This is a genomic window from Enterobacter sp. WCHEn045836 (genome assembly GCF_003965585.1).
In the GTDB taxonomy this organism is placed as follows: domain Bacteria; phylum Pseudomonadota; class Gammaproteobacteria; order Enterobacterales; family Enterobacteriaceae; genus Enterobacter; species Enterobacter dissolvens.
In genome coordinates this window covers 1-57,671 of the sequence record NZ_RXPT01000002.1, presented here as the reverse complement: position 1 = coordinate 57,671, position 57,671 = coordinate 1, and the positions used below count along the sequence as shown (strand labels likewise).

Here is a 57,671-nt window from a genome sequence, read left to right as displayed (position 1 = left end):
AATTCAGATGAGCCAGAACGTATACCAGTTTATAGACCTGCAGCGTGTTGATCCGCCAAAGAAACCGCTGAAGATCCGTAAAATTGAATTTGTAGAAATCTATGAGCCGTTTTCAGAAGGCCAGGCCAAAGCACAGGCAGACCGCTGCCTGTCCTGCGGTAACCCTTACTGTGAGTGGAAATGTCCGGTCCATAACTACATCCCGAACTGGCTGAAGCTGGCCAACGAAGGGCGTATTTTCGAAGCCGCTGAGCTTTCTCACCAGACCAACACCCTGCCGGAAGTGTGCGGCCGCGTGTGCCCGCAGGACCGTCTGTGTGAAGGCTCCTGTACGCTGAATGATGAGTTTGGCGCAGTGACCATCGGTAACATTGAGCGCTACATCAACGATAAAGCGTTTGAGATGGGCTGGCGTCCGGATATGACCGGCGTGAAGCAAACCGACAAGCGCGTGGCGATTATCGGTGCAGGCCCGGCGGGCCTGGCCTGTGCAGATGTCCTGACCCGTAACGGCGTGAAGGCGGTGGTCTTTGACCGTCATCCGGAGATCGGCGGCCTGCTGACCTTCGGTATCCCGGCCTTTAAGCTGGAGAAAGAGGTGATGACCCGCCGCCGTGAAATCTTCACCGGCATGGGCATTGAGTTCAAACTGAATGTGGAAGTGGGCCGCGACGTGCAGCTCGACGATCTGCTGAAAGATTACGACGCCGTGTTCCTCGGCGTGGGCACCTATCAGTCCATGCGTGGTGGGCTGGAGAACGAAGACGCGCCGGGCGTCTACGACGCGCTGCCGTTCCTGATTGCCAACACCAAGCAGATCATGGGTTATGGCGAAACGGCTGATGAGCCTTTCGTCAGTATGGAAGGCAAACGCGTGGTGGTGCTGGGCGGCGGTGATACCGCGATGGACTGCGTGCGTACCTCCATTCGCCAGAACGCGGCGCACGTGATCTGTGCTTACCGTCGTGACGAAGAAAACATGCCAGGCTCCAAACGCGAAGTGAAAAACGCGCGTGAAGAGGGTGTGGAGTTCCAGTTCAACATCCAGCCTCTGGGTATTGAAGTGAATGCCAACGGCAAGGTGAGCGGCGTGAAGATGGCGCGTACCGAGATGGGTGCGCCGGATGCCAAAGGCCGTCGTCGTGCGGAGATCGTGGCTGGCTCTGAGCATGTGATCCCGGCCGATGCCGTAGTGATGGCGTTCGGTTTCCGCCCTCACAGCATGGAGTGGCTGGCGAAACACAGCGTTGAGCTGGATTCACAGGGTCGCATTATCGCGCCAGAAGGCAGTGACAATGCGTTCCAGACCAGCAACCCGAAAATCTTTGCCGGTGGTGATATCGTTCGTGGCTCTGACCTGGTGGTCACAGCGATTGCCGAAGGGCGTAAGGCGGCAGACGGTATACTGAACTATCTGGAAGTGTAAAAACGAGCCGGATGGATAACCATCCGGCTTTTTTTATGCGGTTAACAGGCTGGCACGCACTTTCACCACGACCTTTTTTATTTCTCTCGCCGATTCGGTAATACACCCCGGTTTATGCGGTTCCCCCGGCATAAACACCACGAACATACCCGGTCTCAGAATGACGAATTGCTCCCCTTCAATGCGCCTGCAAAGCTGATAATCTTCGGCGTTATGCATTTCCTCGCACTCACGCGCAGAGCCGGTAACACCAAACAGAATGCGCTCTTCTCCGGCTAGCAACAGCTGGATATCGATATATTGCGCGTGCAGTTCTGCCTTTTTCTGTTCCGGCGTCTGCGTGTCAAACTGCATAACATTCATAAAGATATCGTTGCCCGGCAGTTCGTAGTGGCCCGGCGCCTTCTCCTGAGGTCGGGCAGCAACCGCCAGCGAGAGGGCGTTTGCCAGGACAGAAGGCAACCCGGAAGACGCCATTGACCGCAGTTCTCCCAAAATCATAATGTGTCTCCTGGTACTAACAGAGCCGCGGCGAGCATTGTTGCGCCAGTATCCATTGCCAGCATCGTCATTTTACCACCTGCTCGCTTTTTACTGTCCCCGCAGGAAAAGCGCCGCTCAGTGGTTTACCGTCGATGGCGTCATGAGTGCGCAGTGCTTCCGGCCTGATCCAACGCTGTACGCGAGACGGCATATCCAGGCCGATCAACAGAATAACCACAAACGTCAGGCCAAAGGAGAGCGATCCCAGCGCGGTTCCCAGTTCCATTCGTTGTGAAAGGAGTGCACCTACTACCGGCGCAATCGCCCCGCCCAGAGCGCCGACGTTATAGGTAAATCCAAGCCCAGCTGCCCGCTGATCGGTATCGTAATAGCCGCCAATCAGCTTAGGCAAAATCCCGGAAATACCCTGACCTAACATCTGCTGGAAAAAGAGCAATAACCCGAGCACCCAGATATTAGCGCCGCCAATCGCAAACACCGGAATGATGAGCAGCTGCGAGGCCAGCAGGCTACAGACGTAGGCTTTACGCGTTCCCAGCCAGTCGCCAAGAAAGCCGCCTACACAGCAGCCTACCGCCGCACCAAACCCGCTGAAGAACAGCACGCGAGCCACCGTAGCCGGATCGTAGGCCAGCTCCGTTTTCAGATAGGTTGGCAGCAATGCCTGAATCGGCCACGAGTAGAGAAAGGCAAACAGCACCACTACCATCAGCGTGACGCCGGTAGGCCAGCGTTTGCCGCTACTTTGCACCATAAAGCTGATAAAAACGACAGCGCACAGCAGCCCCAGTATGACCACCATCCCGACGTTATTAAGCTCTCCCGCAAAACAGAGCCACAGTGCCACTCCGGCAAACAACGTCATCGCAATGTTGATCACACGGTATTTGCCACGATAAAGAATATCGACCATCGTGTGCACCGGGGTTTTTCCTTCATGCTTCGCTTTCCAGTCCCCGGCTTCCGGGATGTTTTTACGCAGCCACAGGGCAAAGACAATAGGCAAGATGCCGATAAAGAATAATGCCCGCCAGCCCCAGACGGGTACCACAAGGCTGTACACCTGCGCCGCAACCACCGCACCAACAGAGAATCCAGAGATGAGAAAACCGCTGGCCTTATTGCGCAGATGTTTTGGCCAGCTTTCAATAACATAGGTTGCGCTGGAGCCGTACTCCCCTGCCATTTCCATCCCAATCACCATGCGGGCGATAAACATGGTGACGTAGCCCGGTGCAAAACCGCAGGCCAGCGTACCGCAGGAAAAAAGCACAATGCTGGTGATCATCGCCAGCTTTCGGCCATAGCGGTCGCCCATCGCGCCCAGCAACAAGCCGCCGAACCAGCGCGAGATAAATGCCGCTGAAATAAGGCTCGCCGCTTCAACGGTCGTCAGGCCAAATTCACTTTTTACTTCTGTCAGGACTAAGGCAATCAGTACAAAATCGAAGCCATCAAGCAGATACCCCAGCCAGGCGGCGGAGAAGGCACGCCATTGAGGGCGCGTAAGATGGCGATACCACGGGATGCTTTGGGTAGACATACTCATAACACTCTCCCGAACAGGATTTTTAGCCGGACAAGCAACGCGTCATCCGGCGATGCGTTAGCGTTTTTCCGCCATTAACTGCTCCGCCAGCGCTTTCAGCTCCGGCACATATTGTTCATCCACGGGGGCAAACGGCTTGCGGCACAGCGGCACGGAAACCACGTCCATGTAGTGCAATACCGTTTTTAGTCCACGGAATACACCTGACTTGATAAGCAGATCGATAGCCTTGTTACACTCGCTTTGCAGGCGCTGAGCGGTGGCGTTATCCCCGTCGCGAACCGCTTTTGCGATCGCCTGATAGCGCCAGCCCATGATGTTGTAGGTGCTGCCAATTCCCCCATCGGCCCCCGCCAGCAGGCCAGATGCGAAGATCTCGTCATAGCCGTTATAGAGCACCAGATCAGGATGCGCGCGACGGATCTGCTCCATCTGGAAAAGATCGCCTGAGGTTTGTTTCAGGGCACCGACACCCGGCAGCGTCACCAGGGTGTTGATCTGCTCCAGACTTAACTTCACGCCGCTTAATGCTGGAATGTTATAGACCACCATCGGCAACCCCTCTGCTGACTCAATAATGGCGCGGTAGTGATCGCAATGCTCTTCAAAGCTGAAGGGATAGTAAAACGGCGTGACGGCGGACACTGCGTCAAAGCCCAGGCGAGCGGCGGCGATGGCGAGTTGCTGGCTTTCAGCCGTACTGATACAACCCACATGCGCGATGAGCGTGATTTTCCCCTTCGCCTCCTCCGCCACAATTTCCATTACCTGTTCACGCTCTGAAAGGGTTTGCACAAACGCCTCTCCCGTTGAGCCACCAACATAAAGCCCGTCGATCCCCTGCCCAATATTGAACTGGACCAAACGGCGCAGACTCTCTTTATCCAGAGCCTGGTGTTGGGTAAAAGGGGTCAAAAGTGCAGCCATTACGCCTCGTAATTGCGTTGTCATAGATACCTCCAGATTGGGTGAGTCAATAATAACGATATACCTTTATACCTGTTATACCAGATCAATTAAGCAGCAGTGATGACCAGATCGTTTATATTGCGATCGACTTCACTAAAGGATCGTTATTTGTTGGCTTTGGCGTACTGTCCGAAAGCGTGCCAGGTGGCTGAAACGCTGTTGAGGTGGGTTTGCAACGCCCGATCGGCTTCATCGGGATCGCGGCGGCGGATCGCATCAACTATCGCGATATGCTGGCGATAGCTGGCTTCATTATGCTGATAAAGCTCTGCATCCGGCACTTTAGGGCGTGCCGCTATTAACCAGTCGAGCAGCGCAACGTGGATCGCATTGAAGATCGGATTGCCGGGGATCTCCGCCAGTACGCGGTGAAAATCGACATCGGATCGAATAAACAGCGTATTGTCATCCAGAGACTGGCTATTGATCTCCAGGGCTTTCGTCAGCTGCGTAATCTGATCGTCAGTCGCGTATTCGGCGGCATAACGAACGAGGCTGGATTCAAAGAACAAACGGAGCTGCTCAAAGTGGGCAATGCCGCCTGGCTGAGTCAGGAAGTCTTTCGCCATGCCCGACAATTCACTGATGATGGTATCAGCAGAAGGAATGGAGACGCGAGCACGTTCACCATTGTTAATCTGTACCAGTCCTTTACGCTTTAGTGCCGCCAGCGCTTCCCGCACCGAGGGCCGGCCCACATTAAAGAACTCCATCAGCTCACGCTCAGAGGGCAATTGCTCTCCCTGTGCAAATTCTTTTCGGCGGATCATCTGCTCCAGCTCTTCTTCCACCATATCGGACAGTTTTTTGCGCGTCAGCGGTCGACGACGCAGGCTGCGCCCAAGAGGTTCATCAGAGTTTTCAGCTTTAAGATCAGTCGGTTTCATTGCAATCCGGTGCCATTGAAGAAGAACAATTCATCATAACACAGGAACAAGAGGGGGCGAAAAAGGACACAAAGCAAAACAGGCCCGTTGGGCCTGTTGAATTATTTCACGACACGTAGCGCCGGACGCCCGCCGCGTGGTGGCGGATCGTCATCCGGATCGTTATCATCCTGATGATCGGGTTTGTCGCCGTCAATAACAGACATCACCGTATCGCTTTCGCGTTCTTCGGTTGCATCGTCGTCATTCAGGCTGGCAACGTCTTCGTCGTAAGCCGCTTCCGGCTCAAACATCGTCCCCGCACCGTTTTCACGCGCGTAGATTGCCAGCACAGCAGCCAACGGCACAGAAACCTGACGCGGCACACCGCCAAAACGCGCATTAAAGCGGACTTCGTCGTTGGCCAACTCCAGGTTACCCACCGCACGTGGCGCAATGTTCAATACAATTTGTCCGTCGCGTGCATATTCCATAGGAACCTGCACGCCCGGCAGCGTCACATCCACAACCAGGTGCGGCGTGAGCTGGTTGTCCAGCAGCCATTCATAGAAGGCGCGCAGCAGATACGGACGGCGTGGTGAAAGTTGTGACATTTCCACAGTCATTAGCCTCGGCCGAGACGCATTTCACGTTCCGGTTCAGTTAAGGATGCCAGGAAGGAGTCGCGTTCAAAGACGCGGGTCATATAACCTTTCAGCTCTTTTGCACCTGGGCCACTGAACTCAACGCCAAGTGTTGGCAGACGCCACAGCAGGGGTGCCAGATAGCAGTCCACCAGGCTGAATTCATCGCTCAGGAAGAACGGTTTCTGGCCGAACACCGGGGCAATCGCCAGCAGCTCTTCACGCAGCTGTTTACGCGCAGCGTCCGCTTCAGCGGCAGAGCCGTTTACGATCACGTTCATCAGCGTGTACCAGTCTTTCTCGATACGCTGCATGTACAGGCGGCTTTCACCACGCGCAACAGGGTAAACAGGCATCAGCGGTGGATGCGGGAAACGCTCATCCAGGTATTCCATAATGATACGGGATTCCCACAGGGTCAGCTCGCGATCCACCAGCGTTGGTACACTTTGGCTCGGGTTGAGATCGATCAGATCCTGAGGTGGGTTATCCTTTTCCACATGCTCGATCTCAAAACTGACACCCTTCTCGGCCAGCACGATACGAACCTGATGGCTATAAATGTCAGTAGGACCAGAAAACAGCGTCATTACCGAACGTTTGTTGGCAGCGACAGCCATGAAAACCTCCAGGTATATTCAGAATTTTTACTGCTACCGGCCCGGTGGGGCCAGCCAGATGATGTAGCGCCCATCCCCGAGAAGACACATTGTTCAAGAATCGAACAAAAATCGAGTATTCACCGATATTTGGGCAGAAAATTGGATGATAGTTTACCAGATTTTGATGGCTTTGTGGTGAGGGGATTCTGGAAATGTGGAAAAAGAGGAGATATATGCATTGATATTGTGGATAACCTGAGCATTATCCATAAAAAAACCCGCCGAAGCGGGTTTTTCGCCAATCGTTCTGCGTGAGCAGAAAATGATTAACGTTTGGAGAACTGTGGACGACGACGTGCTTTACGCAGACCCACTTTCTTACGTTCAACCTGACGAGCGTCACGAGTAACGAAGCCAGCTTTACGCAGTTCAGAACGCAGGGATTCATCGTACTCCATCAGAGCGCGGGTGATACCGTGACGGATCGCACCTGCCTGACCGGAGATACCACCACCTTTAACGGTGATGTACAGATCCAGTTTTTCTACCATATCAACCAGTTCCAGCGGCTGGCGAACTACCATGCGGGCAGTTTCGCGACCGAAGTACTGTTCCAGAGAACGCTGGTTGATAACGATTTTACCGTTGCCCGGTTTGATGAAAACGCGAGCTGCGGAACTTTTGCGGCGACCAGTGCCGTAGTATTGATTTTCAGCCATTGCCTATAATCCCGATTAGATGTCAAGAACTTGCGGTTGCTGTGCCGCGTGGTTGTGCTCGTTACCTGCGTAAACTTTCAGTTTACGGAACATAGCACGACCCAGCGGGCCTTTTGGCAGCATGCCTTTAACCGCGATTTCAATCACACGCTCAGGACGGCGAGCAATCATCTCTTCAAAGGTCGCTTCTTTGATACCACCGATGTGGCCAGTGTGGTGGTAGTACATTTTGTCTTCGCGCTTGTTGCCGGTTACAGCAACTTTTTCTGCGTTCAGAACGATGATGTAGTCACCAGTATCAACGTGCGGAGTGTATTCCGCTTTGTGCTTACCGCGCAGGCGACGAGCCAGTTCAGTAGCCAGACGGCCCAGAGTTTTACCGGTCGCGTCAACAACATACCAGTCGCGTTGTACGGTTTCTGGTTTAGCTGTAAAAGTTTTCATTAAAAGCTTACCCAAATAATAAGTTACACGTTGGTGAACACCCAAACGTTTAGTCAGTTGAGGTTCACACGACAAAGTCCGGCAAACCTACCCCTTCGAATAGCTCATGCCGACACATAGAAAGTTTCGGGAAAAAAACCTTCTCGTAACGTGGGGTCGCAAGATTATAGAGAAGTTGAGGTCAAAGATCGACCCTTAAATGTGATTTGGAATGGGTTTTTCGGGGGGCGAGTTTTTGCGGTCTGGTGCCCTCACCCCCAGCCCCTTTCCCACGGGGAGAGGGTAGCATTTAAGGCATATGCTCCAGCTTCAGATACTCCTCGCTCTGCATCTCCTGCAGGCGCGACAGGCAGCGCTGGAACTCAAACTTCAGACGTTCCCCCTGATACACCTCATATAAAGGCACCTCGGCGCTCACCACCAGCTTGACGTGGCGCTCGTAAAACTCGTCCACCAGCGCAATGAAGCGCCGCGCTTCGCTCTCCATCAAACGTGTCATGACGGGGACATCCAGCAGCATCACCGTGTGGAACAGGCGCGAAAGGGCGATGTAGTCGTGCTGGCTGCGGGCATCGACGCAGAGCGTAGAGAAAGAGACCGCCAGCGTTTGATTTTCCACGCCAAGCGTTGGCAACGGACGATGGTTAATCTCCAGCGTCGGCGCGTTTTCGCGCTTTGCCCCGGCCAGCGCCAGCCAGAGTTTATCCATCTGGCGGGTAGTCTCTGCGTTCAGCGGCGAGAGCCACAGGTGCGCCTGGGTCAGCGTGCGCAAACGGTAATCCACGCCCGCATCAACGTTCATAATGTCACAATGTTGTTTGATGGCATCAATGGCAGGCAGGAAACGCGCCCGTTGGAGGCCGTTACGATACAGCTCATCCGGCGGAATATTCGAGGTGGCGACCAGCGTGATCCCGCGGGCGAACAGCGCTTTCATCAGGCCGCCCAACAGCATGGCATCGGTAATATCCGAAACAAAAAACTCATCGAAACAGAGGACGTCCGTTTCGGCCTTAAATCTGTCAGCCACAATCTCCAGCGGATCGCTTTTGCCCTGCAGCGCCGTCAGCTCTTCATGCACCCGCAGCATAAAGCGGTGGAAGTGCAGACGCTGTTTTCGCTCACCCGGCAGGCTCTGATAAAAGAGATCCATCAGCCAGGTTTTCCCGCGCCCGACACCACCCCACATATATAAACCGCGCACGGGAGGGTTAGCCTGCTGCTCTTTTTTGCCAAGCAGCCGACCCAATGCCGCCTTCAGCCCACCGCTCTGCCCTGCCTCAGCAGGTTTTGCCGTGAGTTCCTGATAAATCGTATCCAGACGGTTAACCGCTTCACGTTGAACGTCATCCGGCTGATGTGAGCCCTCGTCCAGGGCCAGTTGATATCGCGATGCGGGGGACAGGTTTTGCATAATCTTGTTGTTATTCCTTCAATTAAACCTCATCAGCAGGCGTGACTGATGAAAAAAAGGCCGTTCTACACTACGCGATGATACGTCAGGATTCCACTTCTGCAGAAATAGCGGTTATAGTGGCAATATCAGGCACAGGCAGGAGCCGAGCCAACACCCTACGGAACAACAAGACAACGGGAGAAGTTCATGACCTGGGAATATGCGCTAATCGGTTTAGTCGTCGGCATCGTGATCGGTGCTGTGGCCATGCGTTTCGGTAATCGCAAATTGCGTCAGCAGCAGTCACTGCAATACGAACTGGAAAAGAACAAAGCCGAGCTGGAAGAGTATCGCGAAGAGCTGGTCAGCCACTTTGCCCGTAGCGCCGAGCTGCTGGACAACATGGCAACCGACTATCGCCAGCTGTATCAGCACATGGCAAAAAGCTCCAGCAGCCTGCTGCCGGAAATGACCGCGGAAACCAACCCGTTCCGCAACCGTCTGGCAGACTCTGAGGCCGGTAACGATCAGGCCCCTGTTCAGATGCCTCGCGACTATTCTGATGGCGCGTCCGGCCTGCTGCGCGGCGGTGTAAAACGCGATTAATCGCACAACCTGAATTTATTTTACGGGCGCAGCGATTGCGCCCGTCCTTTCTTCCTGACCCCAGCTATTATTTAGTTAAACACCTCATTGTTCAGCGGTTTAAAATTCAATAACATCAACATGTTTTTGGGCCCGTTTTTTCCTTTACTCCAGGTTACGAGAGTCAGCATCGATGAAGAAAAAGAACCAGCTGTTGAGCGCGTTAGCGTTAAGTGTCGGGTTATCTCTCTCGGCGTCCTTCCCTGCCCTGGCCGCCCTTCCTTCGCAGGTGCCGGGCCAGACGGCTATTCCGAGCCTCGCCCCCATGCTGGACAAAGTGTTGCCTGCAGTGGTTAGCGTGCAGGTAGAGGGAACGGCAGTACAAAGCCAGCGCGTACCTGAAGAACTGAAAAAATATTTTGGCGATGAGTCTCCCGACCAGCAGGCTCAGCCTTTTGAAGGGCTGGGGTCTGGCGTCATTATTGATGCGGCCAAAGGCTATATTCTGACCAACAACCACGTCATCAGTCAGGCCGATAAAATCAGCGTGCAGTTGAATGATGGCCGGGAATTTGATGCCAAACTGATTGGTGGCGATGATCAGAGCGATATTGCGCTTTTGCAGGTGCAGAACCCGAGCAACCTGACGCAGATTGCCATCGCAGACTCCGACAAACTGCGCGTCGGCGACTTTGCCGTTGCCGTGGGTAACCCCTTTGGTTTAGGACAAACAGCCACCTCCGGGATCATCTCTGCGCTGGGCCGCAGCGGTCTGAACCTGGAAGGGCTGGAAAACTTTATCCAGACCGACGCCTCAATTAACCGCGGTAACTCCGGCGGTGCGCTGCTGAACCTTAACGGTGAGCTGATTGGCATTAACACGGCAATTCTGGCCCCGGGCGGCGGCAGTATCGGGATTGGTTTTGCTATCCCCAGCAACATGGCCAAAACGCTGGCACAACAGCTTATCCAGTTTGGCGAAGTCAAACGCGGGCTGTTGGGTATTAAAGGGATGGAGATGAGCGCCGATATCGCAAAAGCGTTCAATATCAACGTGCAGCGTGGTGCGTTCGTCAGTGAAGTGCTGCCAAACTCCGGCTCGGCCAAAGCGGGCATTAAATCGGGCGATGTGATCGTCAGCCTGAATGACAAGCCGCTGAGCAGCTTTGCAGAGCTGCGTTCACGAATTGCCACCACTGAACCGGGCGCCAAAGTGAAATTGGGTCTGATTCGTGACGGCAAGCCGCTGAACGTGGAAGTAACCCTGGATAAGAGCACATCCTCCTCTGCCAGCGCGGAGCTAATCGCACCGGCACTGCAGGGCGCGACCCTTAGCGACGGACAACTGAAAGACGGGACAAAAGGCATCAGCATTGATACCGTCGAGAAAAGCAGCCCTGCTGCACAGGCAGGATTGCATCAGGATGATGTGATCATCGGCGTGAATCGCACGCGCGTGCAATCCATTGCTGAGCTGCGCAAAGTGCTGGAAAGTAAACCAACGGTCATTGCCCTGCAAATCATGCGCGGCAACGAGTCTATCTATATTCTGTTGCGCTAAGCATGTGCGATCCCGGGTATCACCGCTGCGTGTGATGTCCGGGATAACTCATGTTATGCTGCAAATCGTTCCTTTTTTAACGACACGCGCATCATGCTTTTAAAGCTCTTTCGTTCAATTGCCATCGGTTTGATTGTTGCAGCCCTGCTGTTAGCGGCCATGCCGTCTTTACGCCAGTTCAACAAGCTGTCGGCGCCTCAGTTTGACAGCACGGATGAAACGCCTGCTACCTATAATCAGGCTGTTCGCCGTGCCGCACCCGCTGTGGTTAACGTCTATAATCGCGGCCTCAACAGTTCCGCCCATAACCAGCTGGAGATCCGCACCCTCGGCTCCGGCGTGATTATGGACGATCGCGGGTACATTATTACCAACAAACATGTGATTAACGATGCGGACCAGATCATCGTTGCGCTTCAGGATGGCCGCGTGTTTGAGGCCTTGCTGGTGGGTTCTGACAGCCTGACCGACCTGGCGGTACTGAAGATCAACGCCACCGGCGGGCTGCCGGTTATTCCGATTAACCGTAAACGTACTCCTCATATTGGCGACGTGGTTCTGGCTATCGGCAACCCTTACAACCTGGGCCAGACCATCACCCAGGGTATCATCAGCGCCACCGGTCGAATCGGTCTGAATCCATCGGGACGGCAGAACTTCCTGCAAACCGATGCCTCCATCAACCACGGAAACTCCGGCGGTGCGCTGGTCAACTCCCTGGGCGAGCTGATGGGCATCAACACCCTTTCGTTCGATAAAAGTAACGATGGCGAAACGCCGGAAGGAATTGGCTTTGCCATTCCGTTCCAGTTGGCTACCAAGATTATGGATAAGCTGATCCGCGACGGCCGTGTCATCCGCGGTTATATCGGGATTGGCGGTCGTGAGATTGCCCCCATGCATACCCAGGGTGGCGGTATCGATCAGATTCAGGGGATTGTGGTCAACGAGGTGGCGCCTGGCGGCCCGGCAGCTAACGCGGGTATTCAGGTTAATGATGTCATTTTGTCGGTGAACGGCACACCGGCGGTATCGGCGCTGGAGACAATGGACCAGGTTGCGGAGATCCGCCCTGGCTCTATCATCCCTGTTGAAGTCATGCGTAACGATAAGAAGCTGACGATTCAGGTCACCATTCAGGAATACCCGGCCACCAACTGACAGCCATAAAAAAACCGAAGCCAGCCAGTGCTTCGGTTTTTTTTGCCGGGTGGCGCTAACGCTTACCCGGCCTGCGGAAGAAGGTTCGTGTTACTTGTTAACGAACTCTTCGCCCAGGGTGATATCTTTTTTCAGCGTATCCAGCATGCCTTCCATCGCGTGTTGTTCAAACGCGCTCAGCGTGCCAACTGGCTTACGTTCTTCAATACCGTTTTTACCCAGCAGCAGCGGCTGAGAGAAGAAGCGCGCGTGTTCGCCATCGCCTTCTACATAAGCGCATTCAACCACGCCCTTATCGCCCTGCAGCGCACGAACCAGTGACAGACCGAAACGTGCAGCCGCCTGGCCCATAGACAGCGTTGCAGAACCGCCACCCGCCTTCGCTTCCACCACTTCGGTGCCTGCGTTCTGAATACGTTTGGTCAGGTCAGCCACTTCCTGCTCGGTGAAGCTCACGCCTGGGATCTGCGACAGCAGAGGCAGAATAGTGACACCAGAGTGACCGCCGATGACCGGCACTTCCACTTCCGTAGGCTGCTTGCCTTTCAGCTCAGCAACGAAGGTGTTAGAACGGATGATATCCAGCGTGGTCACACCGAACAGTTTGTTCTTGTCGTAAACACCCGCTTTCTTCAGCACTTCCGCCGCGATAGCGACCGTGGTGTTCACCGGATTGGTGATGATACCGATGCACGCTTTCGGACAAACTTCAGCGATCTGCTGCACCAGGTTTTTCACGATGCCTGCGTTGACGTTGAACAGGTCTGAACGATCCATGCCTGGCTTACGCGCCACACCAGCGGAGATCAGCACAACGTCAGCACCCTGCAGCGCAGGACGCGCGTCTTCACCGGAAAAGCCTTTGATTTTTACAGCTGTCGGGATGTGGCTCAGGTCAACCGCCACACCTGGGGTTACCGGAGCAATATCGTACAGGGAGAGTTCTGAGCCTGAAGGCAGTTGGGTTTTCAGTAGTAGGGCAAGCGCCTGGCCGATACCACCAGCAGCGCCGAGGACTGCGACTTTCATCCTAAACTCCTTATTATGGTTAACTTAAGTATCTGTAAATCCGTTGCGGCGACCTTAATTCAGCAGGTAATTAATTACAATTTTCGTAGCTAAAGAATTTGAGGTCACGCGACTTTATCTCTCACCAGAAGACTCTCTGACAACAGACGGCAACGAATTAAGAGGTGGTTACAATACACCCTGCCACGCCACCAAAACAACATCATTTTGATAACATTTAATTTACTTTTAAGCTTATTTGCGTGGCGTGACCCAGGCATGTTTTCTGATAACGAAATCTGATAAAATCACTCCCTTTCATAACATTATTTCAGGCTACTGCCTGGTAGATAATTTGCATAAAAATTCATCCACATGCATAATAATGTTGTTTCTATCGTCATATTCCGGGTGACTTATGCGAAGCTCGTCTAAGCAAGAAGAATTAGTAAAGGCGTTTAAAGCGCTACTCAAAGAAGAGAAATTCAGTTCTCAGGGAGAAATTGTTCAGGCGTTGCAGGAACAAGGCTTCGATAACATCAACCAGTCGAAAGTCTCCCGCATGTTAACCAAGTTTGGCGCGGTGCGTACCCGTAACGCCAAAATGGAGATGGTCTATTGCCTGCCGGCTGAACTTGGCGTGCCGACAACCTCCAGCCCGCTGAAGAACCTGGTTCTGGATATCGACCATAACGACGCCGTTGTGGTGATCCACACAAGCCCTGGCGCCGCACAGCTGATTGCCCGCATGCTGGACTCTTTAGGTAAAACGGAAGGTATCCTCGGCACCATCGCCGGTGTCGACACCATCTTTACCACCCCGGCTAACGGTTTTTCCGTGAAAGATCTCCACGAGGCAATCCTGGTTCTGTTCGAACAGGAGCTGTAGTCCTCTCTAGCCCCGTAGCACCGTTACGGGGTTCATTCTGCCCCCGCTGCGTTTTCCCCTGCTTTCTTCTGTCCCTGATTTGACAAATAGTGCTTTTTACCACCCATTAACATTCATCCAGTGAATGGTAAATCAAAAAATCGCACAAAAAATCAAAATCAAATATCCATATGATTTTCTTAGATATAACTCATCAATGTGAACAAAAATCGACCAACATTATGCAGTTTGGTTATAAAAATGGCGCTGTTTAACGCGTAATTACCCGTGAAACAATTAGTCTGGTATTAATTTTTACCGTTATTAGTGTATACTTGATTTTGTGATGAGGGTCACGAAACAAAGACCCCACTAAAAATTCGACGAGGTAAAGAATCATGAAAATCAAAACTACTGTAGCGGCGCTGAGCGTCCTGTCTGTCCTGTCATTCGGTGCTTTCGCAGCGGACTCCATCAATGCCGACCAGGCGCAATCCCGTGAGGCTATCGGTACGGTTTCTGTCGGCGCGATCGGCACGTCTCCAATGGATATGCGTGAAATGCTGAACAAAAAAGCGGAAGAACAGGGTGCATCATCCTATCGCATCATTGAAGCGCGTTCAGGTGACCACTGGCACGCGACCGCTGAGCTGTACAAATAAGTTTTAGTAATAGCAAAAGACGAAAATCTCCCTCAACGGCACCAGGCATAAAAATAGCAGTTCAACCCTTCTCGCCGTTGAGCAAAAACCTCTTCAGGAGCAAAGACTATGAAAAGCAAATTAATCATCGCAACCCTCGGTCTGGCATCGGTTCTCTCTTTCGGTGCAAGCGCAGCCGTTCAGCAGGTGAATGCCGACCAGGCGCAGAATCTGCAGTCTATGGGTAGTATCTCCGTGACATCTGTCACCGGCTCTCCGATGGATATCCGTCAGGAACTGGCCGCAAAAGCTGAAAAAGCAGGCGCCAGCAGCTATCGCGTCACCGAACTGAATCAGGGTGACCACTGGCATGCGACGGCAGAACTGTATAAATAAACCCTCGTCGTATCTCATCATACGACTTGCCCCTGGCCTCGCTGGTCAGGGGCTTTTTTTGATTAATCACTGGCGCGCGTTGAAACGCAACTGCCCTTCCAGCTCTTCTTCCGCTTCATCAAACAATAAAATCAGTGCACCAAAGCGTCTGCGCAGTTTCTCAGGCAGATGGATAAACTCTATCTCCAGCGGTAAAGGCAACTGACTGCCGGTTACCACATCCCACAACGTATCCAGATTCGTGACGCTTTCCCGTTCAAGATCAAACACCCGGATAAATTCACGATAGAAGTCTTCCTGACTATCGATCTCGTCAAAATCAAAGGTATAGGTTTTCATTGCCAGCCACCCAGTCCAGGCGAGCGGCAGATGCCGCCCTGTCTATTATAATCCGCCGATATGCAGGGTTTTGACTTCCAGATACTCTTCCAGCCCCAGCACGGACCCTTCACGGCCCAGGCCAGACTCTTTTACTCCTCCGAAGGGGCCAAGCTCCGTGGAGACGGCGCACTCGTTAATCCCGATCATCCCGCTTTCGATCGCCTGCGACACACGGAACACGCGCGACAGATTCTGAGTATAGAAGTAAGCCGCCAGACCATATGGCGTGTTGTTGGCGCGCTGGATGACTTCATCTTCAGAAGTGAAACGGAAGCAGGCTGCAACGGGACCAAACGTCTCTTCTTCTGCCAGTTTCATGCCTTCATGACAGTCGCCCAGCACGGTGGGCATCCAGAAATTGCCGCCAAGCGGGTGCGGTTTGCCGCCCGCCAGGACCGTTGCTCCACGGGCAACCGCATCCTCAACGTGCTCACGCACTTTGTTCACTGCGGAGGGTTCAATCAGCGGGCCTACGACCACACCGTCCTCCAGACCATTTCCCACCTTCAGCGCGTTCACCGCATCGGCCAGTTTGTTCACAAACTTGTCGTAGACGGTTTCCTGAATATAGAAGCGGTTAACGCTGACGCAGACTTGTCCAGCATTACGGAATTTGTTGGCGATTGCCCCTTTGACGGCAGCATCAATGTCCGCATCCTCAAACACGATATACGGGGCATTTCCCCCCAGCTCCATAGAGACTTTTTTCATGGTCTCCGCGGCGTTACGCACCAGCGTTTTGCCGACGGAAGTGGAGCCGGTAAACGAGATTTTACGCACCTCATGGCTCGCCATAATCGCGTCGCTGATCTCATGCGTATTACCTGCCACGGCGTTGAGCACCCCATCCGGCACACCGGCCTGTTTCGCCAGCGTGAGGAGCGCAAAGGCGCTGAGTGGGGTGTTATTGGCCGGTTTAATCACCCCGGTACAGCCCGCAGCAAGTGCCGGACCTAGTTTGCGGGTGAGCATGGCCATCGGGAAGTTCCACGGCGTGATCGCTGCCACCACGCCAACAGGTTCACGGGTAGCCAGAATGCGGGACCCCGGCTTGATCGGCGGAATAATTTCACCGTTAGCGCGCTTGGCCTCTTCGGCAAACCACTGAATAAAACTGGCGGCGTACTCCACCTCACCTTCGGCTTCTTTCAGGGGTTTGCCCTGTTCGGTGGTCATTAACCGACCAAGCCAGCTTTTGTGCTCAATAATCAGTTCGTACCAGCGATAGAGGATAGTCGAGCGCTCTTTCGCGGTTTTGGCCCGCCATGCCGGGAAAGCTTTCACGGCAGCAGCAATAGCTTCTTCGGTTTCTGCTTTACCCGCTTTCGCCACTCTGGCGATAACGTCACCGGTAGCCGGGTTCAACACATCAAAGGTCGTATCCAGCGTCTTCCAAATGCCGTTGACCAGATAACCGGTCTGAAAAAGGATGTTGTCCTGAAGCGCCTGGGTCGTCATGTGTCCTCCCTTTCTGAATGTAAGAGACTGCAGCAATAAGTATAGCTACAAAAAACCGACGCTTTTGGCGTCGGTTTTTTTACTTCAGTCAGTTATCCGTCAGGACGTTCTGGTAGCGGTGCAGCATAAGCACCAGCCGTCCTACCGGCTCTGTCACCTGAGGAGGCGCTTCCCAGACCCTGAGCTTCTCCTGGTAGACATCCAGCTCTTCCAGCAGTTGCTTAAAGTAGCGGCGCCGTTTGTCATCACTGGAGGCGGAAAGCACATGGTCGGCGGTGCGGCGCAACTGGCGATGGAAAGCCGACAAATCGTCGTTGATCGGCACCGGGGCGTTGCGCAGACGCTGGTGCGCAATGATCATTGTTAACGCCAGACGAAAACGGGCAATGTCGCCGGGGAATTTATTCAGCAGTAAAAACAGCTGCTGATAGAGCGCCGGTAGGTGGTTCTCTTTACGGCGCGCAGTGTTGGTGGTCATGGACGAAACCGCGGCCGAGACGAACTGGTTCAGCAGCACGCGACCCGTCCGTGCCTGCGAATTATCGCGCACCAGCAGGATCACCATCATCGCCAGGAAACAGCCCACCAGCTGACCCAACGCGCTGTCGAGGAACTGGCTGAAATGAAACGTCATCGGGTTATCGAGCACCAGAATGTTAATGGTACTGGCGAGAGCACCCAGCGATCCCAGACGGCGCTTCTGCACTTCGATCCCGATAAAGAACGCCATCACCGCGAGACTGATACAGAGCAGCAACATGCTCTGCTGCGTGGACGGGAGGATCACCAGGAAATAGAGCGCACCAATGGGCAGCGCGGCTATCGTCCCGTACAGGAAATCGATGGCGACCATACGCGGGTTGGGCAGGCGCATTGCCAGCGCTGTGACAACAGCAATCATGACCATCGCGCCACTGCCGGAGGTCCAGCCGGTCCACAGCCAGAACAGCGTACCGAGCATACAGGCCAGCGTGGTACGCCAGAAGTTGACCATTGCGTGATGGCGTTCAGCCGATTCCGCCTTGATCACCACTTCCCCCTGCAGGACCTCTTCTTCCGCGGCGCTGATTTTGGTATTGCCAATCACGCCGCGTTTCAGCAAGAGGTAGCGCGTCGCAGCGCCAACCCAGGTGTATATGGTCACCGGCGTGTCGCGCTCTCCGGTCCAGGCAATGACCCGGCGCATGCGTTTGAGCTGCTTATGCACGTCCTGCACCGTTTCCACCGGCTCGGCAAACAGTTCGCGGAAGGTATCGGTGACCGATTCCGGGCGAGTGTTCTGGATGAGGTAGGTTTCGCACGCCTGGGTAATCAGCGTTAAGGAGACGGTATTGATCGCTTTGAGTCGGCGGTTGGCGCGTGCCCAGCGCGAAGACTCCATGTTAAGGTTGCTGCGCATTCCTTCCAGGGCCTGCGTACGGCGGACCAGTCCGCTCCACGCCTTGTCCACCTCTTCACTGTCACCGTGCTTAATGCACAGCTGCATCAGCTGGTACTGTGCGACAATCAGCGCGTCCAGCTCGCGATCCACTTCCTGTTTGATGGAGCGCGGGGAAAAAAGCAGGTCAGCGACAATTGCGCAGACGATACCAATCACGATCTCGCTACAGCGTTCCACAGCAAACTGCGGCGCGAGCAGCGGTTCGGTTTGAATGGTGATGACAATAATCAGCGCGGTATAGCCCGCCAGCCCCCAGGCATAAGAGTTCTCTACTTTCACCAGCGAGGAGAGCCAGGTGCAGAAACCCGCCCAGATACAGCATACCAACACCATCAGCAGCGGTGTGCGGATCATCAGAATGATGATGGTGAGCGCGGCGATACAGCCGATAAACGTCCCGATGATACGCAGCATGCCGCGATAGCGGATCGCCCCGGAGTAGGGCTCACCGCCGGCCGCAAATGCCGGGCCAGCCGCGACAATCGCCGCCGTCAGCACCGCCCAGCGCGGGGTTTCCAGCTGGAAGTGAAAGCCGACAAACAGCGCCAGCACAATAGCACTCGCCAGCTTCACGGCGAAGCGAATGTGCTGGCTGGCGATAGTAAAGATACCCATAGCGATTAACCAAATTCGCGCAGACGGTGGGCAATTTTACGGAAGATTGAGTCCTGGCTGGCGTCCCGATCTTTCTCACCGGTGATCACCACCGTCGCCGTCGTGCCAGCAGGCCACAGGTTGCCCTGCTGTTCGTCCAGATGAATACGTACCGGCACACGCTGGGCCAGACGCACCCACTCCAGGTTGGAATCGACGGTCGCCATCCCTTTTGCGTCGTTGGAGCTGCTGGAGTTGGTGACGCCAGCCGCGACGCTGTCGACGGTGCCTTTAAAGACGCGGTTGCTGCCAAGCGGCGTGATCTCTGCGCGATAGCCCGGACGAACGCCTTCCAGCTTGGTCTCTTCCATATAGGCAAGCACATAGAACGAGTTCTGTTTTACCAGCGCCACGGCGGTTGAACCGCGGGTAATAAACTCCCCGGCATAGACGTTAAGGTTAGTAACCCAACCATCGGCTGGCGCGCGGATCACGGTACGCTCCAGATCGAGCTTCGCCAGATCGCGCGTCGCCTGCGCTTTTGCCAGCTGATGCAGTACGGTTTGCAGCACGTTGTTGGACTGATCAATCTCTTCCCGGGACATCGCCTGGACACCCAGCTGGTTACGGCGGCCCGCCTCACGGCGTTTCTCTGCGGCCAGCGCCTGGTAATAGGCAACATCCGCTTCCGCTTCTTCCAGTGCTTTCTGGTAACGCGGCTGGTCGATGGTGAACAGCACCTGGTCTTTCTTCACCAGCTGGTTATCGTGGACGTTAACCGCGGTGATAAGACCGGCCACGTCGGGGGCGATCGCCACGACATCCGCGCTAAAACGCGCGTCACGTGTCCACGGTGATTCGGTGTAATAGACCCAGGCGCGAAAAATAGCGATGAACGCGAGGATAACCAGCGCCATGGTGATGGCGGTGCGGGAGATTTTTCTTGTTAGCGTTTTCACATCAACCTCAGACAAACATGCGCGATATCAGGTAGAACAGGCAGCAATACAGCGCGGTATTGAACAATGCAGGGTGCCAGACGAAATCGTAGATCCCGGTAGGAACCAGCACCTTGCGCACCAGCCAGAAGATCGCCAGTGATAAAAGAAGCTCGAAAAATATCGGTGGGAACGACAGACCGAACACTACGATAACGGGAAACAGACTCATGTTGACCTTGATAAGAGAGAGTGCAGGCTTCAGAATTTTTAGCGCACGCCATCGCAGGAGAGCAAGAAACGCCGGGCGAGAATGGCGCAGCCGTTATGTAATTAATAGTATATTAACGTAACTGTTATGCTGTTATCTATAATATGTGATCTAAATCACTTTTAAGCCAGAGTGAACAATGGAACGTTTAAAACGCATGTCGGTCTTCGCCAAAGTGGTTGAACTTGGCTCATTTACTGCTGCTGCCCGGCAGTTGCAGATGAGCGTCTCCTCCATCAGTCAGACGGTGTCAAAACTGGAAGATGAACTGCAGGTGAAATTGCTCAACCGCAGCACCCGCAGCATCGGGCTGACGGAAGCGGGTAAAATTTACTATCAGGGCTGTCGCCGCATGCTGCATGAAGTGCAGGATGTTCACGAACAGCTCTATGCCTTTAACAACACACCCATCGGGACCCTGCGGATCGGTTGTTCTTCAACTATGGCACAAAATGTTCTCGCCGCCATGACCGCCGAGATGCTGAAAGAATATCCGGGATTAACCGTGAATCTGGTCACGGGTATTCCTGCCCCGGACCTGATTGCCGATGGCCTGGATGTAGTGATCCGCGTCGGCGCACTGCAGGACTCCAGCCTCTTCTCCCGTCGACTCGGCAGCATGCCGATGGTGGTCTGCGCCTCAAAGAGCTATCTGGCGCAGTACGGCGTGCCGGAGAAACCTGCCGATCTCGCCAACCACTCCTGGCTGGAGTACAGCGTCCGCCCCGATAATGAGTTTGAACTGATTGCCCCGGAAGGCATTTCTACCCGACTGCTGCCGGAAGGGCGGTTTGTCACCAACGATCCGATGACCATCTCGCGCTGGCTGGTGGCGGGCGCCGGGATCGCTTACGTACCGTTAATGTGGGTGATCAATGAGATCAACAGCGGCGTACTGGAGATCCTGTTCCCTCGCTACCAGTCCGATCCGCGTCCGGTGTATGCCCTGTATACCGAAAAAGACAAACTGCCGCTTAAGGTGCAGGTGTGCATTAACTATCTGACCGAGTATTTTGTGGACGTGGCAGAACTGTTTCAGGGAATGCGGGGACGCAGAAAAGAGTAATGAAATTATCCCGGAACGCCTTTCTGGCATGACAATGTCCGGGATAATTTCCCCTGCATGGCGCAATTCCCCTCCCTCACTCTAAATAATAGTTAATTGACACCGTCGCCTTACGCCATTTATTTTGTGAGGAGCCTGAATCTCAGGTTGTTATATTTATGTTACCAATATGAATAATAAAATGTATTTCGCAGGATGACATTGAACAAGGAACAGAAATGAATATATTTGAACAAACACCGCCCTCACGCAGGCGCTATGGGCTAGCCGCATTCATTGGGTTGATCGCGGGGATTGTCTCCGCCTTTGTCAAATGGGGAGCCGAAGTTCCACTGCCGCCGCGCAGTCCCACAGATTTATTCACCGGCGCATGCGGGCCAGAGCAATTAATAAGAGCAGCAAGTCAGATTGATTGTTCCCGCAATTTCTTAAATCCTCCCTATATATTTCTGCGTGACTGGCTGGGTGTCGTCGATCCTAACGCAGCGGTTTACACCTTTGCCGGACATATTTTTAACTGGGTCGGCGTCACGCATATTATTTTTTCTATCGTCTTCGCCGTAGGTTATTGCGTAGTTGCGGAAGTCTTCCCGAAAATTAAACTCTGGCAAGGTTTGCTGGCGGGTGCGTTAGCGCAGCTTTTTGTCCATATGATCTCCTTCCCATTGATGGGACTGACGCCGCCGCTGTTTGAGCTGCCCTGGTACGAGCACGTCTCAGAGATCGTGGGCCATTTGATCTGGTTCTGGTCGATTGAAATTATTCGTCGTGATTTGCGTAACCGCATCACTCATGAGCCGGATCCGGAGATACCGCTGGGTCACTTGCGTTAAAAAAAAGGCGCTACCCCAGAGTAGCGCCATTTTTTTACAGGTCGTCAGGTCAGGCTGTACCGCCCACCGTCAGATTATCCACTTTCAGCGTTGGCTGACCCACACCCACCGGCAGGCTCTGCCCCTCTTTACCGCAGACACCCACGCCGTTATCCAGCTTGAGATCGTTACCGACCATGGAGATCTGCTGCATAGCTTCAATGCCGGAGCCAATCAGCGTCGCGCCTTTCACCGCTTTGGTCACTTTGCCTTTCTCGATCAGATAGGCTTCTGACGTGGAGAAGACGAATTTACCGGAGGTAATGTCCACCTGGCCGCCGCCAAAGTTTGGCGCAAAGATACCGTAATCAACGGATTCGATGATCTCCTGCGGCGTAGATTTGCCCGGCAGCATATAGGTGTTGGTCATACGTGGCATCGGCAGGTGCGCATAGGATTCACGACGGCCGTTACCGGTTGGCGCTACGCCCATCAGGCGCGCGTTCAGTTTGTCCTGCATGTAACCTTTCAGGACACCGTTTTCGATCAGCACGTTGTACTGGCCGGGTGTGCCTTCATCATCGATGGAGATAGAGCCACGACGGTCAGGCATGGTACCGTCATCCACCACGGTGCATAGCTCAGAGGAGACAAGCTGCCCCATCTGACCGCTGAATACGGACGTACCGCGCCGGTTAAAGTCCCCTTCCAGACCGTGTCCTACCGCTTCGTGCAACAGCACGCCTGGCCAGCCGGCACCCAGCACCACCGGGAATGACCCCGCCGGTGCCGCCACGGCAGAAAGATTCACCAGCGCCATGCGCACGGCTTCTTTTGCCCACGCGTCAGCGCGCGCTTCACCGTCGACGTCACCCAGGAACCAGTCATAGCCAAAACGACCGCCGCCACCACTTGAGCCGCGCTCGCGTTTACCGTTGTCATCGACCTGCACGCTGATAGAGAGGCGCACCAGCGGACGGACATCCGCCGCCAGCGTGCCGTCAGTGGCCGCAACCAGAATCAGTTCATAGACACCGCTCAGGCTGGCAGACACTTCCTGCACGCGGTTATCGGCAGCGCGCGCCACTTTATCCACGCGGCGCAGGATATCCAGCTTCTCTTCACGGCTCATGCTCTGCAGCGGATCGATGCTGGTGTAGAGCGCAGAATGCTGCACCTCACCCAGCGTTTTCACACGACCATCGCCAGCATCACGCACGATGGTACGCGCCGCCTGCGCGCTCTGCTCCAGCGCAGCCAGGCTTATCTGGTCGGCGTAGGCAAAACCGGTTTTCTCGCCGCTGATGGCGCGCACACCCACGCCCTGGTCAATGTTGTAAGAACCATCTTTGATGATGCTGTCTTCTAAAACCCAGGATTCGTGATAGCTCGACTGGAAATAGAGATCGCCGTAGTCGAGACGGCGTTCGGTCAGTTGACCAAGAATGGAGAACAGGTCCTGATGGCTCAGGCCGTTCGCTGCGAGCAAATGTTCACTTACCAGGTTCAGACTCATCGTATTGCTACTCGTTCGTTGCCGCCCGTGGCGGTATAAAGATCGTATTTATTGAGAGTGAGGCAATTACCTGCCCACGTCAAATCATTGCTGTGCATCTTTGCGCGGCTGGCGCAGCACTTCATTAATCTGCGGTTTATCCACCGGACCGGTGATGCGGTAGCGCAGAATAGAGACCTTACTCCACAGCGGCCCCAGCACTTTACTGGCGGCAAACACCGCGGCCCCAACAATCGGGTTCACCACAAAGGCGGCTGCCACCCCCACGCTCGCGGAGATTTCCGGCGCCACCACGGCTTCCATATCCAGCTCGCGACGCACAAGGTTAACCGAGCCCTTCATGGCGATATCCGCTTCCAGGCCGTCCACCAGCGTGTCGTCCGTATGCATAACGCCGTCCTTGATCCACGCCGTACTGCGGATGGAATCGTAGTAGAACCCTTCGCTGAAGGTATCGCTGAAATCGAAGCGCAGCTTGCGCAGCAATGCATCAAAGCTCAGGAGACGCAGGATCTGCCCGGCGCGTCCCGTGCTCACGTCGGCAATTTCCCCTTTTCCGAAGCGGGTTTTCAGTATGCCGTTAAGCGAGGCCTCATCCGGCTTCCACGGCGCATCACGCCAGTGAAGATCGTAATCGACGTCAAATGACGAGCCGCGCAGCGGTGTACTGATACCAAAGAAATTGGCTGCCGCATCCAGTTTGTTGCCCTTAATGTCGCCTTTCAGCGAGGTGCGCTGTTCGCCAGGGTTATTCACCCACTCGCCCGCGGCCGTCAGACGACCAAAGCCGGTATCCACCAGCCCGCCCGTGAGGCTCAGCGTGTTGCCCTGAATCGCGAAGTCACCGTCAATGCGGCCATATTTTTGTCCCCACAGCCAGCACTCAGCGCAGCGCAGTTGCAGATCCGGCCAGCCGCTGAAGTCCACGCGGGAAGTGTTACTCAACGGCGATGCCGGAGTCGATTGATCTTTCCCGCCCGCCGTTGCCGGGTTGTAGTAGAGATAGCGGATGGCCGCCTGCCACGGGGCGTTTTCGCGCATGGTCAGAGTGGCGTTGATCTCCCTGCCCTGAGCCTCTACTTTCGAGCCGTTAGCCGTCGGCTGAGAAACGATACTCAGGTTGTTCCACTGTTGCCCACCCAGCGTGAGCGACGGTGTACGCACGGTAACGGTCTGCGGGAACTGCGCCGCCTCATCCACGTTTTGCCCGACGCCTTTCTGGAACAGTGCCAGCCACTGCGCGCCATCCAGCGGTGGGAGATTCAGCTCAACGCCCTGGTGATCCGGGAGCGGAGGCGTGGTTCGACTGTCCGTCGTCCAGATGGCTTTGTCCAGCGTCAGCTTGCGGTTGAGCATCCAGCGGCTGTTAAAGTGGTTTGTGCCACCCGCGCTGCCGGTCAGTTCGAAACTGTTCAGGTTACCGTCGACGTTAAGCTTCACCGGCAGTGCCTGTCCGGCCTGTTTATCCAGCGGTGCAGGCAACTGACTGCTGAGATTTTTCAGGTCACCAGTAAGGTCGACCTTATAATGCGCACTGGCATGGTAGGGCAGTTCTATATCAACCTTCCCTTTCCAGGCGGCAGCCCCCCCAACCGACTCCTGAATGGGTTTCGGCAGCACGTCCATCTGCGACGGTTGCCAGTTGCCATCCAGGTTGACGGCCACCTGATAGGCCTTCTCGCCTTCGGTGGTCGAGAAGTCAATATTCACAGGCTGATTGAACCAGCGGGCTGTGAGCGGCTCACTCTTCAGGTTGCCATTCACAAAGCTGAACTGCCCGCTGAGGTTCTTGAGCGTACTTTCCAGGGGCTTGATATACAGGCTGTTATTATTCAGACGGACGTCGCCTTTGGCGGTGGTCATTTCGCCGTCCAGCGGGATATCCAGATGTAAGCGAGCATTCACATCGCCATCAAGCTGGAGCTGCTCAAGCGTGGCCGCCAGCGAGGCTTTCAGCGGCGTCTCGTCAAAATAGGGGCCGACCGCCTTGCCTGGCCCGTTGATATCGGCATCAATCAGCAGTTTCTCTTTTGAGTAATCGGGGATATTTGCCGTCAGGTTGGTAGCCGTCACGCCGCCCAGCGCGACGCTGTCTGACTTCATCCACAACCCGTCATTGAGAAAATTAAGCTCGATATCGAGGTTTTTCAGGGCAGGCCAGCCCGGCTGGAACGCAAAGGTGGCGTTATGCAACGGCACCAGCACCTGGAACTGACCTTCGTTATGTTTGTACGGGAAAAGATGCGGGTTACCGCCATAGACCAGGGTGGCGTTATCTGCCTGACCACCCTGGATCGCCCCGCTCAGGTAATCCACGAGCGCTTTACCCATCAGGTTTTCCGGGAAGTAACGCCAGGCCTGAGAACCGTCGCTGGTGCTGATCCCCGCCAGAATACCCAGCCACGGCTCTTCACCTTCAGGCTTTAAATAGCGGAAATCCCCGCGGGCATGAACCGCTTTGGCTTTCACATCAATATGTCGGCCATCAAGCTGGAAGCCTTTATCGTTGCGCAGCCAGTTAAGCACCGCGTTGCCTTTTTCAATTTCCAGAGGTGCCCTGAAGACCGTTTCGTAAGGCATTTTGGCGTCATGCATTTCAACGGTCAGTCTGCCGTTCTCAACGCTGCCCTCCAGCTTACCGCTGAAGTTTTCAGCCCCCGGCAGCAGTTTCCACTGTTTCCAGGCCAGATCTTTCCATGTTGCCAGGAAACGGGTTTTCTCGGTTGCCTGCAGCGGGATATCCAGCGCGAGGGCGTCAATTTCTCCACCAGGCTGCGTCGCCAGCCAAACGTCACCCAAATCCGGAGAGAGTTTCGCCGCCATGGAGCGCAGCCCTTCAATGGCCGCCAGGTCGAGATGCGTGGCGCGGATACGCAGCTCATCGCTACGCTTATTATTCGTGCCGCCGACATCCTGCTCAGGCATCCATGCCAGCGTCAGCGCGCCGCGCGGCCAGGGTTTGCCGTCCATGGTGATGCGTGTATCCGGGATGGCAAACTGCCAGCCCCCTTTCTCTTTCGTCACATGTGCGGTGAGGTTATCCACGGAGAGTTGATGCTGCTTGCTTTCGCCTTGCCAGCTTGCACCGCCCTGCTTCAGCCAGATATCGCCGCTGGCGAACACGCCTTTTGTCAGGGTCATCCAGCCTTCCAGGCTAAAACGGGCCGTTTCCAGCTGCATGTTTTGCTGCAACCAGTCGCCGAGCCACGGCTTCACATCCACGTCGTCAGCCTGTAGCCACACCTTGCCGTTGTTGAGTAAGCCGTCGTCGTCACGCAGATCCATACGAACCTGCATGACCCCGTGCTGGCCGTTCAGGCTGGAGAGGTTCACCTGCCCCTCGGCACGGTGACGCTCTTTGCCGTTAAGCCAGGTCAGCTGCGGGATCTTCAGTTCGGCGCGCTGGCCGGACAGGGTAATAAAGCTCACCTCACTGTCGCGCAGATCGAAATGATCGAACTGACGCAGAAAGAGATCGCTCAGGCGGTTGGCTTCAAGACTTTGATTATTATCACCGCCAGAGAGCGGCGTGTTGGTCAAAAACTGCAGTTGATAAAAGGTAAGGTCGCGGAACTGCCAGCGCATGTGCAGCAGGCTTTGCCAGACATCCAGTGCCAGGGTCACGCGTTTGATTTTCAGATAGCCGCCATCTTTCAGGCTGGCACTGATGTCCCGGGCATCCAGCGTCGGGCCAAAGTTTTGCCAGCTGGCGCTGACCTGACTGACGTCAACCGGTACACCGGTGGCGGATTCGATCTTCGCCAGCACTTGTGGACGCCAGCTGTCCAGATGCGGTAAAACGAGGCGTAGCCCGCTCACGAGCAACGCGACAATCACGACAAGCGTTGCCCCTGTAAGCAGTAAAATCCCCGGCAATCGCCTCACGCATCTCTCCTTGTCAGCTTTGGTCACACAGCGAACTGCGTCTTACATCATGACGACGTCAAATTGCTCCTGGTTATAGAGCGGCTCAATTTGTACTTTTACCTGTTTGCCGACAAAGATTTCTACTTCCGCCAGCGCGTGGGACTCTTCGCCTTTCAGTGCTTCAGCCACCGCAGGGGAAGCATAGACCAGAAAACGATCGGAGTCGTAAGCATGATGAACGCGGACAATTTCACGCATGATCTCATAGCAGACGGTCTCCACCGTCTTTACTGTGCCGCGTCCGTGGCAGGTTGGACACTCATTACACAGCACATGTTCCACGCTTTCACGGGTCCGTTTACGCGTCATTTCCACCAGCCCCAACTGTGAGAAGCCGTTGATACTGGTTTTCACGCGATCTTTACTCAGCGCCTGCTCCAGCGAATGGAGCACGCGACGGCGATGGTCTTCATTATTCATATCAATAAAGTCGATAATGATAATGCCGCCCAGATTGCGCAGGCGAAGCTGGCGCGCAATCGCCTGTGTCGCTTCGATGTTGGTATTGAAGATGGTGTCATCCAGGTTGCGATGGCCGACAAACGCTCCGGTGTTGATATCCACGGTGGTCATTGCTTCGGTCTGATCGATGATCAGATAACCACCGGACTTCAGTTCAACCTTGCGCTCCAGCGCACGCTGGATCTCATTTTCGACATCATAGAGATCGAAGATTGGCTGACGCCCGGTGTAATGTTCCAGCAGGCCAGGCATCTCCGGAATGTACTCAGCGGTAAATTCCAGCAGCGCTTCATACGTCAGACGCGAGTCCACGCGGATTCGATCGAGCTGAGCATCAGCAAAATCGCGCAGGACGCGCTGGGCAAGCGCCAGCTCACCGTACAGCTGATAGCGGGTCTGGTTGCGTTTTTTACGCTCCATCACCTTGGTCCAGACACGCTTCAGATAAGCCGCATCGGACGCCAGATCCTCTTCGCTGACCCCTTCGGCGGCGGTACGGATGATAAACCCGCCCTGTTCGTCGCAGTAGGCGCTGACCACTTTCTTCAGACGCTCACGCTCGCTCTCACTTTCAATACGCTGGGAAACCCCCACGTGCGACGCGCCAGGCATAAACACCAGGTAACGGGAAGGTAGCGTGATGTCGGTTGTCAGACGGGCACCCTTAGTACCAAGGGGATCTTTGACCACCTGCACCATCAGATCCTGCCCCTGACGCACCAGCTCTGAAATGTCGCGCACGGCAAACTGCTTCTGCTCTTCGCCAGCGACACACTCGGTATGCGGCATGATATCGGAGGCATGTAAAAATGCCGCCTTATCCAGTCCAATATCTACAAAAGCCGCCTGCATACCTGGCAGTACGCGGCTGACACGACCTTTGTAGATATTGCCTACTATTCCGCGTCGCGCTTCACGCTCAATATGAATTTCCTGAAGAATGCCACCATCAATGTAGGCCACACGGGTTTCCGATGGCGTTACGTTTACCAACAATTCAGCCGTCATAATTATCCCTTCCCTCACGCAGTGAGTTAAAATTGCTCAGCAACTCATACGTTTCCACCAGCGGTAAGCCGACTACGGCGTGATAGCTGCCATTAATCTTCCTGACAAAACAGCCACCCAGCCCTTGAATACCGTATGCACCTGCTTTATCCATCGGTTCACCGCTGGCAATATACGCGGCGATCTCGTCGTTGGTCAGTACTCTGAAGGTGACGTCCGTCACGACCAGGCAATCCAGCACGTGCTGGCTGTCCGCCAGCGCCACGGCGGTCATCACCTGATGCGTTTGCCCGGACATTTTGTGCAGCATATGCGCCGCATGCTCAGCATCGCGCGGTTTCTCAAGCACTTCACCGTTAAGGATAACGATGGTATCCGCCCCCAACACCGGCAGGTCGCATGGCACACGTGCTACGCCAGCCTGCGCTTTCTCACGCGCCAGGCGAGAGACATACTGCTGAGCGCTTTCACCCTCAGCCCGTTTTTCTTCGATGCCGGTAACGATACGTTCAAAAGAGATGCCCAGCTGTGTGAGCAACTCCTGACGACGTGGAGAACCGGAGGCAAGATATATAGACGTCATGGAAACCTTTTACTGCACAGCAAACTGCTGGCGAACCTTACGCATCAACAGGAACAGCCACGGCCAGAGCACACCGTTTACTACACTACTCCAGAACACTTCGGGTCGGAAAGAGACGTTGATCACTAAAAACTCTGCCCAGAAAACAACGATATCCGCGGCAAGCGACAACAACATCACCACCAGCGCCTGTTGCCAGAGCGCGAGGTTACGAAAGAGCTGGAATTTGAGTGCAACGAGATACGCAATAATGCTCATGGATAACGCACGAACACCCAGCGTTGAGCCACTAATGAGATCCAGTATGGCACCCATCACAAAACCTGTGCCAACATTTACGCGGTGCGGCAGGGCCAGGATCCAGTAGAGCAAAATGAGCAATACCCAGTTTGGCCGGAAAACGAGAATGTCGTCCGGCCAGGGCATAATCTGCAGCAACAGCGCAATGAGAAACGAGAGCCAGATAACCCAGCGTCCCTGGCTACGATAACTTGCCACTACTGCCCTCCGGATGAGAGTTTAGGCGGTGGCGGCGCATCCGTTATCCCGGTAGCCGGCGCGGGTACTGGCGCAGGCGGCCCCATTGCATCCGGCGCAGGGAGAACCTGCGGCATCATCTGCATCAGGCGCTCATTGGCGACGCGATGTACTTCTTCAGGCGTCATTGGGTTGGCACCGTTGCGATCGGCACCCCACAACAGCAGCAGGTAGCGAAGACGCTGTAAACCCGCCGTTGGACGCGCCTGAATCACGGTGTAGGCACGCTGCGTATCAAGCTTCACAGAAGAGACAACCGCAACCGGATACCCTTCAGGGAAACGTCCACCCAGGCCAGACGTAACCAGCACGTCGCCCACACGGATGTCCGTGTTGGCTGGCAGGTGTTCCAGCTGCAGATCGTCCGTACAGCCGTTACCCGCCGCAATGACGCGAATATCGTTACGCAGAACCTGAATAGGTAGCGCATGGGTGGCATCGCAGATCAGCAGCACACGGCTGGTCAGTTTGGCGACGGCGACCACCTGGCCCACCACACCTTTATCACTGATCACAGGCTGACCTTCATACACCCCGTTAACGCTACCTTTGTCGATCACCACCTGATCGCTGTAAGGGTCGTTCACGGTGGAGATCACCTGCGTCACCATCTTCTGTTCATCCTGACGCAACGGCGAGCCAAGCAGCTCACGCAGACGCGCGTTTTCCTGCTTGTATTGCCCTAACATCAGCAGTTCGCTGTTTTTCAGCAGCAGTTCCTGGCGCAATGCCCGGTTTTCAAGTTCGAGCTGGTCACGTGAAGACAGCGTTTGAGAAACGGAGTCGAGCAGTTCACGGGGACCATTGGATATAAAATAGAAAGGACTGACGGCGGTATCCATGTACGTTCTGATCTGACTGAACGTACCGAGGCGGCTATCGGCAATAATGACACCAAGCGCAACCAGAACCGCCAGGATCAGGCGAAACTGTAGCGAGGGGCCACGGCTAAAAATTGGCTTCATAGGCTATGCGTATTCTCGTGTCAGAGAGAAAGGGTAGCGATTCGCTACCCTTTCACAATGACTACTCTTCGCTGAACAAGTCGCCGCCGTGCATGTCGATCATTTCCAGCGCCTTGCCACCACCACGGGCGACGCAAGTCAGTGGATCTTCTGCAACTACGACAGGAATACCTGTCTCTTCCATTAACAGGCGGTCGAGGTTACGCAGCAGCGCACCACCACCGGTCAGAACCATACCGCGCTCAGAGATATCGGACGCCAGTTCTGGTGGGCACTGTTCCAGAGCAACCATCACCGCGCTCACGATACCGGTCAGTGGCTCTTGCAGCGCTTCCAGGATTTCGTTGGAGTTCAGGGTAAAGCCGCGTGGAACGCCTTCCGCCAGGTTACGGCCGCGCACTTCAATTTCGCGCACTTCATCACCCGGATAAGCAGAACCGATCTCGTGCTTAATACGTTCTGCGGTCGCTTCACCGATCAGAGAACCGTAGTTACGACGCACGTAATTAATGATGGCTTCGTCGAAACGGTCACCACCGATACGCACGGAAGAGGAGTACACCACGCCGTTCAGGGAGATAACGGCCACTTCAGTGGTACCACCACCGATATCCACCACCATAGAACCGGTTGCTTCAGAAACAGGCAGGCCTGCACCGATAGCCGCAGCCATTGGCTCTTCAATCAGGAACACTTCACGCGCGCCTGCACCCTGGGCAGATTCGCGGATTGCGCGACGTTCTACCTGGGTCGCACCGACCGGCACACAGACCAGAACACGCGGGCTTGGACGCATGAAGCTGTTGCTATGGACCTGCTTGATGAAGTGCTGAAGCATTTTTTCAGTCACGAAGAAGTCAGCGATAACGCCGTCTTTCATTGGGCGGATCGCGGCGATGTTACCTGGGGTACGACCCAGCATCTGCTTCGCGTCATGACCCACTGCGGCTACGCTTTTCGGCGAGCCGGCACGATCCTGACGAATGGCCACAACAGAAGGCTCATTCAATACGATGCCTTGTCCTTTTACATAAATAAGGGTATTCGCGGTACCCAGGTCAATGGACAGGTCATTGGAAAACATGCCACGAAATTTTTTCAACATACTAAGGGATAATCCTGAAAGCTGGGGCGGAAAACAAAATCCGCTTACTTTACCAACCACACGCAGCAGCGACAAGGCGCAAAAATCACCTGCTGCGGTGAAAATTTGTGCAGTACGTTTCCTTCTGTTACAAATTCATCCCCTGACTCCCTCAGGGCTGAGTACACAGTAGCGTTCCTCACTTTCATTTGTAACCCGCAAAAGGTCGTTCACTGGCTTTTTGCTCGTCATACTCAAAGCTACAGGCGCGATATTCTACGTGAAAACAGCGTAAACGGCAGGTCAAACCGAGTATCTTTGCAAATATTTTTTCACATTGGTGTCCAGCGGCTGAGAGGCGGCAAAAAAATCACCCTGACCGCCCATGACACCGCGCTCCGTCAACATCTGCCATTCGCCTCTGGAGCGTACGCCCGTAGCAAATACTTGTGTTCGCGTTCCCTTGCACGCTTCCACCAGACTCTGCACCAGCAGCTGGTTTTCCGTGCGCTTTTCAATATTCCTGACCAGCCCCGGATGTAGCTTTAATAATTCCACATCCAGCTCCTTGATCCAGCTGGTACTGACCAGCGTCAGGCCCGCCTGTGTCACCGCCACACGCGCGCCGAGCGCATTGATCAAACGTACCACCGGACGTAACCGGCTGATGTGTTGACCAACATCCGCCTCAGCAAGTTCAAAAATAATGTGTTTACGTTGCGATTTTTCGCATTGCATTAATGTATCGCGAAGCCAGCGCTGGAAACGCGGGCGTATTAACGACTCGACGGTTACCTGCAACGCCAGGTTTTCTTCAGGCCAGAACGATAAAAACGGAATCAGTCGGCTAATTTGCTGACGGTCATACTCTTCGGAGAGTCCAAATTGCAGGACCATCGGCAGATATTCAGCCGAAATAACCTCTTCCGTCCCGTCGAAAATACGGCACATCAACTCCCGGTGATGGACATGGCCGTTTTTCATGACCGCCGGTTTTTGATAAAGACGGGGTCCGCCGCGGCTCAACATTTGCTCAATCAGTGTCCGCCAGCGCACATTGCCGCGCCCTTTTTCCGGCAGGGAATCATCATACACCGCCCAACCGTTCGCCCCTTGCAATACGGCGTTGCGGGTTGCCGCTTCCGCGTGTTCCATGACCTGTTCTGTCGACTGCCCACCGCGCCAGGCGCAGATGCCCATATGTACCATATCGTCCCGGTCGAGCATTTTACTTTGCGGTAGCGCATCCACCGCCTTCAGCAACTGACTGGCGATGCTCTCTGACTCCTTCAGCGTGCGATGGGGTAACAGTACCGCAAAGTCGCTGCGGTGATAACGCGCCAGCAGTGCACCGGGGTAGCGCATAATAAAGGTCGAGAGCAAATTAATCAGCGTAAAGAGGTTCTCTTCCGCCACACGCCGTCCCCAGGTATCGCGCAGGAGATCAAAATCGGGAAGGCGGATCATCATGACCACTCCATGCGTTCCGACCTTTTCCGGATCGTCCAGCAGCGTGGCCAGCTGATTATCAAAGAACAGACGGTTGTTAAGACCGGTTTTGTTATCTTGCGCGGCATAGGAACGGATCAGCGTATCCATGCGGCTGCGCTGGTCGCTGGCGAACTGGATTTCAGAGAGCAAGGTATCCAGGGCGCTGCTGGTGCTGGACGGCCACTCATACACCGACCCGCGCACCTGCGGGCCGCGCTCCCCGTTAAGTATCCGCACGGAGCGGGTTTCCAGTAACTCCTGACCGGAGAGCTGGCGGCGTAGCCAGCGAACCGCAAGAAATATCAGCACTACAATAAAGGCGACGGCGACGGTAAGCGGCGCGGTGGTCATCATTGAGCGGAAGTAGCTGGCCATGGGATCGAGGTAGACCATGCGTATCGTCATCCCCGGATTTTTAAGCGAATGGACTTTCACTTCCCGATACTGGCTGACAACACCCGCGGGACGATAACTTCCCTGGCGCTGATGGCTCAAAACCTGATGCTTTCCCTGGGTGATGTCTACCTGCACAATATCAACAGGTACCATTAACTCATCCAGCTCGCGGGAGAGTTCCGGAAGCGGAGTGGTGATCAGACGCGTATCGATAACCGACGCAACAGATTCAACCCGGTTGACCAGCTTGTCCTGAATGGCGTTATAAAAGCTCAGGGAGCAGCCGAGCAGCGTGACAAAAATGGTTAACCCCGTCAGCAAGGTGATAAAAGCTGAGAACTTCGTCGTTAATCGCATCCTTGAGATTACTCCGTGGGTTGATGGGGTAGCGAGTAAGCGCTAACTTGCATTTCAAATGCGGCATACTACCAAACCTGGTGTATCTGGCAATTTATTGCGTTAAATCGGCATAGCGTTTCACTGAGCGAGTATAGTCTTCAGAACGAATTTTCCAATCATCAGAATAGTGAGGATCCTGTATGCAGGCTTTGATCTTAGAACAGCAGGACGGCAAAACCATTGCCTCGGTGCAAGCCCTTGAAGAGAGCCGACTGCCCGAAGGCGACGTCACCGTCGACATCGACTGGTCCAGTCTGAATTACAAGGATGCGCTGGCCATCACCGGCAAAGGTAAAATCATCCGAAATTTCCCGATGGTGCCGGGGATCGATTTTGCGGGCCATGTTCATACCAGCGAAGATCCTCGCTTCCATGCAGGCCAGCAGGTGCTGCTCACCGGTTGGGGCGTGGGTGAAAACCACTGGGGCGGGCTGGCAACGCAGGCGCGGGTGAAGGGCGACTGGCTGGTGCCTATGCCAGCAGGGCTGGATGGCCGCAAAGCGATGATTATCGGCACCGCAGGCTTTACCGCCATGCTGTGCGTCATGGCGCTGGAAGATGCCGGTATCCGTCCTGAGTCGGGTGAGATTGTCGTGACTGGCGCCAGCGGTGGTGTTGGCAGTACAGCAGTGACGCTGCTGCATAAACTCGGGTATCAGGTCGTCGCGGTTTCTGGGCGCGAAAGCACCCATGACTACCTGCGTCAGCTTGGCGCCAGCCGCATTCTTGGCCGCGATGAGTTCGCCGAAACCCGTCCGCTGGAAAAACAGGTCTGGGCCGGTGCGGTTGATACCGTCGGTGACAAAGTGCTGGCAAAAGTGCTGGCGCAGATGAACTACGGTGGCTGCGTGGCGGCCTGCGGTCTGGCGGGCGGTTTTGCCCTGCCCACCACCGTGATGCCCTTTATCCTGCGTAACGTGCGTCTGCAGGGTGTGGATTCCGTCATGACCCCGGCGGCCCGTCGTGCAGAAGCCTGGGAGCGTCTGGTGCGTGACCTGCCGGAGTCCTTCTTCACGCAGAGCGCAACCGAAATCACCCTCAGCCAGGCCCCGGAATATGCCAGTAAGATCATGGATAACCAGTTCCACGGCCGTGCGCTGGTGAAAATTGCCTAATCTTCAAATTTTCGTGACATATTCGCGCTAATCCTTCTCCTCCGTCATGCTTAGAAAAACGCATGACGGAGGATGCCATGAAAACCCGAAAACTGACGGAAGCCGACGTAACGTCCGAATCTGTCTTTATGTTACAGCGCCGCCAGATCCTGAAAATGCTTGGCATCAGTGCCACCGCGTTGACGCTTACCCCTGCGGCTCACGCCGATTTGCTCGACTGGTTTAAAGGCAACGATCGGCCAAAAGCCCCTTCCGGTGCCCCACTCACCTTTACGAAACCTGCCGAGTGGCAAAACAAACTGACGCTCACGCCGGAAGATAAAGTCACTGGCTATAACAACTTCTACGAATTTGGGCTTGATAAAGCCGATCCTGCGGCCAATGCCGGCAGCATGAAAACCGATCCGTGGACGTTGAAAATTGACGGCGAAGTGGCAAAACCCTTAACGCTGGATCACCACGATCTCACCACCCGTTTCCCGTTAGAGGAACGCATCTATCGTATGCGCTGCGTGGAAGCCTGGTCGATGGTGGTACCGTGGGTCGGTTTTCCGCTGCATAAGCTGCTGGCGATGGTTGAACCCACCAGCAATGCGAAATATGTCGCATTCCAGACGCGTTACGCCCCGGACGAGATGCCAGGCCAAAAGGACCGGTTCATCGGCGGTGGGCTTGCATATCCTTATGTAGAAGGATTACGCCTTGACGAAGCCATGCATCCTCTTACCCTGCTGACCGTCGGTGTTTACGGTAAAGCGTTGCCGCCGCAGAATGGCGCCCCCATCCGCTTGACCGTGCCGTGGAAATATGGCTTCAAAGGCATTAAATCTATCGTCAGTATTAAGCTCACCCGCGAGCGTCCGCCCACGACATGGAATCTGGCCGCGCCGGACGAATACGGTTTCTTCGCCAACGTGAACCCGCAAGTCGATCACCCCCGCTGGTCCCAGGCGACGGAACGTTTTATCGGTTCCGGCGGTGCGCTGGATGTGAAGCGTCAGCCCACATTGCTCTTTAACGGCTATGCGGATGAAGTGGCGTCGCTCTACCGTGGGCTTAATTTACGGGAGAACTTCTGAGTGCGTTTAACGGCAAAACAGGTAACCTGGCTGAAAGTGCTGCTGCATTTAGCCGGGTTACTCCCTTTTATCTGGTTGTTCTGGGCCGCCAGCCAGGGGCTTTTTAGTGCCGATCCGGCTAAAGATATCCAGCACTTTACCGGTCGGATGGCTCTGAAATTTTTACTGGCGACCTTGCTGGTTTCGCCGCTGGCACGCTACGCTAAACAGCCATTATTGATACGCACACGTCGACTTTTAGGGCTATGGTGTTTTGCCTGGGCCACGTTGCACCTGACCAGCTACGCGCTGCTGGAACTGGGGATTAACAACCTGACACTGCTGGGCCGCGAACTGGTCACGCGTCCTTATCTGACGCTGGGCATTGTCAGCTGGCTGGTGTTACTGGCATTAGCGCTGACATCCACGCAATATGCGCAGCGAAAACTGGGTAAGCGCTGGCAGCTGCTGCACAACTTCGTCTATCTTGTGGCGATCCTCGCCCCCATCCATTATCTGTGGTCCGTGAAGATCCTCTCGCCGCAACCCGTCATCTACGCGCTGCTGGCTTTGACGCTTTTAGCATGGCGTTACAAGAAGTTCCGCCAGTGGTTGCGATAGTTCGCGAAACTGTGCGTTTTCCCGCAGATTACTTATCAACCGCAATTCTTTTTCGGATAGCGGTTGATAATCTTCCCTGATAAGACCAGTATTTAGCTGCCAAATGCTACGAAATCGTTATAATGTGCGACTTTGGTTTTCCTGAATGCATTTTAGGAAAGTCATCAGGTGACTTTCGCGTTTCAAAGGTATATTTTGGTTTTTACCCGAGATTCGCAGGAGATAGCGACACAATGGCGGAAAAATTCCGAATCTTAGTCTTGAACGGACCGAACCTGAACATGCTCGGCACCCGTGAGCCAGAGAAGTATGGCACGCTGACATTGAGTGAAATTGTTAACCGTTTGGGCACGGAAGCAGCGTCACTGAATGTGGATTTGGATCATTTTCAGTCAAATGCGGAGTACGCACTCATCGACCGTATTCATCAGGCTAAAGACACTGTGGACTATATCCTGATCAATCCGGCCGCGTTTACGCACACCAGTGTTGCTATCCGCGACGCACTGCTGGCGGTGAGTATCCCGTTTATCGAGATCCACCTCAGCAACGTGCACGCCCGAGAGCCGTTCCGCCACCATTCGTATCTGTCGGATATCGCCGCTGGCGTTATCTGCGGACTGGGCGCAGACGGTTATTCATACGCTTTACAGACAGCGGTAAAACGCTTGTCACAATCACACTAAACAAGAGTACGGAACCCACTCATGGATATTCGTAAGATTAAAAAACTGATCGAGCTGGTTGAAGAATCAGGCATCTCCGAACTGGAAATTTCTGAAGGCGAAGAGTCTGTACGCATCAGCCGTGCAGCCCCAGCCGCTAGCTTCCCGGTAATGCAGCAAGCTTATGCTGCGCCAGTGCAGCAGCCTGCGCTTTCCGCAGCCGTTGCGCCAGCCGCAACTGAAGCCGCACCTGCCGCTGCAGCAGAAATCAGTGGTCACATCGTACGTTCCCCAATGGTTGGTACTTTCTACCGCACCCCGAGCCCGGACGCGAAGGCGTTCATCGAAGTGGGTCAGAAAGTCAACGTAGGCGATACCCTGTGCATCGTTGAAGCCATGAAAATGATGAACCAGATCGAAGCAGACAAATCAGGTACTGTGAAAGCGATTCTGGTCGAAAGTGGTCAGCCGGTAGAATTTGACGAGCCGCTGGTCGTCATCGAGTAACGAGGCGAACATGCTGGATAAAATTGTTATCGCCAACCGCGGCGAGATCGCACTGCGTATTCTTCGTGCCTGTAAAGAACTGGGCATCAAGACTGTCGCTGTGCACTCAAGCGCGGACCGCGATTTAAAACACGTATTGCTGGCGGATGAGACGGTCTGTATCGGTCCGGCTCCGTCCGTAAAAAGCTATCTGAACATCCCGGCTATCATCAGCGCCGCTGAAATCACTGGCGCGGTGGCAATTCACCCGGGTTATGGCTTCCTCTCCGAGAACGCCAACTTTGCTGAGCAGGTTGAACGCTCTGGCTTTATCTTCATCGGCCCGAAAGCTGACACCATCCGCCTGATGGGCGACAAAGTGTCTGCTATCACCGCGATGAAAAAAGCCGGTGTTCCAACCGTTCCGGGTTCCGACGGTCCTCTGACTGACGACATGGATGCAAACCGTGCGCATGCTAAACGCATTGGCTACCCGGTGATCATCAAGGCGTCCGGCGGCGGCGGCGGTCGCGGTATGCGCGTAGTGCGCAGCGACGCTGAACTGGCACAGTCCATCTCCATGACCAAAGCGGAAGCGAAAGCGGCTTTCAGCAACGACATGGTGTACATGGAAAAATACCTGGAAAACCCACGCCACATCGAAATTCAGGTGCTGGCTGACGGTCAGGGTAACGCTATCTATCTGGCAGAACGTGACTGCTCCATGCAGCGTCGTCACCAGAAAGTGGTCGAAGAAGCACCAGCACCGGGCATTACTCCGGAACTGCGTCGCTACATCGGCGAGCGTTGTGCCAAAGCGTGTGTCGACATCGGCTATCGCGGAGCGGGTACCTTCGAATTCCTGTTCGAAAACGGTGAGTTCTACTTCATTGAGATGAACACCCGTATTCAGGTAGAACACCCGGTTACCGAAATGATCACCGGCGTTGACCTGATCAAAGAGCAGCTGCGTATCGCTGCCGGCCAGCCTTTGTCCATCAAACAGGAAGAAGTGGTGGTCAAAGGCCATGCGGTCGAGTGCCGTATCAACGCCGAAGACCCGAATACCTTCCTGCCAAGCCCGGGTAAAATCACGCGTTTCCACGCGCCGGGTGGCTTTGGTGTGCGTTGGGAGTCTCATATCTACGCCGGTTACACCGTACCGCCGTACTATGACTCCATGATCGGTAAACTGATCTGCTACGGCGAAAACCGTGACGTGGCGATTGCCCGCATGAAGAACGCCCTGCAGGAACTGATCATCGACGGTATCAAAACCAACGTTGATCTGCAGATGCGTATCATGAGCGACGAGCACTTCCAGAATGGTGGGACTAACATCCACTATCTGGAGAAAAAACTCGGTCTCAACGAGAAGTAAGAAAGCATCTTTGCGAAAAGGCCGGTTTAACCGGCCTTTTTTATTTCTGGGGATCGTCAAGGCCCATCATGTACAATCCCCGCTTTCTTCATCCACAAGGGACAAAAAATGGACAAACGTTTTGTTCAGGCCCATAAAGAAGCGCGCTGGGCGCTGTGGCTGACCCTTCTCTATCTTGCCGCATGGTTAGTGTGCGCTTACTCACCTGATTCTGCGATGGGTATCACCGGCCTGCCACACTGGTTTGAAATGGCCTGCCTGCTGGTGCCACTGATTTTTATCCTGCTGTGCTGGGCAATGGTGAAATTCATTTATCGCGATATTCCGCTGGAGGACGACGATGCAGCTTGAAGTCATTCTGCCGCTTATCGCGTATTTGTTGGTCGTGTTTGGCGTGTCCGTGTATGCGATGCGCAAAAGGGCAACCGGCACCTTCCTGAACGAATATTTCCTCGGCAGCCGTTCAATGGGCGGTATTGTGTTAGCGATGACGCTCACCGCCACCTACATCAGTGCCAGTTCATTTATTGGCGGTCCCGGTGCGGCCTATAAATATGGGTTAGGCTGGGTGCTGCTGGCGATGATCCAGCTTCCTGCCGTCTGGCTCTCTCTGGGAATACTCGGCAAAAAATTCGCTATCCTGGCGCGTCGTTATAATGCCGTGACGCTAAACGACATGCTGTTTGCCCGTTACCGCAGCCGTTTACTGGTATGGCTGGCAAGTTTAAGCCTGCTGGTCGCCTTTATTGGTGCGATGACGGTGCAGTTTATTGGCGGTGCGCGTCTGCTTGAAACCGCCGCGGGGATCCCTTACGAGACAGGCCTGCTTATCTTTGGGATCAGTATCGCGCTTTATACGGCGTTTGGTGGATTCCGCGCCAGCGTACTGAACGACACTCTGCAGGGCATGGTGATGCTCATCGGCACCATTGTGCTGCTGGTGGGGGTTGTCCATGCGGCAGGCGGCCTGAGCCATGCTGTTGAAACCCTGGAAGCGATTGACCCGAAACTGGTCGCGCCGGAAGGGGCTGATGATATTCTGTCGCCCACCTTTATGACCTCTTTCTGGGTGCTGGTCTGCTTTGGTGTCATTGGTCTGCCGCATACCGCCGTACGGTGTATCTCGTATAAAGACAGTAAAGCTGTCCACCGCGGGATTATTATCGGCACCATTGTGGTGGCGATCCTGATGTTGGGAATGCATCTGGCAGGAGCATTAGGCCGTGCGGTGATCCCTGACCTTACCGTGCCCGATCTGGTGATCCCTACCCTGATGGTAAAAGTCCTGCCACCGTTTGCTGCCGGGATTTTCCTTGCCGCACCGATGGCTGCCATTATGTCGACAATCAACGCTCAGTTGCTGCAAAGTTCCGCTACGATTATCAAAGATCTCTATCTGAATTTGCGTCCCGAGCAGATGGAAAACGAACGACGCTTAAAACGCATGTCTGCGGTGATCACTCTGGTGTTAGGGGCACTGCTGCTGCTGGCCGCCTGGCGTCCGCCGGAGATGATCATCTGGCTAAACCTGCTTGCGTTTGGCGGTCTGGAAGCGGTATTCCTCTGGCCGCTGGTGCTTGGCCTCTACTGGGAGCGCGCGAATGCTGCAGGCGCCCTGAGCGGCATGATTGTTGGCGGTGTCGTTTATGCTCTACTCGCCACCTTTAAAATCCAGTACCTGGGCTTCCACCCGATTGTCCCTTCGTTACTGTTAAGTTTACTGGCGTTTGTGGTGGGGAACCGTTTCGGTCAACCCGTCCCACAACCCGCTATGATGTCTACTGATAAATAAAGAGTTTTGCCATGCCGTGGATCCAACTAAAACTGAACACAACCGGCGCTCACGCCGAAGAGCTGAGCGATGCGCTGATGGAGGCCGGCTCGGTCTCTATCACCTTCCAGGACACGCATGACACGCCGGTCTTTGAGCCGCTGCCAGGTGAAACCCGCCTGTGGGGCGATACCGACGTCATCGGCCTCTTTGATGCCGAAACCGACATGAAAGAAGTGGTCGCGATTCTGGAACATCATCCTCTGCTGGGCGCGGGTTTTGCGCACAAAATCGAACAGCTGGAAGACAAAGACTGGGAACGCGAATGGATGGATAACTTCCACCCGATGCAGTTTGGCAAGCGTCTGTGGATCTGCCCAAGCTGGCGCGAGGTGCCCGATGAAAACGCGGTCAACGTGATGCTCGACCCGGGTCTGGCATTCGGTACCGGCACCCACCCGACCACCTCACTGTGCCTGCAGTGGCTGGATGGTCTGGATCTGGAAGGGAAAACCGTGATCGACTTCGGCTGTGGATCCGGGATCCTCGCCATTGCCGCACTGAAGCTGGGCGCCGCAAAAGCCATCGGGATCGATATCGATCCGCAGGCTATTCAGGCCAGTCGTGATAACGCCGAGCGTAACGGCGTTTCCGATCGCCTTGAGCTGTATCTCCCTGACGCGCAGCCAGAGGCCATGAAAGCCGATGTGGTGGTCGCGAACATCCTGGCGGGCCCATTACGTGAGCTTGCACCGTTAATCAGTGTGCTGCCCGTTGAGGGCGGTCTGCTGGGGCTTTCCGGGATCCTGGCAAGCCAGGCTGACAGCGTTTGCGAAGCCTACGCCGATCTCTTCACCCTCGATCCGGTGGTGGAAAAAGAAGAGTGGTGCCGCATCACGGGCCGTAAAAAATAAGAACATTTTTCGTACTGAGATGATGTTCTAAAATGCGACACAGATCGCATAGAAGCGGGAGAATCTGCTGCTAAAAACAGCAGAATATCCCGCTCAACCAATTCATTTTTTGAGAAATGATGAGAAGTTACGGGAAATTGTAAGCGGTCATAAAATCGCCGTTAATACATAACACAATGATTTAAATAAAAAATAATTTTCATCATTGCGACTGGGTGGCGATTCCTTGATCTACAACAGTGGATTGTTCAAAGTTTGGCCTTTCATCTCGTGCAAAAAATGCGTAATATACGCCGCCTTGCAGTCACAGTATGGTCATTTCTTAACTCATGCGCATCGGACACCACCAGCTCAGAAATCGCCTGATCGCAGCCCCAATGGCAGGTATTACCGACCGGCCGTTCAGGACGCTGTGCTATGAGATGGGAGCCGGTTTAACCGTTTCCGAGATGATGTCGTCTAACCCGCAGGTCTGGGAAAGCGATAAATCCCGCCTTCGGATGGTGCACATTGATGAACCAGGTATTCGCACCGTGCAAATCGCCGGAAGTGTGCCTGAAGAGATGGCAGATGCCGCGCGGATTAACGTGGAAAGTGGCGCCCAGATTATTGATATCAACATGGGTTGCCCGGCCAAAAAAGTGAATCGCAAGCTTGCAGGTTCAGCCCTTCTGCAATACCCCGACCAGGTGAAGTCAATCCTGACGGCGGTTGTCAGCGCAGTGGACGTTCCTGTTACGTTGAAGATTCGCACGGGTTGGTCGCCGGAACACCGTAACTGTGTAGAGATTGCCCAACTGGCCGAAGACTGTGGCATTCAGGCCCTGACCATTCATGGACGCACTCGCGCCTGTTTGTTCAACGGTGAAGCTGAATACGACAGCATTCGGGCAGTTAAGCAGAAAGTTTCCATTCCGATTATCGCGAATGGCGACATTACTGACCCGCTTAAAGCCAGAGCTGTGCTCGACTATACGGGAGCTGATGCTCTGATGATAGGACGTGCAGCTCAGGGAAGACCCTGGATCTTTCGGGAAATCCAGCATTATCTGGACACTGGGGAGCTGCTTGCCCCGCTGCCACTGGCAGAGGTTAAGCGCTTGCTTTGTTCGCATGTTCGGGAACTGCATGACCACTACGGTCAGGCAAAAGGGTACCGAATTGCGCGTAAACACGTCTCCTGGTATCTCCAGGAGCACGCTCCAAATGACCAGTTTCGGCGCACATTCAACGCCATAGAGGATGCCAGCGAACAGCTGGAGGCGTTGGAGGCATACTTCGAAAATCTTGCGTAATGAAATAAAGAGCTGACAGAACTATGTTCGAACAACGCGTAAATTCTGACGTACTGACCGTTTCTACCGTTAACTCTCAGGACCAGGTAACTCAAAAACCCCTGCGTGACTCGGTTAAACAGGCACTGAAGAACTATTTTGCTCAACTGAATGGTCAGGATGTTAATGACCTCTATGAGCTGGTACTGGCTGAAGTTGAACAGCCACTGTTGGACATGGTGATGCAATACACCCGCGGTAACCAAACCCGCGCTGCGCTGATGATGGGTATCAACCGTGGTACCCTGCGTAAGAAACTGAAAAAATACGGCATGAACTAATTTCGGTTAGCGAAATGCTTGTTTAAAAAGGCGCTACCTGGCATGGGGATGCGCCTTTTTTATTGCCCCAGACCTGCTACCGTCAACGCTTTGTAAACCTTCGCTTCCCCCACTTTCCAACCGCGACTTTTCGTGTATATTTCCACCACCTTACTGGCTCTCTTCTCCCGGAATGTCACAATGATTCGTAAATACTGGTGGCTGGTTGTCTTTGCTGTCTCCGTTTTTATCTTCGATACGCTGCTGATGCAGTGGATTGAACTGATGAGCACCGAGACCGACAAGTGTCGCAATATGAATTCTGTGAACCCGCTTAAACTCGTCAATTGTTCAGAGCTGGACTGAGCCGCTAACGTCGCCAAAATCCCCGAAATCCCCTGGTAAAAACGGGGATTTAAATCCCTTTGAGTCATTACCTTACGATGATAATGTCTCGCCCTTCCCAATCGCTCCTGCGTAACCTCACACTCGAGTTGAACCGATCATGCTGGTTAGCCAATACAACCATATCCTTGTAGTCCTCTCCTTTGTTGTTGCCATCCTTGCTGCCTATACCGCGCTGAATATGGCCGCGCGTGTCGCGGGGAGTCAGGGGGTCGCAGCTCGCATCTGGCTGGCCGGTGGCGGTATTGCAATGGGTATTGGCGTATGGGCGATGCATTTCATCGGCATGCTGGCAATGGATCTCTCCATGAGCATGAGCTACAACGCCACCCTGACGGGGTTATCTATGGTCATTGCCGTAGGTTCATCCTTGTTTGCATTGTGGCTTGTCAGCTGCGAACAGCTGCGTTTGCGCCGTCTGCTGCCCGGTGCACTGGTGATGGGAAGCGGTATTGTGGCCATGCATTACACCGGTATGGCGGCACTGGAGGTCACGCCCGGTATTATCTGGGATAAAACATGGGTGGGTATATCGGTGGCTATCGCGCTTGCGGCGTCGCTCACGGCACTGTGGCTGACATTCCGCCTGCGTCATGAAGCCGCCCAGGTGGCGCTAATGCGCATGGGTGCCGCGATCACGATGGGGATCGCCATTGCCGGAATGCACTACGCGGGGATGAAAGCCGCCCAGTTTCCGATGTCGACCATGGCACACCATGACGGCATTAACGGCAGCTGGCTGGCTGTGCTGGTGAGCGTCGTCGCGCTCGCCATCCTTGGGATCACCCTGCTGGTCTCCATGCTGGATGCGCGCCTTCAGGCACGCACCTCTCTCCTTGCCTCATCCCTGGCAGAAGCTAACCGGGAGCTGGCTCAACTGGCACTGCAAGATACGCTGACGCGCCTGCCCAATCGTATCCTGCTGGAAGACCGACTCGACCAGGCCATCAACAAAGCAGACCGTGAGGGTACGCATTTCGCATTGATGTTCATGGATCTCGACGGTTTTAAAGCCGTCAATGACGCCTACGGTCATGATGTCGGCGATAAGCTGCTGGTGGCCGTTACGCAGCGCCTGCTGCTCCCCCTGAAAGGCCAGTTTACCCTTGCACGAATCGGCGGTGATGAGTTTGTGCTGCTCGCAGAAGCAGAAGGCCCGGACGATGCGGCCTCCCTCGCCAACGCGCTGGTGCGCACTATCGATAGTCCATTCAATCTGGATCCGTATGAGCTGGTGGTGACCCTTAGCATTGGTATTGCGCTGTATCCGCACGACGGCAAAACCGAGCGCGAACTGATGTTTAACGCCGATGCGGCGATGTACCACACCAAGCATATGGGCCGTAACGGTTATCACTTTTTCCAGCCCTCCATGAACACCCTTGCGCAAACCCATCTGCAGCTCATGAACGATCTGTGGCTGGCCATCGATCGTAATGAACTCCAGCTGCATTATCAGCCCAAATTCCACGCTCCGGCAGGCCCGATACTTGGATTTGAAGCGCTCCTGCGCTGGCAACACCCGAAGCAGGGATTACTCACGCCAGACCTGTTCCTGCCGCTGGCGGAAAAAACAGGGCAGATCATTCCGATTGGTAACTGGGTGCTCAATGAAGCCTGCCGCCAGTTGCGTGAATGGCACCTTAAAGGACATCAAAACTGGTCGATGGCAGTGAATCTGTCGACGCTGCAGTTTGAACAGCCGTCACTGGTTAATACGGTGCTCGAGTGTCTGGCGCGTCATCAGGTACCACCGGAAATGCTGATCCTGGAAGTGACGGAAACGACCGCGATGAGCAATCCGGATGAGAGCGTGCGGGTGTTGACGGAGTTGACGAATGCGGGCGTGAAAGCCTCCATTGATGACTTTGGTACCGGATACTCGAGCCTGCTGTATCTTAAACGCTTACCCGCCTGTGAATTGAAAATCGACAGGGCGTTTGTGAAAGAGTTAAGTGGGGAAAGCGAAGATGCGACGATTGTCTCCGCGATTGTCGCCCTGGCGAAAACGCTGAATCTGAAAGTGGTGGCTGAAGGGGTGGAGACCGAAGCCCAACAAGCCTTTTTGACAGAGCTGGGGTGTAATACCCTTCAGGGTTATTTGTTAGGCAAACCTGTCAGCGCACAGACCATTGAGACGCTTTGCGAGCAGGGAGAGATCTTGCCCGACACCGAGTCGTAAGTCTCTTCACGTGGCGACATTCGCGTAACAGGGAGTGTCGCCAGAATGTTATCGACCAGAGCGGGAGCCTGCTGATAAAGATTAAAACTGTTGTTATTCATTAACCAGTTTTTAATTATTCCACTAAAAAATCCATGGAACACAATCAGCGTTAAATCCACATTCATCTGCGCCGAAATAATGTTTCGCGAAATACACGTTTCCAGCGTCGCACGCAGAGCGTCATCGTTGAAGCCAATGCGCTTCCTGATTTCATACTCTGAAATCATATCGCTGGCAAATTCACACTTATGATACAAAATTTGTAAAAGTGCACACTGGCGTGGCTCATGTGCAATATATTGCAACGCCGTGATGAATTGCTCACGAAGCATTAACAATGGATCAGCATTGGCGGAAAGAGAAAGTCTGTCGCGAATGATGTCACGAAGCGGCAATTGCTGTTCCCAAATCGCATTAAATATTTCTGCTTTGCTGCTGAAATGCCAGTAGACGGCACCACGTGTCACCTTTGCCGCATCCGCGATATCCGTCAGCGTGGTGTTAGCCACACCGCGCGTCGCAAACTGCCCGATAGCCGCTTCAATCAGCTGTTGACGGGTCTGTTGAGCCTCTGCTTTCTTTTTACGCGCCATAGACGACTACTCGTTACTCACAAGATTTAAGCTGTAAATCGGAGGTTGGTCGTCGGGAGTATTCATTAAAACCGGTTTTATTTCTGCACAAAAAACGTCAATCCGCTTAATTTATAATTGAGATAAATATTTAGCAGCAATTAGATTCATATAATATATGAATACCGGTTATCAAACGCCCTTAACCTGATTAGCCTTTCAGAACTATTTCGTTGCTTCTATAAGATCCGGTTCTGATTTTTTTTATTATTAGTGCATTCATTCGCACTTATAAATTAAAAAACATTAAACACCCTCATTATTATACGCAGCTACATTTTTTGTTTTTGTCCCCTGCCCTGGCTCCGATTCACGGAAATATCGGTTAATGGGTATTTAAAGGAACAGTAATGACGAATCATTTCAGACGCTTACCCTTAACCGGTTTTATTGTCTGCGCCGCACTGCTTACCGGATGCGATGGGCAGGAAAACCAACAACATCAACCGCAATCTCCTCAGGTGAGTGTACATATTGTTAAAAGTGCCCCCCTGAATGTCACTACAGAGCTTCCTGGCAGAACCGATGCGTTTCGCGTTGCGGAAGTGCGTCCTCAGGTTAGCGGTATTATCCTGCGTCGCAATTTCACCGAAGGCAGCGATGTCAAAGCTGGTCAGTCACTTTATCAGATCGATCCCGCCAGCTATCAGGCGGCGTATGACAACGCAAAAGGGGAGCTGGCGAAAGCCCAGGCAGCAGCCAATATTGCGCACCTGACGGTGAAACGTTATCTCCCGCTCGTGGGCACACAGTATGTCAGTAAGCAGGAGTACGACCAGGCCGTCGCGACGGCTCAGCAGGCGGATGCCAGCGTCGTTGCCGCAAAAGCAGGGGTTGAAAGCGCACGCATCAACCTCGCCTATACCAAAGTCACCTCTCCCGTCGAGGGTCGCATTGGTAAATCCAGCGTGACCGAAGGGGCGCTTGTTACCAACGGCCAGGCAAACGTCATGGCAACGGTACAGCAGCTGGATCCGATGTATGTCGATGTCACCCAGTCCAGCAATGATTTTATGCGTCTGAAGCAGACAAGCCTGCAAAAAGGAGAGATCACCAGCACCGTCGAGCTGTTGATGGAGAATGGTCAGCCTTATCCGCTAAAAGGGACGCTGCAGTTTTCCGACGTGACGGTTGATGAAAGCACCGGCTCCATCACTCTGCGGGCGATTTTCCCGAATCCCCTGCACCTGCTGTTACCGGGCATGTTTGTACGCGCCCGCATTAATGAGGGTACACAGCCGAATGCGATTCTGGTTCCCCAGCAAGGCGTGACCCGCACACCGCGTGGGGATGCAACCGTCCTGATTGTTAACGCCAAAAACCAGGTCGAGTCACGCACCGTCGTTGCATCCCAGGCCATTGGCGATCGCTGGCTGATCACGGAAGGACTGAAAGACGGTGACCGCGTGATTGTCAGTGGGTTACAAAAAGTCAGGCCTGGGGCTACCGTCGTCGCCACACCCGATACCTCTACAACTCCAGCCGGTTAAGGAACGACGACATGGCTAATTTCTTTATCCAGAGGCCGGTTTTCGCCTGGGTTCTCGCCATCATTTTGATGATTGCTGGTGGGCTGGCGATCCTCAAATTGCCCGTCGCACAGTATCCGACTATCGCCCCACCCGCGGTTGCCATAACCGCGACCTATCCCGGCGCAGATGCCCAGACGGTGCAGGATACCGTTACGCAGGTTATCGAACAGAACATGAACGGCGTCGATAACCTGATGTATATGTCATCCACCAGCGACTCTGCAGGTAACGTCACCCTTACCCTGACGTTTGAGTCAGGTACAGACCCGGACATCGCGCAGGTTCAGGTCCAGAACAAACTTCAGCTCGCCATGCCGCTGTTGCCGCAGGAGGTCCAGCAACAAGGGATCGGCGTAAAAAAAGCCAGCAGCAGCTTCCTGCTGGTTGCCGGCTTTGTTTCCGACAATAAAAACCTCTCGCAGGACGACATCTCTGACTATGTCGCCTCGAATGTGAAAGATGCGATTAGCCGAACCACGGGGGTGGGTGATGTTCAGCTGTTTGGTGCCCAGTATGCGATGCGTATCTGGCTCGACAGCAACGCAATGAACAAATATCAGCTGACGCCGCTGGACATTATTAATCAACTGAAAACCCAGAACGATCAGATTGCGGCAGGCCAGTTAGGTGGCACACCGTCTGTACCGGGCCAGCAGCTGAACGCCTCGATCATTGCGCAAACCCGCCTGAAATCACCGGAAGAGTTTGGCCGCGTGACGCTGAAGGTGAACCAGGACGGCTCGATGGTGCATTTGAAGGACGTGGCACGCATTGAACTGGGTGGCGAAAACTACAATATGGTGACCAAAATCAACGGGCAGGCTGCAACTGGCCTGGGGATTAAGCTGGCAACCGGTGCAAATGCGCTGGATACGGCTGCAGCCATCAAGAGCAAGCTGGCCCAGCTACAGCAATTCTTCCCACAGGGTCTGAAGGTGGTTTATCCGTACGACACCACACCGTTTGTGAAGATCTCGATTCACGAAGTGGTGAAAACCCTGTTTGAAGCGATCATTCTCGTCTTCCTGGTGATGTATCTGTTTCTGCAAAACCTGCGCGCGACGCTTATCCCCACTATCGCGGTGCCGGTTGTTTTGCTGGGAACCTTCGCGGTGCTGGCGGCATTCGGGTTCTCCATCAATACCCTGACGATGTTCGGGATGGTGCTGGCAATAGGCTTGCTGGTTGATGATGCCATTGTGGTCGTTGAGAACGTCGAACGCGTGATGGTAGAGGACAAACTGCCGCCAAAAGAGGCGACACAGAAGTCGATGGAACAGATCCAGGGTGCTCTGGTGGGGATTGCCATGGTGCTCTCGGCGGTCTTTATTCCGATGGCATTTTTCGGTGGTTCAACCGGGGCCATCTATCGCCAGTTTTCACTGACCATCGTTTCGGCAATGGCGCTCTCCGTGTTGGTCGCCCTGATCCTGACCCCCGCGCTGTGCGCCACTCTGCTTAAACCGGTATCCGGCGATCACCACGAAAAAAAAGGCGGTTTCTTTGGCTGGTTTAATGCGCTTTTTGATAAGAGCGTGGAACATTACAGCAACAGCGTGAGCGGTATTTTACGCAAGACCGGACGCTATCTGGTGGTGTACATCATTATCGTCGGTGGCATGGCGGTACTGTTTCTGCGTTTACCCACCTCCTTCCTGCCCGAAGAGGACCAGGGCGTATTTATGACGATGGTTCAGCTTCCGGCCGGTGCAACCCAGACGCGCACGCAGCAGGTTCTCGACCAGGTACAGAACTATTACCTGAATAACGAAAAGGCCAACGTCGAATCCGTCTTTACGGTAAATGGTTTTAGCTTTAGCGGTCAGGGCCAGAACGCCGGAATTGCCTTCGTCAGCCTGAAACCCTGGGAAGCGCGACCGGGCGCGGAAAATAGCGTTGAAGCAATTGTTGGCCGCGCGACAAAAGCCTTCAGCCAGATAAAAGACGGTCTCGTATTTCCGTTCAACCTGCCTGCGATTATCGAGCTGGGAACTGCAACGGGCTTCGACTTTGAACTGATTGACCAGGCAAATCTGGGCCATACCCAGCTGACTCAGGCACGGAATAAATTGCTCGGACTGGTGAAAGCACACCCTGACATGCTGGTACGCGTGCGCCCCAACGGTCTTGAAGATACCCCTCAGTTTAAACTGGATGTCGACCAGGAGAAGGCTCAGGCGCTGGGTATCAGTCTTTCTGATGTTAACCAGACCATTTCGACGGCATTAGGGGGAACCTATGTAAATGACTTTATCGATCATGGACGGGTGAAAAAAGTGTATGTTCAGGCCGATGCGCGCTTCCGTATGCTGCCCGGGGACATCAACAACCTCTATGTACGCAGCGCGAATGGCGAAATGGTGCCTTTCTCCGCCTTTAGTACCTCTCGCTGGGTATACGGTTCCCCTCGCCTGGAGCGTTACAACGGAGTGCCATCCATGGAGATTATTGGTGAGTCTGCACCCGGTAAAAGTACCGGAGAGGCAATGGCACTGATGGAGAGTCTTGCTGCAAAACTGCCTTCCGGCATCGGCTTTGACTGGACAGGAATGTCTTATCAGGAGCGACTGTCCGGAAACCAGGCACCTGCCCTGTATGCCATTTCACTGATTGTGGTGTTCCTGTGCCTGGCTGCCCTTTACGAAAGCTGGTCCATCCCATTCTCAGTGATGCTGGTGGTGCCGTTGGGGGTCATTGGGGCCCTTATTGCGGCATCGTTACGTGGCTTAAATAATGACGTCTATTTCCAGGTAGGTCTGCTGACAACGATTGGTTTGTCGGCCAAAAACGCCATTCTGATCGTCGAGTTTGCTAAAGATCTGATGGAAAAAGAGGGTAAAGGCATAATCGAAGCCACGCTTGAGGCCTCAAGGATGCGCCTTCGCCCAATTCTGATGACCTCGCTGGCCTTTATTCTCGGCGTTATGCCGCTGGTGATCAGCACTGGTGCCGGGAGCGGTGCGCAAAACGCAGTCGGGACAGGGGTAATGGGAGGCATGCTTTCTGCGACGCTTCTGGCTATCTTCTTCGTGCCTGTTTTCTTTGTGGTTGTCCGAAGACGGTTTACCCGCCACAAAGCGTGTTGAATACCTGAAAGGCACCGCGGGTGCCTTTTTTATTCTCAATATAAACAGTGTATTAGGTTTTATATTTGTCAGCCTTAAAAAAAAACACTCGTTTGCATTAAGTAAAAATCTCATATTGCCACTCCATAATTTCTCCATTAATTCGCTCTGACTAAACGCTTTTCTCCACGATGTTTACAAACCACATAATTTGAGATTATTCCTCGTGTAACGCGGGGTTATCCCGGTGGTAAAATAAGCTCCAGTTCGTTAATGGCCCTCCTGGCTTTATAGCGAATGCGAAATAATACTGAGGTAACACCATGAAAAGATTCATTTCCGTTGCACTACTCGCTGCGCTGCTGGCTGGATGCGCGCACGACTCTCCATGTGTACCGGTATACGACGATCAGGGCCGACTGGTTCATACCAATACCTGTATGAAAGGCACCACTCAGGATAACTGGGAAACAGCAGGTGCTATCGCCGGCGGTGCTGCCGCTGTAGCGGGCTTAACGCTGGGTATTGTTGCCCTGACCCGGTAACGCCAGTGGCGTAACATACCTTGTGAAAGCGCGGCGTTGTCCGCGCTTTTGCTTTTAAATAGTGCAGTATTTTCAGATAAGTAAAAAAATAGCCCTGCTTTTATGCCTGGAAATTATTTCAGACTGAAGTCAATCACATTTTTTTCCTGCATCTTATTAAGTTTCATATTCTATCGTGATGATTTTCACCTATTAATCCCATTTATTACCCTGCCAATATTCACCTCAGAAACCATTTCTCATTTTAATCTCTCCGACAGGCAAACTTTTGCTCTGATTTGTGGCACAGGTTGTAATTTCGCACTGTTTCGGGGCGCTCGATTTATTTAAGCCTGTCTACACTCAGCATTAAGCGTTCACTTATCACTTATTTTGTCGAGCGCAAAACCTGGCATTACGTTTGCTTTATAAACGTTGGCCAACGCCACAGACGGGTAAAAGTGTTTAAACGCTTCAATAACGATAAATTTAGCCACACAGGATGCATTATGAAAAAGACGATGATAGCCAGCCTGGCCGCCGCGGGCATGTTGTTTGCTGTTGCGGGTCAGGCCCATGCGGGCACGACGCTGGATGCCGTTAAAAAGAAAGGTTTTGTTCAATGCGGTATTAGCGATGGTTTGCCTGGCTTCTCTTATGCCGATGCGAACGGCAAATTTACCGGTATCGATGTTGACGTCTGCCGGGGCGTCGCCGCTGCCGTTTTTGGTGATGACAGCAAAGTAAAATATACCCCACTGACGGCAAAAGAACGTTTCACCGCGCTGCAGTCCGGCGAAGTTGACATGCTCTCACGTAATACCACCTGGACCTCCTCCCGTGACGCGGGCATGGGGATGTCTTTCACCGGTGTCACCTATTATGACGGCATCGGTTTCCTGACCCACAATAAAGCGGGCCTGAAAAGCGCCAAAGAGCTGGATGGTGCGACCGTTTGTATTCAGGCAGGTACCGATACCGAACTTAACGTCGCGGATTATTTCAAAGCGAACAACATGAAGTACACGCCGGTGACATTCGATCGCTCTGATGAATCAGCCAAAGCGCTGGAATCCGGCCGTTGCGATACGCTGGCTTCTGACCAGTCGCAGCTCTACGCGCTGCGTATCAAGCTGAGCAACCCGGCAGAGTGGATTGTCCTGCCTGAAGTGATCTCCAAAGAGCCTCTTGGGCCCGTCGTTCGCCGTGGCGACGAAGACTGGTTCTCTATCGTTCGCTGGACCCTGTTTGCCATGTTGAACGCAGAAGAGATGGGCATCAGTTCGAAAAACGTCGATGAGAAAGCCGCCAAACCATCCACCCCGGATATGGCACACCTACTGGGCACGGAAGGCGATTTTGGCAAGGATCTGAAGCTGGATAACAAGTGGGCGTACAACATCATCAAACAGGTAGGCAACTACGCTGAGATCTTTGAGCGCAACGTAGGCTCGGAAAGCCCGCTGAAGATCAAACGCGGCCAGAACAATCTCTGGAATAACGGCGGTATTCAGTACGCACCGCCAGTACGTTAAGTCTTAGCTGTAACGGGCACTGCGAACGCAGTGCCCACTCCAGAGTCATGGTTACCGAGGTTTCTTTATGTCCCATCGCCGCTCCCCCGTAAAAGGATCGCTATCCTTTTCTCATCCCGCGGTCCGCGCCTGGCTATTCCAGATTATTGCCATTCTTGCGGTTGTTCTTATCGCCATTTATTTGATTCATAACACGGTTACCAATCTGAATAATCGCGGTATTACCTCCGGCTTTGCTTTTCTGGATCGCAGTGCGGGTTTTGGCATTGTTCAGCATCTTATTGACTATCAGGAAGGCGATACATACGGACGCGTGTTCCTGGTCGGTTTACTCAATACACTGCTGGTATCTGCACTGTGTATTGTGTTTGCGTCTATTCTGGGCTTTTTTATTGGCCTTGCTCGCCTCTCAGAAAACTGGCTGCTGCGAAAGCTGTCCACCATTTACATTGAGACGTTCCGTAATATCCCGCCACTGCTACAGATCTTTTTCTGGTATTTCGCCGTACTGCGTAACCTTCCTGGTCCACGTCAGGCTGTCGATGCCTTCGATCTGTTTTTCCTGAGCAACCGTGGTCTCTATATTCCTTCTCCTGAGCTCGCAGAAGGGATGTATGCTTTTATCGCCGCGATCATCATCGCGCTCGCCCTCTCTGCCGGGCTATTTCGCTATAACCGCAAACATCAGATCAAAACCGGGCAGCTTCGCAAGACATGGCCCATTGCGGCGCTCCTGATCATCGGTCTGCCGCTACTGACACACTGGCTATTTGGTGCCGCGTTACACTGGGATGTGCCACATCTGCGGGGCTTTAACTTCCAGGGCGGGATGGTGTTAATTCCTGAACTGGCGGCCCTGACGCTGGCCCTTTCCATTTATACGTCCGCGTTTATCGCCGAAATTATTCGGGCGGGGATCCAGGCAGTTCCGCATGGACAGCACGAGGCAGCCCGCTCCCTGGGGTTACCTCATACGGTGACGCTTCGACAGGTCATTATTCCGCAGGCGTTACGGGTCATCATTCCGCCCCTGACCAGCCAGTACCTCAATATTGTCAAAAACTCGTCGCTGGCGGCCGCTATTGGCTACCCGGATATGGTGTCACTCTTCGCCGGCACCGTGCTTAACCAGACCGGACAGGCCATTGAAACCATTGCCATCACCATGTCTGTCTATCTGATTATCAGCCTGGCGATCTCACTGCTGATGAACCTGTATAACCGTCGTATAGCACTGGTCGAGCGCTAAGGAACTATGATGACTAAAGCGATATTGTCGCACTCCTCGCGTCCTGCCCACTCGACAGGTGGACGTTTTATTCTCTGGGCGCGTAAGAATCTGTTCTCCAGCTGGAGTAACAGCCTGCTGACGATTGTTTGCCTGTGGCTTATGTGGGAGTTGATCCCGCCACTCGTTAACTGGGCTTTCTTGCAGGCTAACTGGGTTGGTTCAACCCGGGCAGACTGTACCAAAGCAGGGGCTTGCTGGGTGTTTATCCACGAGCGTTTTGGTCAGTTCATGTATGGGTTGTATCCACACGAACAGCGCTGGCGGATTAATCTGGCGCTTGTCTTTGGCCTGCTCTCCATCGCCGTCATGTTCCTGAAAACGCTGCCGCAACGCGGACGGTACATCGCCTGCTGGGCGGTGGTGTATCCGGTTGTTGTGTGGGTACTGCTGTACGGTGGTTTTCTGGGGCTGGAACGCGTGGAAACCCGACAGTGGGGCGGGTTAACGCTGACGCTGATTATTGCTTCTGTGGGGATCGCAGGCGCACTGCCATGGGGCATTCTGCTGGCACTTGGGCGTCGCTCAAAAATGCCCGTTGTCCGCGTGCTTTCCGTTATTTTCATTGAGTTCTGGCGTGGTGTACCGCTTATCACCGTTCTGTTCATGTCTTCAGTCATGTTGCCACTGTTTATGGCAGAAGGCACGACGATAGACAAACTGATCCGTGCCCTGGTGGGGGTCATTCTGTTCCAGTCTGCCTACGTTGCGGAAGTAGTACGTGGTGGTCTGCAGGCATTACCTAAAGGACAGTATGAAGCAGCGGAATCACTCGCACTCGGCTACTGGAAAACACAGGGGCTGGTCATCCTCCCGCAAGCGCTCAAGCTGGTTATCCCGGGGCTGGTGAACACCATCATCGCCCTCTTCAAAGATACCAGCCTGGTAATCATCATCGGATTGTTCGATCTCTTTAGCAGCGTGCAGCAGGCAACGGTTGACCCTGTCTGGCTTGGCATGTCCACCGAGGGTTATGTCTTTGCTGCTCTGATCTACTGGATCTTTTGTTTTAGCATGTCGCGCTATAGCCAGCATCTGGAAAAGCGCTTTAACACCGGGCGTACACCGCACTGAGGAAATTATGAGCCAAATTACTATGACACCCGCCGACGCGATGATTACGCTGGAAAACGTGAATAAATGGTACGGGCAGTTTCATGTCCTGAAAGATATCAATCTTAAGGTCAAGCAGGGCGAACGTATTGTACTTTGCGGCCCTTCCGGGTCCGGGAAATCGACAACCATTCGCTGCATCAATCACCTTGAGGAACATCAGCAGGGGCGTATTGTTGTGGATGGTATCGAGCTGAATGAAGATATTCGCAATATCGAACGCGTGCGTCAGGAAGTCGGGATGGTGTTTCAGCACTTTAATCTGTTCCCCCATCTGACGGTACTGCAGAACTGTACGCTTGCGCCGATTTGGGTACGCAAAATGCCGAAAAAGGAAGCTGAAGCGTTAGCGATGCACTATCTGGAACGTGTACGTATTGCTGAACACGCCAATAAATTTCCAGGACAGATATCGGGTGGCCAGCAGCAGCGTGTGGCAATCGCCCGTTCCCTGTGCATGAAGCCCAAAATTATGCTGTTTGATGAACCAACTTCAGCGCTGGATCCAGAGATGGTAAAAGAAGTTCTGGATACCATGATTGGGCTGGCGCAATCCGGAATGACTATGCTGTGTGTAACTCACGAAATGGGGTTCGCCAGAACCGTGGCTGACCGGGTGATCTTTATGGATCGAGGTGAAATTGTCGAGCAGGCGCCGCCGGATGAGTTCTTTGCCCATCCTAAATCAGAACGTACGCGCGCTTTCCTGTCGCAGGTGATTCATTAATCGTTTGTTATGCCGGGTGGCGGCTTCGCCTTACCCGGCCTACGCTGTGTGCAGTGTAGAAATGCAAAAAGGCCATCCTTTCGGATGGCCTTTTCACTTAATTGATGTCTGGCAGTTCCCTACTCTCACATGGGGAGACCCCACACTACCATCGGCGCTACGGCGTTTCACTTCTGAGTTCGGCATGGGGTCAGGTGGGACCACCGCGCTAAAGCCGCCAGACAAATTCTTTTACTTCTTGCCGAACTTTAACCTAAGTATAAAGTGGTGCTGATACCCAGAGTCGAACTGGGGACCTCACCCTTACCAAGGGTGCGCTCTACCAACTGAGCCATATCAGCACACTAAATTTG

Annotated in this window: 53 protein-coding genes, 1 tRNA gene and 1 rRNA gene; 29 read left to right on the top strand and 26 right to left on the bottom strand. The window is 54.0% G+C overall.

From position 1 onward, the window contains the following. Positions 1-7 precede the first annotated feature (7 nt). Complete coding sequence (gltD, locus tag EKN38_RS02660; RefSeq protein WP_014833470.1) at positions 8-1,426, top strand: glutamate synthase subunit GltD; 1,419 nt, start codon at positions 8-10, stop codon at positions 1,424-1,426. A 33-nt stretch (positions 1,427-1,459) separates the two neighbouring features. On the opposite strand, the gene nanQ is transcribed toward gltD, so the two are convergent. From nanQ to zapE, 9 genes are all read right to left on the bottom strand, one after another. Beyond that, complete coding sequence (gene nanQ, locus EKN38_RS02655; RefSeq protein WP_014833471.1) at positions 1,460-1,927, bottom strand: N-acetylneuraminate anomerase; 468 nt, start codon at positions 1,925-1,927, stop codon at positions 1,460-1,462. Positions 1,928-1,994: 67 nt separating this feature from the next. Continuing rightward, a complete protein-coding gene (locus EKN38_RS02650) occupies positions 1,995-3,479 on the bottom strand; it encodes an MFS transporter (RefSeq protein ID WP_126521619.1) in 1,485 nt (494 codons plus the stop codon). Positions 3,480-3,536: 57 nt separating this feature from the next. Beyond that, positions 3,537-4,430, bottom strand: coding sequence for an N-acetylneuraminate lyase (gene nanA / locus EKN38_RS02645; RefSeq protein ID WP_014833473.1), 894 nt, complete (start codon positions 4,428-4,430; stop codon positions 3,537-3,539). 122 nt (positions 4,431-4,552) lie between these two features. Further along, positions 4,553-5,335, bottom strand: coding sequence for a transcriptional regulator NanR (gene nanR, locus EKN38_RS02640; protein WP_126521617.1), 783 nt, complete (start codon positions 5,333-5,335; stop codon positions 4,553-4,555). Between the two features lie 101 nt (positions 5,336-5,436). Further along, complete coding sequence (gene sspB / locus EKN38_RS02635) at positions 5,437-5,934, bottom strand: ClpXP protease specificity-enhancing factor (RefSeq protein ID WP_014833475.1); 498 nt, start codon at positions 5,932-5,934, stop codon at positions 5,437-5,439. Positions 5,935-5,939: 5 nt separating this feature from the next. Next, positions 5,940-6,578 (bottom strand): stringent starvation protein SspA, encoded by a 639-nt coding sequence (sspA, locus tag EKN38_RS02630; protein ID WP_014833476.1) that lies wholly within the window; start codon positions 6,576-6,578, stop codon positions 5,940-5,942. 308 nt (positions 6,579-6,886) lie between these two features. Continuing rightward, the gene (gene rpsI / locus EKN38_RS02620; protein WP_000829818.1) at positions 6,887-7,279 is read right to left on the bottom strand and encodes a 30S ribosomal protein S9; all 393 of its coding nucleotides are present in this window, start codon (positions 7,277-7,279) and stop codon (positions 6,887-6,889) included. A 15-nt stretch (positions 7,280-7,294) separates the two neighbouring features. Then, a complete protein-coding gene (gene rplM / locus EKN38_RS02615) occupies positions 7,295-7,723 on the bottom strand; it encodes a 50S ribosomal protein L13 (protein ID WP_013098967.1) in 429 nt (142 codons plus the stop codon). Positions 7,724-8,012: 289 nt separating this feature from the next. Beyond that, positions 8,013-9,137 carry a cell division protein ZapE gene (zapE, locus tag EKN38_RS02610; protein WP_014833477.1) on the bottom strand — a complete coding sequence of 375 codons (1,125 nt, stop codon included), beginning with the start codon at positions 9,135-9,137 and terminating at the stop codon, positions 8,013-8,015. Between the two features lie 189 nt (positions 9,138-9,326). Here zapE and zapG point away from each other — a divergent pair, with 189 nt between their 5' ends. The 3 genes from zapG (at position 9,327) to degS (ending at position 12,426) form a co-directional block, all read left to right on the top strand. Beyond that, positions 9,327-9,725, top strand: a complete 399-nt coding sequence (zapG, locus tag EKN38_RS02605; protein WP_008502832.1) for a Z-ring associated protein ZapG — start codon at positions 9,327-9,329, stop codon at positions 9,723-9,725. Between the two features lie 172 nt (positions 9,726-9,897). Then, on the top strand, positions 9,898-11,265 hold the full coding sequence (gene degQ / locus EKN38_RS02600; RefSeq protein ID WP_014833478.1) for a serine endoprotease DegQ: 1,368 nt from the start codon (positions 9,898-9,900) through the stop codon (positions 11,263-11,265). Between the two features lie 93 nt (positions 11,266-11,358). After that, the gene (gene degS, locus EKN38_RS02595) at positions 11,359-12,426 is read left to right on the top strand and encodes an outer membrane-stress sensor serine endopeptidase DegS (RefSeq protein ID WP_046889017.1); all 1,068 of its coding nucleotides are present in this window, start codon (positions 11,359-11,361) and stop codon (positions 12,424-12,426) included. Between the two features lie 90 nt (positions 12,427-12,516). Here the strand turns inward: degS and mdh are convergent, their stop codons facing one another. Continuing rightward, the gene (gene mdh / locus EKN38_RS02590) at positions 12,517-13,455 is read right to left on the bottom strand and encodes a malate dehydrogenase (protein ID WP_014833480.1); all 939 of its coding nucleotides are present in this window, start codon (positions 13,453-13,455) and stop codon (positions 12,517-12,519) included. A gap of 397 nt (positions 13,456-13,852) precedes the next feature. Between mdh and argR the strand changes: the two genes are divergently transcribed. From argR to yhcN (EKN38_RS02575), 3 genes are all read left to right on the top strand, one after another. Further along, positions 13,853-14,323, top strand: coding sequence for a transcriptional regulator ArgR (gene argR, locus EKN38_RS02585; protein ID WP_126521613.1), 471 nt, complete (start codon positions 13,853-13,855; stop codon positions 14,321-14,323). Between the two features lie 377 nt (positions 14,324-14,700). Further along, positions 14,701-14,964 (top strand): peroxide/acid stress response protein YhcN, encoded by a 264-nt coding sequence (yhcN, locus tag EKN38_RS02580; RefSeq protein WP_014833481.1) that lies wholly within the window; start codon positions 14,701-14,703, stop codon positions 14,962-14,964. A gap of 108 nt (positions 14,965-15,072) precedes the next feature. After that, complete coding sequence (gene yhcN, locus EKN38_RS02575; protein WP_014833482.1) at positions 15,073-15,339, top strand: peroxide/acid stress response protein YhcN; 267 nt, start codon at positions 15,073-15,075, stop codon at positions 15,337-15,339. Between the two features lie 66 nt (positions 15,340-15,405). On the opposite strand, the gene EKN38_RS02570 is transcribed toward yhcN (EKN38_RS02575), so the two are convergent. The 5 genes from EKN38_RS02570 to aaeX form a co-directional block, all read right to left on the bottom strand. Continuing rightward, positions 15,406-15,678, bottom strand: a complete 273-nt coding sequence (locus tag EKN38_RS02570) for a barstar family protein (protein WP_014833483.1) — start codon at positions 15,676-15,678, stop codon at positions 15,406-15,408. Positions 15,679-15,723: 45 nt separating this feature from the next. Beyond that, entirely contained in the window at positions 15,724-17,178 is a 1,455-nt protein-coding gene (locus EKN38_RS02565) for an NAD-dependent succinate-semialdehyde dehydrogenase (RefSeq protein WP_014833484.1), read from the bottom strand. 88 nt (positions 17,179-17,266) lie between these two features. Continuing rightward, positions 17,267-19,234, bottom strand: a complete 1,968-nt coding sequence (aaeB, locus tag EKN38_RS02560) for a p-hydroxybenzoic acid efflux pump subunit AaeB (RefSeq protein WP_014833485.1) — start codon at positions 19,232-19,234, stop codon at positions 17,267-17,269. Between the two features lie 5 nt (positions 19,235-19,239). Beyond that, a complete protein-coding gene (gene aaeA / locus EKN38_RS02555; RefSeq protein WP_013098978.1) occupies positions 19,240-20,172 on the bottom strand; it encodes a p-hydroxybenzoic acid efflux pump subunit AaeA in 933 nt (310 codons plus the stop codon). A 7-nt stretch (positions 20,173-20,179) separates the two neighbouring features. Beyond that, on the bottom strand, positions 20,180-20,383 hold the full coding sequence (gene aaeX, locus EKN38_RS02550; RefSeq protein WP_003860416.1) for a p-hydroxybenzoic acid efflux pump operon protein AaeX: 204 nt from the start codon (positions 20,381-20,383) through the stop codon (positions 20,180-20,182). 178 nt (positions 20,384-20,561) lie between these two features. Here aaeX and aaeR point away from each other — a divergent pair, with 178 nt between their 5' ends. Together aaeR and EKN38_RS02540 are read left to right on the top strand one after the other, a co-directional pair. Continuing rightward, positions 20,562-21,488 (top strand): HTH-type transcriptional activator AaeR, encoded by a 927-nt coding sequence (gene aaeR, locus EKN38_RS02545; RefSeq protein ID WP_014833486.1) that lies wholly within the window; start codon positions 20,562-20,564, stop codon positions 21,486-21,488. A gap of 218 nt (positions 21,489-21,706) precedes the next feature. Next, entirely contained in the window at positions 21,707-22,321 is a 615-nt protein-coding gene (locus tag EKN38_RS02540; protein WP_014833487.1) for a YagU family protein, read from the top strand. A gap of 49 nt (positions 22,322-22,370) precedes the next feature. Here EKN38_RS02540 and tldD read toward each other — a convergent pair whose 3' ends face one another. From tldD to csrD, 8 genes are all read right to left on the bottom strand, one after another. Beyond that, positions 22,371-23,816: a metalloprotease TldD gene (tldD, locus tag EKN38_RS02535; protein WP_014833488.1), complete on the bottom strand. Its 1,446-nt coding sequence runs from the start codon at positions 23,814-23,816 to the stop codon at positions 22,371-22,373. 84 nt (positions 23,817-23,900) lie between these two features. Then, positions 23,901-27,701, bottom strand: a complete 3,801-nt coding sequence (gene yhdP / locus EKN38_RS02530) for an AsmA2 domain-containing protein YhdP (RefSeq protein ID WP_014833489.1) — start codon at positions 27,699-27,701, stop codon at positions 23,901-23,903. A 42-nt stretch (positions 27,702-27,743) separates the two neighbouring features. Next, entirely contained in the window at positions 27,744-29,213 is a 1,470-nt protein-coding gene (gene rng / locus EKN38_RS02525; protein WP_014833490.1) for a ribonuclease G, read from the bottom strand. Next, on the bottom strand, positions 29,203-29,796 hold the full coding sequence (locus EKN38_RS02520) for a Maf family protein (protein WP_014833491.1): 594 nt from the start codon (positions 29,794-29,796) through the stop codon (positions 29,203-29,205). The genes rng and EKN38_RS02520 overlap by 11 nt, the downstream gene beginning before the upstream one ends. Positions 29,797-29,805: 9 nt before the next feature. Continuing rightward, positions 29,806-30,294 (bottom strand): rod shape-determining protein MreD, encoded by a 489-nt coding sequence (gene mreD / locus EKN38_RS02515; protein ID WP_014071997.1) that lies wholly within the window; start codon positions 30,292-30,294, stop codon positions 29,806-29,808. Further along, positions 30,294-31,298: a rod shape-determining protein MreC gene (mreC, locus tag EKN38_RS02510; RefSeq protein WP_013098986.1), complete on the bottom strand. Its 1,005-nt coding sequence runs from the start codon at positions 31,296-31,298 to the stop codon at positions 30,294-30,296. The genes mreD and mreC overlap by 1 nt, the downstream gene beginning before the upstream one ends. Positions 31,299-31,359: 61 nt before the next feature. Further along, positions 31,360-32,403, bottom strand: a complete 1,044-nt coding sequence (mreB, locus tag EKN38_RS02505; protein ID WP_000913396.1) for a rod shape-determining protein MreB — start codon at positions 32,401-32,403, stop codon at positions 31,360-31,362. Between the two features lie 282 nt (positions 32,404-32,685). Then, on the bottom strand, positions 32,686-34,626 hold the full coding sequence (csrD, locus tag EKN38_RS02500; protein WP_014833492.1) for an RNase E specificity factor CsrD: 1,941 nt from the start codon (positions 34,624-34,626) through the stop codon (positions 32,686-32,688). Between the two features lie 182 nt (positions 34,627-34,808). On the opposite strand from csrD, the gene EKN38_RS02495 reads away from it, so the two are divergent. The 13 genes from EKN38_RS02495 (at position 34,809) to EKN38_RS02435 (ending at position 46,860) form a co-directional block, all read left to right on the top strand. Beyond that, positions 34,809-35,783, top strand: coding sequence for an MDR family oxidoreductase (locus EKN38_RS02495; protein WP_014833493.1), 975 nt, complete (start codon positions 34,809-34,811; stop codon positions 35,781-35,783). A gap of 77 nt (positions 35,784-35,860) precedes the next feature. Then, positions 35,861-36,862: a protein-methionine-sulfoxide reductase catalytic subunit MsrP gene (gene msrP, locus EKN38_RS02490; protein WP_014833494.1), complete on the top strand. Its 1,002-nt coding sequence runs from the start codon at positions 35,861-35,863 to the stop codon at positions 36,860-36,862. Next, entirely contained in the window at positions 36,863-37,462 is a 600-nt protein-coding gene (gene msrQ, locus EKN38_RS02485; protein WP_014833495.1) for a protein-methionine-sulfoxide reductase heme-binding subunit MsrQ, read from the top strand. It abuts the gene before it with no gap. Positions 37,463-37,695: 233 nt separating this feature from the next. Then, the gene (aroQ, locus tag EKN38_RS02480) at positions 37,696-38,148 is read left to right on the top strand and encodes a type II 3-dehydroquinate dehydratase (RefSeq protein WP_013098991.1); all 453 of its coding nucleotides are present in this window, start codon (positions 37,696-37,698) and stop codon (positions 38,146-38,148) included. A gap of 21 nt (positions 38,149-38,169) precedes the next feature. Further along, a complete protein-coding gene (gene accB / locus EKN38_RS02475) occupies positions 38,170-38,634 on the top strand; it encodes an acetyl-CoA carboxylase biotin carboxyl carrier protein (RefSeq protein ID WP_013098992.1) in 465 nt (154 codons plus the stop codon). A gap of 10 nt (positions 38,635-38,644) precedes the next feature. Beyond that, a complete protein-coding gene (gene accC, locus EKN38_RS02470) occupies positions 38,645-39,994 on the top strand; it encodes an acetyl-CoA carboxylase biotin carboxylase subunit (protein ID WP_003860388.1) in 1,350 nt (449 codons plus the stop codon). Between the two features lie 108 nt (positions 39,995-40,102). After that, positions 40,103-40,345 (top strand): YhdT family protein, encoded by a 243-nt coding sequence (locus EKN38_RS02465; protein WP_014833496.1) that lies wholly within the window; start codon positions 40,103-40,105, stop codon positions 40,343-40,345. Then, positions 40,335-41,786, top strand: coding sequence for a sodium/pantothenate symporter (panF, locus tag EKN38_RS02460; protein WP_014833497.1), 1,452 nt, complete (start codon positions 40,335-40,337; stop codon positions 41,784-41,786). The genes EKN38_RS02465 and panF overlap by 11 nt, the downstream gene beginning before the upstream one ends. 11 nt (positions 41,787-41,797) lie before the next feature. Continuing rightward, positions 41,798-42,679 (top strand): 50S ribosomal protein L11 methyltransferase, encoded by an 882-nt coding sequence (gene prmA, locus EKN38_RS02455; RefSeq protein WP_014833498.1) that lies wholly within the window; start codon positions 41,798-41,800, stop codon positions 42,677-42,679. Between the two features lie 329 nt (positions 42,680-43,008). After that, positions 43,009-43,974 carry a tRNA dihydrouridine synthase DusB gene (gene dusB, locus EKN38_RS02450; RefSeq protein ID WP_013098996.1) on the top strand — a complete coding sequence of 322 codons (966 nt, stop codon included), beginning with the start codon at positions 43,009-43,011 and terminating at the stop codon, positions 43,972-43,974. A gap of 23 nt (positions 43,975-43,997) precedes the next feature. Beyond that, on the top strand, positions 43,998-44,294 hold the full coding sequence (gene fis, locus EKN38_RS02445; protein ID WP_000462905.1) for a DNA-binding transcriptional regulator Fis: 297 nt from the start codon (positions 43,998-44,000) through the stop codon (positions 44,292-44,294). Between the two features lie 180 nt (positions 44,295-44,474). Further along, complete coding sequence (locus EKN38_RS02440; protein WP_014833499.1) at positions 44,475-44,639, top strand: DUF2556 family protein; 165 nt, start codon at positions 44,475-44,477, stop codon at positions 44,637-44,639. Between the two features lie 139 nt (positions 44,640-44,778). Beyond that, positions 44,779-46,860: a putative bifunctional diguanylate cyclase/phosphodiesterase gene (locus tag EKN38_RS02435; RefSeq protein ID WP_014833500.1), complete on the top strand. Its 2,082-nt coding sequence runs from the start codon at positions 44,779-44,781 to the stop codon at positions 46,858-46,860. Here the strand turns inward: EKN38_RS02435 and envR are convergent. Beyond that, positions 46,776-47,495 carry an acrEF/envCD operon transcriptional regulator gene (envR, locus tag EKN38_RS02430; RefSeq protein WP_014833501.1) on the bottom strand — a complete coding sequence of 240 codons (720 nt, stop codon included), beginning with the start codon at positions 47,493-47,495 and terminating at the stop codon, positions 46,776-46,778. The genes EKN38_RS02435 and envR overlap by 85 nt on opposite strands. Positions 47,496-47,884: 389 nt before the next feature. Between envR and EKN38_RS02425 the strand changes: the two genes are divergently transcribed. From EKN38_RS02425 to EKN38_RS02395, 7 genes are all read left to right on the top strand, one after another. Beyond that, positions 47,885-49,024, top strand: coding sequence for an efflux RND transporter periplasmic adaptor subunit (locus EKN38_RS02425; protein WP_126521611.1), 1,140 nt, complete (start codon positions 47,885-47,887; stop codon positions 49,022-49,024). 11 nt (positions 49,025-49,035) lie between these two features. Continuing rightward, a complete protein-coding gene (locus tag EKN38_RS02420; RefSeq protein WP_014833503.1) occupies positions 49,036-52,152 on the top strand; it encodes an efflux RND transporter permease subunit in 3,117 nt (1,038 codons plus the stop codon). 302 nt (positions 52,153-52,454) lie between these two features. After that, the gene (locus EKN38_RS02415) at positions 52,455-52,676 is read left to right on the top strand and encodes a lipoprotein (protein WP_013099001.1); all 222 of its coding nucleotides are present in this window, start codon (positions 52,455-52,457) and stop codon (positions 52,674-52,676) included. A gap of 488 nt (positions 52,677-53,164) precedes the next feature. Next, complete coding sequence (locus EKN38_RS02410; protein ID WP_014833504.1) at positions 53,165-54,190, top strand: amino acid ABC transporter substrate-binding protein; 1,026 nt, start codon at positions 53,165-53,167, stop codon at positions 54,188-54,190. Between the two features lie 67 nt (positions 54,191-54,257). Next, positions 54,258-55,439: an amino acid ABC transporter permease gene (locus EKN38_RS02405; protein WP_014833505.1), complete on the top strand. Its 1,182-nt coding sequence runs from the start codon at positions 54,258-54,260 to the stop codon at positions 55,437-55,439. Between the two features lie 9 nt (positions 55,440-55,448). Beyond that, complete coding sequence (locus EKN38_RS02400) at positions 55,449-56,552, top strand: amino acid ABC transporter permease (RefSeq protein WP_126521747.1); 1,104 nt, start codon at positions 55,449-55,451, stop codon at positions 56,550-56,552. A gap of 7 nt (positions 56,553-56,559) precedes the next feature. Then, positions 56,560-57,318: an amino acid ABC transporter ATP-binding protein gene (locus tag EKN38_RS02395; protein ID WP_014171880.1), complete on the top strand. Its 759-nt coding sequence runs from the start codon at positions 56,560-56,562 to the stop codon at positions 57,316-57,318. A 106-nt stretch (positions 57,319-57,424) separates the two neighbouring features. On the opposite strand, the gene rrf is transcribed toward EKN38_RS02395, so the two are convergent. Both rrf and EKN38_RS02385 read right to left on the bottom strand, forming a co-directional pair. Continuing rightward, positions 57,425-57,540: ribosomal RNA gene (gene rrf / locus EKN38_RS02390) — 5S ribosomal RNA — on the bottom strand. 43 nt (positions 57,541-57,583) lie between these two features. Beyond that, a tRNA-Thr gene (locus tag EKN38_RS02385) sits at positions 57,584-57,659 on the bottom strand. Positions 57,660-57,671: the final 12 nt, after the last annotated feature.

What these genes read in the sequence shown, in the direction of transcription:
- gltD (WP_014833470.1), top strand. Translation starts at nt 8, where the DNA reads ATGAGCCAGAACGTATACCAGTTTATAGACCTGCAGCGTGTTGATCCG.
- nanQ (WP_014833471.1), bottom strand. Translation starts at nt 1,927, where the DNA reads ATGATTTTGGGAGAACTGCGGTCAATGGCGTCTTCCGGGTTGCCTTCT.
- EKN38_RS02650 (WP_126521619.1), bottom strand. Translation starts at nt 3,479, where the DNA reads ATGAGTATGTCTACCCAAAGCATCCCGTGGTATCGCCATCTTACGCGC.
- nanA (WP_014833473.1), bottom strand. Translation starts at nt 4,430, where the DNA reads ATGACAACGCAATTACGAGGCGTAATGGCTGCACTTTTGACCCCTTTT.
- nanR (WP_126521617.1), bottom strand. Translation starts at nt 5,335, where the DNA reads ATGAAACCGACTGATCTTAAAGCTGAAAACTCTGATGAACCTCTTGGG.
- sspA (WP_014833476.1), bottom strand. Translation starts at nt 6,578, where the DNA reads ATGGCTGTCGCTGCCAACAAACGTTCGGTAATGACGCTGTTTTCTGGT.
- rpsI (WP_000829818.1), bottom strand. Translation starts at nt 7,279, where the DNA reads ATGGCTGAAAATCAATACTACGGCACTGGTCGCCGCAAAAGTTCCGCA.
- rplM (WP_013098967.1), bottom strand. Translation starts at nt 7,723, where the DNA reads ATGAAAACTTTTACAGCTAAACCAGAAACCGTACAACGCGACTGGTAT.
- zapE (WP_014833477.1), bottom strand. Translation starts at nt 9,137, where the DNA reads ATGCAAAACCTGTCCCCCGCATCGCGATATCAACTGGCCCTGGACGAG.
- zapG (WP_008502832.1), top strand. Translation starts at nt 9,327, where the DNA reads ATGACCTGGGAATATGCGCTAATCGGTTTAGTCGTCGGCATCGTGATC.
- degQ (WP_014833478.1), top strand. Translation starts at nt 9,898, where the DNA reads ATGAAGAAAAAGAACCAGCTGTTGAGCGCGTTAGCGTTAAGTGTCGGG.
- degS (WP_046889017.1), top strand. Translation starts at nt 11,359, where the DNA reads ATGCTTTTAAAGCTCTTTCGTTCAATTGCCATCGGTTTGATTGTTGCA.
- mdh (WP_014833480.1), bottom strand. Translation starts at nt 13,455, where the DNA reads ATGAAAGTCGCAGTCCTCGGCGCTGCTGGTGGTATCGGCCAGGCGCTT.
- argR (WP_126521613.1), top strand. Translation starts at nt 13,853, where the DNA reads ATGCGAAGCTCGTCTAAGCAAGAAGAATTAGTAAAGGCGTTTAAAGCG.
- yhcN (WP_014833481.1), top strand. Translation starts at nt 14,701, where the DNA reads ATGAAAATCAAAACTACTGTAGCGGCGCTGAGCGTCCTGTCTGTCCTG.
- yhcN (WP_014833482.1), top strand. Translation starts at nt 15,073, where the DNA reads ATGAAAAGCAAATTAATCATCGCAACCCTCGGTCTGGCATCGGTTCTC.
- EKN38_RS02570 (WP_014833483.1), bottom strand. Translation starts at nt 15,678, where the DNA reads ATGAAAACCTATACCTTTGATTTTGACGAGATCGATAGTCAGGAAGAC.
- EKN38_RS02565 (WP_014833484.1), bottom strand. Translation starts at nt 17,178, where the DNA reads ATGACGACCCAGGCGCTTCAGGACAACATCCTTTTTCAGACCGGTTAT.
- aaeB (WP_014833485.1), bottom strand. Translation starts at nt 19,234, where the DNA reads ATGGGTATCTTTACTATCGCCAGCCAGCACATTCGCTTCGCCGTGAAG.
- aaeX (WP_003860416.1), bottom strand. Translation starts at nt 20,383, where the DNA reads ATGAGTCTGTTTCCCGTTATCGTAGTGTTCGGTCTGTCGTTCCCACCG.
- aaeR (WP_014833486.1), top strand. Translation starts at nt 20,562, where the DNA reads ATGGAACGTTTAAAACGCATGTCGGTCTTCGCCAAAGTGGTTGAACTT.
- EKN38_RS02540 (WP_014833487.1), top strand. Translation starts at nt 21,707, where the DNA reads ATGAATATATTTGAACAAACACCGCCCTCACGCAGGCGCTATGGGCTA.
- tldD (WP_014833488.1), bottom strand. Translation starts at nt 23,816, where the DNA reads ATGAGTCTGAACCTGGTAAGTGAACATTTGCTCGCAGCGAACGGCCTG.
- rng (WP_014833490.1), bottom strand. Translation starts at nt 29,213, where the DNA reads ATGACGGCTGAATTGTTGGTAAACGTAACGCCATCGGAAACCCGTGTG.
- EKN38_RS02520 (WP_014833491.1), bottom strand. Translation starts at nt 29,796, where the DNA reads ATGACGTCTATATATCTTGCCTCCGGTTCTCCACGTCGTCAGGAGTTG.
- mreC (WP_013098986.1), bottom strand. Translation starts at nt 31,298, where the DNA reads ATGAAGCCAATTTTTAGCCGTGGCCCCTCGCTACAGTTTCGCCTGATC.
- mreB (WP_000913396.1), bottom strand. Translation starts at nt 32,403, where the DNA reads ATGTTGAAAAAATTTCGTGGCATGTTTTCCAATGACCTGTCCATTGAC.
- csrD (WP_014833492.1), bottom strand. Translation starts at nt 34,626, where the DNA reads ATGCGATTAACGACGAAGTTCTCAGCTTTTATCACCTTGCTGACGGGG.
- EKN38_RS02495 (WP_014833493.1), top strand. Translation starts at nt 34,809, where the DNA reads ATGCAGGCTTTGATCTTAGAACAGCAGGACGGCAAAACCATTGCCTCG.
- msrP (WP_014833494.1), top strand. Translation starts at nt 35,861, where the DNA reads ATGAAAACCCGAAAACTGACGGAAGCCGACGTAACGTCCGAATCTGTC.
- aroQ (WP_013098991.1), top strand. Translation starts at nt 37,696, where the DNA reads ATGGCGGAAAAATTCCGAATCTTAGTCTTGAACGGACCGAACCTGAAC.
- accB (WP_013098992.1), top strand. Translation starts at nt 38,170, where the DNA reads ATGGATATTCGTAAGATTAAAAAACTGATCGAGCTGGTTGAAGAATCA.
- accC (WP_003860388.1), top strand. Translation starts at nt 38,645, where the DNA reads ATGCTGGATAAAATTGTTATCGCCAACCGCGGCGAGATCGCACTGCGT.
- EKN38_RS02465 (WP_014833496.1), top strand. Translation starts at nt 40,103, where the DNA reads ATGGACAAACGTTTTGTTCAGGCCCATAAAGAAGCGCGCTGGGCGCTG.
- panF (WP_014833497.1), top strand. Translation starts at nt 40,335, where the DNA reads ATGCAGCTTGAAGTCATTCTGCCGCTTATCGCGTATTTGTTGGTCGTG.
- prmA (WP_014833498.1), top strand. Translation starts at nt 41,798, where the DNA reads ATGCCGTGGATCCAACTAAAACTGAACACAACCGGCGCTCACGCCGAA.
- dusB (WP_013098996.1), top strand. Translation starts at nt 43,009, where the DNA reads ATGCGCATCGGACACCACCAGCTCAGAAATCGCCTGATCGCAGCCCCA.
- fis (WP_000462905.1), top strand. Translation starts at nt 43,998, where the DNA reads ATGTTCGAACAACGCGTAAATTCTGACGTACTGACCGTTTCTACCGTT.
- EKN38_RS02440 (WP_014833499.1), top strand. Translation starts at nt 44,475, where the DNA reads ATGATTCGTAAATACTGGTGGCTGGTTGTCTTTGCTGTCTCCGTTTTT.
- EKN38_RS02435 (WP_014833500.1), top strand. Translation starts at nt 44,779, where the DNA reads ATGCTGGTTAGCCAATACAACCATATCCTTGTAGTCCTCTCCTTTGTT.
- envR (WP_014833501.1), bottom strand. Translation starts at nt 47,495, where the DNA reads ATGGCGCGTAAAAAGAAAGCAGAGGCTCAACAGACCCGTCAACAGCTG.
- EKN38_RS02425 (WP_126521611.1), top strand. Translation starts at nt 47,885, where the DNA reads ATGACGAATCATTTCAGACGCTTACCCTTAACCGGTTTTATTGTCTGC.
- EKN38_RS02420 (WP_014833503.1), top strand. Translation starts at nt 49,036, where the DNA reads ATGGCTAATTTCTTTATCCAGAGGCCGGTTTTCGCCTGGGTTCTCGCC.
- EKN38_RS02415 (WP_013099001.1), top strand. Translation starts at nt 52,455, where the DNA reads ATGAAAAGATTCATTTCCGTTGCACTACTCGCTGCGCTGCTGGCTGGA.
- EKN38_RS02410 (WP_014833504.1), top strand. Translation starts at nt 53,165, where the DNA reads ATGAAAAAGACGATGATAGCCAGCCTGGCCGCCGCGGGCATGTTGTTT.
- EKN38_RS02405 (WP_014833505.1), top strand. Translation starts at nt 54,258, where the DNA reads ATGTCCCATCGCCGCTCCCCCGTAAAAGGATCGCTATCCTTTTCTCAT.
- EKN38_RS02400 (WP_126521747.1), top strand. Translation starts at nt 55,449, where the DNA reads ATGACTAAAGCGATATTGTCGCACTCCTCGCGTCCTGCCCACTCGACA.
- EKN38_RS02395 (WP_014171880.1), top strand. Translation starts at nt 56,560, where the DNA reads ATGAGCCAAATTACTATGACACCCGCCGACGCGATGATTACGCTGGAA.